The following is a 56,699-nucleotide window of genomic DNA, read 5'->3' on the forward strand; positions in this document are numbered from 1 at the left end:
CGTTTGGGCTGGTTTTTGTTTTATTTTTCCTGTTAACTGGGTTTTCGGGGTAAGGGGGCCTGGGGGTGGGGTGTGGGGGTACATCCTGAAAGATGTCCCGCCACACGCGCACCGGGGGGGCTCTTCCCTCGCCTCTCGACGGGTCACCTCCCAGCGGGACAGAGGCGGATCGCGACCGGAGCCGACGAGCGGCTGCCCGCCCTGCCCTCAGCCCCGCGTCCTGGCAGGGTCAGGCCCAGCAGCCGTTCACGGTGGCGGCGAGGCCGTCCAGGGAGTCCTTGATCGCACCGCCCTCGGCGCCCGAGCCGTTCTCGATGAACGAGAAGATCTTCCAGCGGCCGTCCTTCCCCTGTGTGAGACCGCTCAGGGCGGTGGCCCCGGTCAGGGTGCCGGTCTTGCCCTTGACCTGGCCCACGGCGCACTCGGAGTTCGCGGTGTCGAACCGCCCCCACTCCGGCCCGAGGGTGCTGCCCGCTTCACCGGCGACCGGCAGCCCGTCCGAGACGGACTTCAGGAGTCCGCTGTGGCGCGGGTCGGTGGTCAGGTCGAGGATCTCGGCGACGGTCCGGGCCGTGATGCGGTTGGACCGGGACAGTCCGCTGCCGTCGTGGATCTCGAAGTTGCTGACCGAGATCCCGTACCGGTCGGTGAGGACGTCGCGCACGGCCGCGGTACCGCCCTCGTAGGTGGCCTCCCGGCCGGAGGCGATTCCGGTCGCCCGGAGCAGCGTCTCGGCGATGTCGTTGTCACTGGTCTTGAGCATCTGCTCGACGATCACGGACAGCTCGGCGGACTGCTTCTCGGCCACCGGGAAATCGGTCGGGGCCGCTTGACCGCGGGTCACGTCACCCGTGACGCCGATACCCTGCTCGGCGAGCTGCGCGGCGAAGACCTCGCCGGCGTCGACGGCCGTGTCCTGGACGAGCTTCCCGTCGACGACCAGGGAACGGACCGGCGCGATCTGGTCGTCGTAGTAGCTGCTGTTCCAGCCCTCGGCGAGGGTCGGTTCGGCGAAGAGGCTGTCATCGACCCGGACCTTCACCGTGTCGAGGCCCGCGTTGCGCAGGCCGTCGGCCGCGCTCCCGGCCAGTTCGGTGACATCGGCGGTGGTCAGGGTACGGTCTCCCCCGCCGACCAGGGTGAGCGTGCCGTCCCCGTAGACCACCTTGGTCGTGAACCTGTGGTCGGGACCGAGCAGGGTCAGGGCCGCGGTGGCGGTCGCGAGCTTCGTGTTCGAAGCGGGCATCAGCGCCGTCTGCGCGTCGTGGCCCCAGATCACCTCGTTGGACTCGGCATCCATCACCACACCGCTGAAGGTGCTGCCGATGTTCTTGTCCTGGCTTCGGGCGTTGAGATTGTCCACGAGCTTCTGGTCGCCGCTGTCGAACCTGTCGACGCTCTCCTGGCTCGCTGCCGACCGGTCGGCGGCGGTCGCGGACTGGCCGGCCATGACCGCGCCGGCGACCGGGGTGAGCACCGCGGCGACGAGCGTGCGGCGGACGGTTCTGTTCATGGGCCTGGGCTTGCGGTGACGACCGCCGGAGGAGGAGACGGGCAGGGCGGCAGAACTGGATATCACAGCGTCTCCGCGTCACGTGCGTGACGAGTAGGCAGTAGGAGTGCGCATAAACCTAGCGTCAGTGATCGCGCTCGAAGTGGTCGCTTCAGCGGCTTACTGTGCAGGTTCGGTGACGGGGTGAGGGCTGTCTCCACGTCCCGGGAAATCACCGGTCGGCAGGCCGGCCGGGGCCGTGCCCGGAGCGCTGGTGCGGTTCTGCCGGCGCTTGCTTCCGGCCCCGGCTGACGGTGCGCCCACCGGGCCGACGCCGCACGGACCGACCGGAGCAGCCGGCCTCCGCGGGGAGCGGCCCGAGAGGGCTTCCGATTCGGGTTCAGGGGGAGTCGGCGTGAGCATGTCCTCGACGCAGCGCCGCAGTCCGCGTCCCGTGAACGCCGATGACCGCCGCCCGCCCCGGCGCTTCGCGCTCTGTCCGGTTCGGGCGGTGATCCGGTACCGCGCTCCTCGGACCGGGCCCACCGCCCCGATCGCGGACGTGCGTCTCATGGCCGGAGGACGAGTTTCCCCGTGGTGCGGCGCCCGAGCAGGTCCTCGTGCGCGTTTCGGGCCCGCCCCAGATCGTACTCCGCTCCGACCAGCGGCCTCAGGCGTCTCCGGGCGGTGAGGTCGAGCAACTCCTCAAGTGCTCCGCCACCGGCGCCGTTCCGGGCGAGGAGAGGGATGAGCCAGAAGCCGCCGACGGTGATGCTGTCGAGCGCGAGGCGGCCAGGGGCGATGGCCTCGGCGGCTTGTCGGGAGGAGGCACCGTAGGAGACCAGCCGTCCGAGATATCCGAGCGCCTCCAGGGCCGAGTCGAAGACGGGGCCGCCGACGGCGTCGAGGACGATGTCGACCGGCCGGCCGTGATTGGCCTCGAGAACACGCTCCTTGTATCCCTGCGCGTCGCCGTCGACCGCTGCGTCCGCACCCTGTTCGAGGGCCAGGGCCCGCTTCTCGGCGGACGACGCCGTGGCGATGACGCGTTTCGCCCCGAACTCCCTGGCCAGTTGCACGGCGAGATGCCCGGTGCCGCCCGCGGCCGCGTGGACGACCACGGTCTCACCGGGCCGCATGCGGGCAACCGAGCGCAGCAGATGCCAGGCCGTCAGCCCCTGGACGAGCAGTGCCAGCGCCTCGCCCGCGCTCACCGGATCCGGCACCGTGACGAGGTCGCGGTCCGCGACGACCGCCTTCGCCGCGTAGCCGCCCCGGGGGACGTAGCCGAGGACCCGTCGGCCGTCCGAGGTCCGGCCCGTGACCTCCAGTCCGGGTACGCGCGGCAACCGTGCCGTGGGGGCGTACGGCCCTTCGGTGTGCTCGCCGGCGATCTGCTTGATGTCACCGAAGTTGACGCCCGCGGCCTCCACCTCGACCAGGGTTTCACCAGGTCCGGCCACCGGGGCCGGCAGTTCGGCCTCGGTCAGAACCTCCGGGCCGCCGAACCGGTGGAACTGCATCGCACGCATGGACAAGCCTCCACGGGAGGGACGTTGCTCCGCGCAGCACACCGGCACGGACCTTGAGGGTGTCGGTGGACGCGCCATCGACGCGATCCGGGCGGAGGAGCTCGCGGGGCCGCCTCGCACGCCGCCCCGGGGCGGCGCTGTGGCTCGCTCCCCGCATGGCGGCCTCCGCCCGGCGGTGTCCTGGTCCCCCTTCACGGCCCGGAGGACGGACCACGGGCGGTGAGGGACGTGGCGTACCGAGGGTGGCCGGCCGGCGATCCCGGCAACGGATCATTGAGGCCCCTTCTGTGCCGGGAACGGGTCGGCCCATGATTCCTCGTCCAGGAGGAGTCCGTTGGCCAGGTAACTGATGGTCCGGTACCAGCCGGTGAGTACGAGGAGTTCGAGCAGCTGCTCGTCGTCGTAGTAGGTGCACAGGGCACGCCAGGCGGATTCCGAGAGCCGTGCCGTCTCGTGCAGTTCGTCGACCGCGTCGAGGAGCGCCCGCAGGTGGGGCGGCCATGCGAGGTGGGCCGCGGGGTCGGGCAGGGCGGTCGCCCGGAGCTGTTCCGGACCGAGTCCGGACTGTCGCGCGAGGGTCGCGGCGTGCACTCCCCACTCGTAGGCGCATCCGGAGCGTGCGGTGGTGCGGGCGATGACGATCTCGCGGTCGATGGCGTGCAGCCGCCCGTGGGACAGCAGTCCGGCACCGAGGGCGAACATGCGTGAGGCCAGCTCCGGGTTGCGGTGCAGAGTACGGAACAGGGTGAGCGGCTCATGCGGCACGCCCGGCGGCATCCATCGGCGGAGGGCTCGGCCGACGGGCTCGGCGTAGGGCGGATTGAGCGGTTCGATGCGTGGCATGCGACCTCTCCTGCTTCGATTTTCGAATCAGTATGATGCTTCGAAAAGCAAAGCACAAGGAGTGGACATGGAAGCGAAGGAGCCACGGCCGGGCGTGCCGGTACGGGGGTCCGATTCGGGCCGGCCGGTCATGGCCGCACTCGACCTGCTCGGGCGGCGCTGGGCGATGCGCGTCCTGTGGGAACTCAGCCGGGCCCCGGCGGGCTTCCGCGAGTTGCAGCGCCGGTGCGAGCGCATGTCGTCCAGCGTGCTCAGCACCCGGCTCGAAGAGCTGGCCTCCGCAGGCCTGCTGTCCCCGCACGGCGACGGTTACCACCTCACCGGCCTCGGCCACGACCTCGTCGAGGCGCTGAGCCCGCTGGACGACTGGAGCCGGCGATGGGCGCGCGAGACGGGAGCACCTGGAAGCTGAACCCCGGTGGGTTACGCACCGGGCAGATCAGCGTGGCCGCCACCGCACGGCACGTCGGCACCCTCCCCCGGGCGTGTGCGGACACGCTGTGGCCGGCATGAGGGGATGGGCCCTGCGGGGCTGCCGCCTCACACCCGACGACGTACACCGGACCCGCACGTGGCCTGAAGCTCACGCCCCGCACGGTTCCTGCCATGACCGCGCCTCAGGCCGGCGGGTATCCGACGATGCTGTGGGTGGTGGCCGGGCTGTCCTCGGTCGTGTAGTAGTGGCTGGCCCGGCCGTCGAAGCGGGCGCTGTCCCCGGCGTGGAGTGCGTGGGGCACCTCGTCGACGACGAGTGTGACCTGACCGGCGACGACCATGACGTACTCGACGGAGCCCGCGCCGTGGGAGCTGAGCTGGCTCTGGGCGTGCGGGTGGAGACGCGAGCGGTAGACCTCGAAGCGGCTGTGGCCGTGCGCGGCGAAGAGGAGGTTGACCGCGCTCTCCCCCTCGGGTTCGTCCAGGTCACCGGCGCGCAGGATCTCCGGCTCGCGCAGGGAGCTGCGCAGCAGGTCGACGGGGTCGGTCCCGAGCACGGTGGCGATGCGGGTGACGACGTCGAGCGTGGGGTTGGCCTCGCCGCGTTCGATCTGGGAGAGCAGTGCCTTGCTGATGCCGGTCTCGGCGGACATCGAGCGCAGGCTCCATCCCTGGGCCAGGCGGCGGCGGTTGAGGTTCACCGACAGGGCGTCCCGCACGGTGTCGCCGGTCGTGGGACGGGGCGCGTCCGCCTTCCGGTCGGGCACGGGCGGCGGGCCTTCCGGCACTGACATCGCGTACGTCTCCTTCGGCCGGGCGGAGGTCCCGGTGGGCCCTGACGGCCCGTCGGTGCGGTGGCGTGGGCGGTTGCCGTGCGGGTGCCATTCTAGGGGGTGCACCGGCCGCCGTTCCGTCCGGCTCGGCCTCCGGGGCCGGCAGGGAGGTAGGGCCGAGTGGTACCGGCCGGCGGGTGCCGGCGCCCTATGGGGTCAGGAGGCCCGGGGTCAGGGGGCGGCATCGAGCATCCGGCGGGTCCACGGGTGGCCGGGGTGGTCCAGGACCTCGGACACCGTGCCGCGTTCGACGAGTTCGCCCTCGACCATGACGGCGACCTCGTCGGCGATCTGCCGCACCACGCCCAGGTCGTGGGTGATGAAGAGCACGGCGAAGCCGTCACGGCGCTGCATGTCGGTCAGCAGGTTGAGGAGCTGGGCCTGCACGGAGACATCGAGCGCGGCGACCGCCTCGTCGCAGATCAGCAGCCGGGGCCGTACGGCGAACGCCCGTGCCAGGGCGACGCGTTGGCGCTCCCCGCCGGAGAGTCCGGAGGGGCGCCGGTTCGCACAGGACGGCGGCAGACCGACGTCCGTGAGCAACTGCTCGACCTGAGCGGCGAGTTGATGTCGGCGCTGTCGACGTGAGCCGCCGGGGGCCCGTCCTGCGGCGGTCAGCGCCTCTCCGAGGGTGGCGCCGACCGTACGCAGAGGAGGCAGCGAGGAGTACGGGTCCTGGAAGACGATCTGTACCTGTGGGGCGAGCCGGGACCGTTCGGCCCGGGTGGGCAGCCGTCCCGCCGTCAGCGGCAGGCCGCCGACCTCGACCTGTCCCCGGTCGAAGCTCTCCAGTCCGACGGCGATGCGGGCCAGGGTGGTCTTCCCCGACCCGGACTCGCCGACCAGCGCGGTGATCCCGCCGTCCCGCACGGTCAGGTCCACGTCCCGTACGGCGGGCTCGCCGTCGCTCCGGAAGGAACGGCGTACCCCTCTCACGCGCAGGGCCGGGACCGCGTCCTCCCCCGGTGTGCGTGTCCGGGCTCCGGTGGTGGCGGCCGGTTCGGGGGGCGGCGGGGTGAGGTCCGCGCCGATCTCGGAGAGCCGTACGCAGGCGCTGAGCCGGTCGCCGGTGCTCCGGGACGGCGGCCCCTGGGGCCCGGCGGTGGCGGGAGGCGGTGTGAGCGGCAGCGGGGCGGTGCGGCATTCGGGAGCCGCGTGCGGGCAGCGGTCGGCGAAGGGGCAGCCGGTGGTGCGGTCGCCCGGCGCCGGTACGGAGCCGGGGACCGTGGCCAGCCGTTCGCGCCTGGTGTGTGCGGAGGGTTCGGCCGCGAGCAGCGCGGCGGTGTAGGGGTGGCGGGGGTCGCGGCGCAGGTCCTCGGCCCGGCCCTGCTCCAGGACGGTTCCGGCGTACAGGACGTAGACCCGGTCGCAGGTGGAGAAGGCGACCGAGAGGTCGTGCGTGATGAGCAGCAGGCCCATGCCGCGTCGTTCGAGCAGGCCGCGCAGCAGGTCCAGGACGGCGCGCTGGTTGGCGGCGTCCAGCGCGGTGGTCGGTTCGTCGGCGATGAGCAGGTCCGGGTCGCCGGCCAGGGCCGCCGCGGTGGCGACGCGCTGGCGCATGCCTCCGGAGAGTTCGTGGGGGTAGCGGTCGGCGATGCCGGGCGGCAGGCCGACCTCGGAGAGCCGCCGGACCGTCTCGGTGCGCAGCGCGTCGCGCCGTTCCCGCCGTCCACGGGCGCCGGCGAGGGCGGGCAGGTCCTCGCGGATCCCGTCGGCGATCTGCCGGCCGCAGGTGAGTTGCGGGTGGAGCATCGTGAAGGGGTCCTGCATGAGGAGGGCGATACGGCGTCCGCGCAGGGCGTGCCGTTCGGCCCGGGGCAGTTCCCGTACCTCCTGGCCGGCCAGTCGGATGCTGCCCTCGGTGACGGTGACCCCGTCGGGCAGCAGTCCGGCCACGGCACGTACGGCGAGTGATTTTCCGCTGCCCGACTCCCCGACGACGGCGACGCACTCCCCCGCCGTGACGGACAGGGCCACCCCGTCGAGGAGCGTGGTGGGTCCGGTCGCGGCACCTGTCGTGGCGAGCCGGAGGCCCGTGACCTCCAGCAGGGGTACGGCGCCGGGCGCAGCGGTGCCGGAGGAGGCCGGTGCGGGGGTGTCGGCGTGGACCTCGGTCATCAGGGCCTCCGGTCGGAGAAGTGCTCGAACAGCCGGTCGCCGAGCAGGTTCACGGCCACGGTGCAGACGATGACGGCGACGGCGGGTGCCAGGGCGGCTGACGGGTTGTCGTAGAGGAGGGTGCGGTTCTCGGCGAGCATCCGGCCCCAGTCCGGGGCTCCGGGCGGCACGCCGAGGCCGAGGAACGACAGGGAGGACAGGGCGACGATCGCTCCCGCGAAGTTGAGCATCGTGTTCGCCACCACGACCGGCAGCACGTTGGGCCAGATGTGCCGCGCCATGATGGTCCAGGTGGGCAGGCCGAGCGTTTCGGCGGCCTCCACGTAGGGGCGGTGGCGCTGTTCCAGGACCGCCGAGCGCACCAGGCGGACGTCTCCGGGCGAGGTCAGCACGACCAGGACGCCGACGGCGAGGGCGTACCCTCCGCCGCCGATTCCGGCGACGACGATGGTCACGAGCAGGGCGGGCAGGGCCAGCAGCAGGTCGGCCAGGCGGCGTACGGCGGTGTCGGTGATCCCGCCGAAGTAGCCGGCGGTCAGGCCGAGCAGGTTGCCGATGACCATGGATCCGACGGCGACGAGCGCGGCCCCGGCCAGGGTGCTGCGCGCACCGGCGACCAGCATGTGCCAGACGTCGCGGCCCAGTTCGTCGGTGCCCAGGAGGTGTCCGTCGCCGGGCATCGCCCCGGTGGACATCAGGTCCTGCCGGTTCCAGTCGGGGAACACCCACTGGCCGGCGACGGCGGTGGCGACCATGAGGGCGGTGAGCACGGCGCAGACGGTGGTGAGGGGTCCGGGCAGGACCCTCCGCGCGCTTCTGTTCCCCGGTCCCGGCCGGGCGGCGGTGCCGGTTCGCGTGGTCATGCCTGCACCTCGGCGGGTTGGGCCGGCGTGCCCGGGCCGGGGCGGCGGCGGTGTCCGGCGCGCAGCCGAGGGTCGGCCAGGGGGTGGGTCAGGTCGGTCACGAGGTTGGCGAGACAGATCAGGGCGGCGATGAGGAGGGCTTCGGCCTGGACGACGGGGACGTCCTTGAAGGTCACGGACTGCACGAGGAGCTGACCGAGCCCCGGCAGCGCGAACACCTGCTCGACGAGGACGGTGCCGGCCAGCAGGTAGGCGAGCACGAGGCCGATGCCGGTGGTGACCGGCACGACGGTCCCCCGCAGCACGTAACGGACGAGGACCGTGCGGGCCGGCACACCGCGGGCCAGGGCGAAGGTGACGTGTTCCCTGGCCAGTTCGCGGATGACGGCTGCCCGGGCGAGCTTGATCAGTACGGCGGTCACCGCGAGCCCGAGGGTGACGCCCGGCAGCAGCAGGTGGAGCAGCCGGTCGGTACCCGAGGTGCCCGGCCCGTACGCGGGCAGCCGGCCCAGCATGAGGGAGAAGACGTAGATCAGGAGCAGCCCGCCGGCGAAGGGCGGGGTGGAGAGGGCGAGGACGCCGAGGCTCTGTGCGGCGCGGTCGACGGGCCGCCTGGCGCGCAGACCGGCCAGGATGCCGAGTGGGAGGCCGAGCAGCAGGGCGACGGCGAATCCGGCCAGTACGAGCTGAGCGGTGAGCGCCAGCCGGTCACCGAGTGCCGCGGCGACGCTCTCGCCGGTTCGGATGGACGTGCCGAGGTCACCGGTGAACGCGCCCGTCAGCCAGCGTGCGTACTGCGTGATCAGCGGTTCGTCCAGGTGGTGCGCGGCACGTACGGACGCCAGGGCGTCGGGGGTGGCGCTGCGGGTGCCGAGGAGGGTGCGGGCGGGGTCGCCGGGGGCGAGCCGCAGCAGGGCGAACACGGCCAGCGAGAGGACGAGCAGCAGCCCGGCGGTACCGGCGAGCCGCCGGGTCACGTAGCGGACGGGCAGTGCGGTACGGAGCCGGGTGGGCCAGGGGGGTGGCGGGTGGGCCAGGAGGTCGCTGCGGTCGGTCACGGTGCTCCCTTCGGGCCGGTCCCGGTGGCCACTCCGGTTCCGGGGCCGGCGTCCTGGCCCTGTGGCCGGGGGTGGTGCGCGGTGCGGTCGCGGGGGGCCGCCTGGGGTGCGACGTACCGGGCGAGCCAGTCCTCGGCACGGGCGGCGGCGTCCAGCAGGTGGGAGGGGCCGGTGAACTCGTGTCCCTCGTCGGGGTAGACGTGGAGTTCCACCGGGGCCGTGGCCCGGCCGGAGAGCGCGCGGTACAGCTCGTGCGCCTGGCCGGGCGGGGTGACCCGGTCGTGTTCACCGTGCAGGACGAGTACCGGCGTCCGGCTCCCGCCGTCGGCGAAGACCGGGGAACGGTCCGTCAGGGCGGCGCGTCCCTCCGGTGTCCGCGCGTCGCCGATGGCGTACGTCCGCTCGTAGCCTCCGCCGATCACGGAGGTGTGGGCGAAGCTCAGCCAGTCGGTGGGGGCGGAGACCACGACCGCCGCGCGGAAGGCGTCGGTGCGGGCGGCCGCGAGCGCGGCGAGGAAACCGCCGTAGCTGTGGCCGAGTACGGCCGCCCGGCCGGGCAGTGCCTCCCCCCGCCGGGTCAGATGTGCGACACCGCTGAGTACGTCGTCGAGGTCGCCGTCACCACAGGCGCCGACGACGGCCCTCGCGTGGTCCAGCCCGTAGCCGCTGCTTCCGCGCGGGTTGGGGAGCAGGACCAGCCAGCCCGCGGCGGCCAGGGCGGGAGCGAGGCCGAGTACGTCGGCCGGCGCGTATCCGGCGGACCACTGCCAGGAGGGGCCGCCGTGCAGCAGGACGGCGAGCGGACGGGCGGGACCGGCGGTACCGGCCCCGGCGGCCGGGGTCGCACGGGCGTCCGCCGGGCGGTCCGGGCCGGGTACCTCAGCCGCGCTCCCCGGGCCCGTGCCGGCCACCGGATCCGTGTCCGTTCCGGCTGCCGGGCGGACGGGTGCGGGGGTACCGGGGGCGTCGAGGACCAGACCGTGCACCGGGGTGCCGTCCGGCGCCGTCCAGGTGGTCTGCCGGGTCCGGACCCGGGCGAGGTCCTCGTGGCCGCCGTCCTGGTGTGCGGCGACCCGGTCCGGTGCGGTGACGGGACGCCAGTTCCAGGCCTGCGGGCCGGTCGTCGGCGCGACGACCGCCTGCGGCGGAACACCCGGTGCCTCGCGTACGGTCGCGGCGGTCAGGCCGTCGGCGCTGAGGCTGAGAGCGGGCTGTGCGCCGGCGCCGGAGAGCACCGCCTGCTCCTCGTGGAGCACGGCGGGGCCGTGGGCGGGGCCGGAGCGGGAGGCTCCGTCGGCCCGGACGTCCGCGACGCGGGTTCCGGTGCCGCTCCGGCCGGCGGTCAGCAGCCGGTCCGTGTCGCGGGGGTGGAACTGGATCCAGGTGACGTCCTCGGCTCCGGGCACGGGCGTCACGGTCTTCTCCGTGAGGCTCACCAGGAGCGGGCGGCCGGCGACGATGGAAATGCCCTCCGCGACAGCGGCGCGGTGTCCGTCCCTGCTGAGCGCGGGCGCGGCGAGCTGCCCCCGGGGCTCGTGGAGCGTGACGGCACGGCCGTCGGTGAGGTCGATCCGGACCAGACGCGCGTGGTAGTAGCCGGCGGGCAGCGGGTCCTCGGAGACGGTGGCCACGACCGTGGGGCCGCCGCGCCAGGCGGCGTTCCACACGGTCAGCCCGACGGGCCCTCGGTCGCGCAGGACGACCGGCCTGCCGGGAGCCGCGGACGGGGCGCCGCCGGTCGGCGCACCGGCGGGCGGGAGCAGCCCGTGCAGCAGGCGGCGCCATCCGGTGTCCGGGCGGTAGGAGGCCGGGGCGGGCGCAGGACCCAGCCGGACCGGCAGTCCCAGGTTCATCCCGTCGCGTTCGGCGCCGTCGTCGGCGGTCAGCAGCAGGACCTCCGCACCGTCGTCGGACACGTACAGGTCCTCCACCGCGCCCGGAACCGCCGCGAGTTCACGGCGGACGCCGGTGAGGGTGTCCCACGCGGTCAGCAGCGGCAGGCCCGGGCCGGCGGGTTCGGTGACCAACAGGAGCGTCCGGGAGTCCGGCAGCCAGCGCGGGGTGTGCCGGGACCCGGTGGCGGGGCCCGGCGGGGCGGTGGGCAGCGGAAGCGCGGGGCCGTCGGCCGGTGCGATCAGGACGTCGGTGCCGAAGGGCCCGAGGACCGAGACCGCCACCCGGTGGCCGTCGGGACTGATGCGGCTGTCGAACGGCACGGTCAGCTCCGTCATGGCCGTCCGGACGCGGCGGACGACCGCTGAGGGGGCTTCGGCGGGGCCGGGTGCCGGGGTGCTGGGGGGCATGTGCGTTCCGTTCGTACTGCGGACGGGTGGCCCGAAGGGGATCGGCCGGGCGGGAGACGCGGGGTCAGGTGCGCGCGTGGGCCGGTGCGCTTCGGCCGTGTGGGCGCCGCCGTGGGCGGGCGCGCGGCGTCGGGGCCGGAGCGGAAGCTTCCGTCCGGCCCGGGGTCCGGGCGGCGGAAGGCGTCGGGTGGGGGTGCGTGCCGGGCGGTTCGGGGGGGCGTCCGCCCGGCACGCGGTCTCAGGAGGCCGCCTTCTTGACCCTGGTCGCCCAGGGGCCGACGAGGGCGAAGGGGCCGGTCTCCTCGAACACGAGGTCCTTGGAGAGCGCCGTCGCGGTCTGTGCCCACCACAGCGGCAGATAGGGCAGATCGGCGGAGGAGGCCGTGACCGCGGTCATCAGGTGCGCACCGCGTACGGAGGGGTCGACGGTCTTCCGGGCCGCGGCCAGCGCCTCGTCGACGACGGTGCTGTCGTAGTGCGGCAGGTTCGTCGCGGTGGCCCGGCTGTCCAGGTAGGCGTTGGTGAGCTCCGCCGGATCCCCGGTGACGGGGTAGTACCAGAGGAACTGCAACGGCTTCCTGCCCGGCAGGAGATCGGCGATCCACTGTTCGAGCGTGGTCTCCTTCACGTGCAGCGTGATCCCGAGTTCCTTGAGGGAGGCGGCCAGCGCGAGAGCCGCCTTGCCCAGCTGGGGCCCGCTGCTCGGGTAGGTGAGGTCGAGGCTGAAGCCGTCCCGGTGGGCGGACTTCGCCAGCTCGTCCTTGGCCAGGGCGAGATCGAAGTCCCAGGCCGGCAGCTTCTCGTAGGCGGCGTCGACCACGTCGGCGGCGAGCAGGTCACCCCACATGTCGGGGGAGACGAGGGTGGACGCCACCTCGGCCCGGCCGTGCAGAACGCCCTCGGCCATGCCCGCCCGGTCGGCGGCGTGGGCGAAGGCCCTGCGCACGTGCACGTCGTCGAACGGCGCGCGGGCGGTGTCGAAGGCGAGAGCGACGACCGAGCGGTCACCGGTGTAGGTGACCTGGGCGTCGGCCTCCCAGGCCCGGGCCTCGTCCGAGGGAAGCGACAGCGCGCCGTCGACGGAGCCGGACTTCATGGCGACGAGCCGGGTCCCGGCATCGGGGATGAACGACAGCTTCAGCGACCGCACCGACGGCCGGTCACCCCACCAGTCGTCGTTGCGTTCCAGAGCCACGTGGTCGTCAGCCGCGAAGGACGTGACCCGGTAGGGCCCGGACCCCAGCAGCAGTGTCCTGGGCGTACCGACCTTCCCCCTGTTCCGGGCGAGGAACGCCTTGCTGCTGATCAGGAGGGTCCCGGGGGTGGGCGTCCAGGCGAACGCCGCGTCGGGGTTCTTCAGGCGCACGGTGATCTCACGGGCGCCGGTCGCCTTGACCGAGGCGACGTCGGCCCAGGCGTAGGCCAGTCCGCTGGCCTCCCCCCGGGCGGCCTCGACGGAGGCGAGGACGTCGTCGGTGGTGACCGGGGTGCCGTCGGAGAACTTCGCGCCGCGCCGCAGTGTGTAGACGTACGTCGTGGCGTCGGGCTGCTCCCAGCTCTCCGCCAGACCCGGCTGGAGCTTTCCGGTCGGACCGACCGAGAGCAGGGACTCCTGGGCCAGACAGGCCACGACGTAGTTGAGGATGCCGGACTCACGGCTGACGTCCAGCGTCGAGACCGACGAGGGCAGCGCCAGGGTCAGGGTGTCGATCGGGGCGTCGGTGCCCCGGTCGGCGGTCCCCGCGGCCTGGCCGGACCCCTCGGGCCGCTGCGGCGAACACGCCGAGAGGATCGCCGACACCGCGAGCGCGCCGGCACCTGCTCCCGCCGCCCGGAGGACTCCGCGCCGCCCGATCAGTCCGTTCGTTCCCGCATTCAAGGGGAACCACCTACCCATCCACCCCGAGCGTCCACCAAGGATGCCCAACTGGGAACGGACGGTATACGCAGAACTTTGAGAGTGTCAAAGCTGTCCTAGGATCCGATCAGGGTCGATCCGATTCGTACCGTCTGCGCACGACGTGCCCGGTCTCCGGGCGTGCGGAATGCGTACCGGCCGCCGCCCGAGGAGGGCGGGGTCCCGGACGGCGCCGCCGGAGGACAGGGGAGAGCGAGGAGCGGGGCGCCCGGGAGCGGCCGGCCGGGCAACGGCCCGCGCGCCCGTCGTCCCGGCGGCGGAACCGCTACGGCAGCAGAGCCGGCGAGGCAGGGAGACCGACCCGGTGGAAGGCCGGACACCGATGCCGTGGTCCCGCTCCCCGGCCGAGGAGCGGAGTACGGTGAGAAGTGGAGAGAGTCGTCGCCGTCGGCTCATGGGTCAAGGTTGTTCCCGACCGAGGACAGGGCCGGAGGTGATCGTTTGTGATCATCGGACGTGTGAGCGGCGAGAGGGCCCATGACCAGCGCTGACGAGTCCTCCCAGAGTCCGGTCGGGGCGATCGGAAGGATTACCGTGGGGATTCCTCCGGACGGACCGGGTGAGGTCCTGGTGGCCGTGCGCGGCGGCTCGGAGACCTACGCGGCCTGGTCCCACAGCCGTACCGCCCTCGCCAGAGACACGCGGATCATCGTCATCGACTCCATTTCGGCGCGCTCGGTGATCGTCGAGCCGCTGCCGCCGTGAATCATCCGGCGGGTTAGACGTACACAGTGCGTCCCGACGCTCGACGGGAGTTCTCTCATGCTGTTCTGGCAGGTTCCCGCACCGAATGAGGCCATGCTCATATCCGGTACGAAGCGACAGTCGCAGGAAACGCAGTTCCGTATCGTCACAGGTCACGGCAGTTTCGTGCTGCCGGTGAAGCAGAAGGCCCGCATGCTGTCCCTGGCGCTGCGGGAAGCCGAGATCGCCGAGGACTGCGTCACCCAGCAGGGCATCCGCCTGAGGGTGCGCGCGGTCTGCGTGTTCAAGGTCGGCGACGACGCGATCTCGATCGCCAACGCGGCTCGCCGCTTCCTCTCCGAACAGGAACGGATGGAGGAACTCGTCGGCCGGATCTTCGCCGGACACCTCAGGTCCATCGTCGGCGGGCTGACCGTCGAGCAGATCATCCGGGAACGCAACCGGGTGGCCCAGGAAGTGATGGCGGGCAGCCACAGCGAGATGGAGAAACTCGGCATCGTCGTCGACGCGCTCCAGATCCAGGAGATCGAGGACGCCACCGGGTACATCAACAACCTCGCCGCTCCGCACGCCGCCGCCGTCGCCGGCCAGGCGCGGATCGCCCAGGCCAAGGCCGACCAGGAGGCGACCGAGCGCGAACAGCAGGCCGCCGCGCTCAAGGCGGAGTACGAGCGGGACACCTCCATCAAGCGGGCCGGGTTCCTCGCCGAGACCGAGCAGTCCAACGCCCGCGCGGCTCAGGCCGGTCCGCTGGCCCAGGCCATGGCGTCCCACGAGGTCATCGAGGAACAGACCGCACTCGCCCAGCGCCAGGCCGAACTGGCCGCCCAGCGCCTCGAAGGAGAGGTCGGGCGCCCGGCGGACGCCGAGGCGTACCGACAGCGCACGCTGGCCGAAGCAGCGCGGGACAGCGCCAAGTTCGAGGCGGACGGCAACGCCTACACCGAGCGGACTCTCGCGCAGGCGCAGGCCGACGCGAACACCGCCCGGGCCCTCTCGCTGCGCGACGGCAACCAGGAACTGATCGCCGCCAACCGTGTGGTGGAGAACCTGCCGGCCCTCGCGGACGCGGCTGCCCGAGGCATGTCGGGCGCCAGCCTCACCGTTCTCAACGGCACCGAGGGCGTCAACCAGATGGCCGCGGGCGTGGTGGGACAGGGCCTCGCCATCCTCGACTCGCTCCAGAACACCAAGGACCCCAGCGTCAACGGCAAGAGGAACCTGCGGATCCCGGGCGCGGCCTCGTGACCGACGCCCCGTGGCGGAGGCAGCGGCGTACGGACGGAGTTCGCCCTGTCGCACAGGGGCGGCTCCCAGGAGGAGAGCGAGGCGCCGGGCCCCCGCGAGAACCGTAGGGCGGTGGCGGGCCGGGGCCGTGGTCCGGCTGTGGTGGACGGTGGCCCGTGGGGCAGGGTGGGCGGATGTCTACCTACGAGACGATGCCGTTCCACCTCGAGACCGAACGGCTGATACTGCGGCCCTGGGCCGAGTCGGACGCCGCCGACTTCTGTGCCCTCCTCGCCGAGCGCGGCACCGAGGCGCCCACGGTGGAGCACATCCGGGACGCCATCGGGAAGCTGCTCACGGCGACGGCGGAAACGGGGATCGCCCTGCTTCCCGTCCAGCGGCGCGAAGAGGGCGACTTCATCGGCTACTGCGGTTTGATCATCGGCCGCTCCACCCTGGAGGAGCCCGAGATCGCGTACGAACTGTTCCGGCACGCGCACAGGCGTGGCTATGCCACCGAGGCCGCCGGCGCGGTGCTCGACGCCGCTGTCGCGACCGGGCGGACGAGGCTCTGGTCGACCGTGGGCGCGTGGAACACCCCTTCGCTCCGCGTCCTGGAGAAGCTCGGCTTCGAGCGTGATCGCGTATCCACGGAGGACAGCGGTGAAGTGGTGTGGCTCACCCGCTCGTTGCCGTGACACCGGGCCGCCTCCCCTGGTCTTCCGGGATCAGGTGACCGGGTGCGGCGAGGAGGAGCGGGCGGCGTCGCAGCAAGGGAGGGGCGGCCCCGGGCCCCCGTGGCGGCCGCGTGCTCGACGAGCAGCGGGCGCCGGGGTTCCTGGGCGGACCATCCGGCACGCACGGACGCCGACCGGCCGTGGGGACGTAAGGCCAGGGCTCAGTCGTCCACGCCCCAACTGTGCACGGCATGAGGGTGGATGCGGATCACCTCGGGGCTGAAGCCCGGCCCCAGGGCGTCGGATCCGGTGAGCAGTTCCGCTGTTCCCCGGATCTCGACGAACCGGGGCTTCCACGGGTCCACGCTCGCGAGATCGTCGACGACGAGTGAGATCCTGGGGTTCGCCCGGAGGTTGCGCCACTTCTTCGAAGCACCCATGTGGTGTCCGCCGACGAGGACGGTGTCGTCGTCCTGGAGGAAGAATCCGACCGGGTTCGCCTGAGGCTGGCCCGAAGGGTCGACGGTGGCCATGCGGCCGAGTCGCTGGCCGGTCAGATACGCGCGCTGGGCATCGGTGAAGACGGTCATAGCGGCACCTTCCCACTGGGCGGGTGTGGTGGGCGTACGGCACTGCGTGGCCGTCACCCGGACGGCGTCCACTTCCTCACGGAACTCCCGTCCGGCGGAATCGGCAAGGGCGCGTTCGTACGGGCGTCGGCGGCGAGGCGTTCGACCCTGCGCCTCGCCCACCCCGCGAGAGGCGGAACCCCGTCGCTGCCACCAGGCAACTCCCCCGTCGAACGCACCGCGGGCCGAGGAACGGGGGGTCGCCGCACGTTCCCCGTCCGTCTCTCCGAAGTACGGCTCATCCGACCGGTGGAGACCGTGGAAACGGCGAACCGCTGACGCACGGGGACGCACCCGCGCGCCGAAGGTGGCACCACGGCCGGCACCGTCCGACATGCTCACACATGGGTGTCTTCACCGGTTTTCGTGCTCCTGTTGAGCAGACTGGCCGCCATGAACGAAGCTCGCTCCAAGGACCATCGTGACAAGGGTGAGCAGAACACCGGTCTGCCCGGTCCCTCCGACGCGCTGCCCAGGCTCGACCAGGAGCAGTTGCGGGTACTGAGCCAGGTGGGCCGGCAGTGGCTTCCGGCGGCACCGGGTCCTGGGACGGCACGGCCGGCGCTTCCGGTCGACCCCGACATGGGCTCGTTCCCCCTCGCGGCCGACATCCGCCCCACCCGGTTCGGGCAGCTCGTCCACATCACGCCCCTGGGGGGACGCGGGCAGGCGGAGGCGGCCGAAGGGGACGAGGAGATCGCCCGTTCGCGGATGGGCCGCTTCGCCCACGGGGCCCGTCGGGCGCTGCTCGGAGCGCCGTTGAAGAGCACCGCCGTCGCACGCGAGAGCATGCGCAAACTGGTGGCGCTGCCGGTGCTCTCGGCTGACGCCCTGTCATCGGTGGCCTACGGCCCCGAGGCGATGCTGGCCGTTCTCGTGCTCGCGGGCACGGCCGGACTGGCGTACTCCCTGCCGATCGCCGCCGTCATCGCGTTCCTGATGGTGATGGTGGGGATGTCGTACCGGCAGACCATCCGGGCCTATCCGCACGGGGGCGGCTCGTACATCGTCGCCGGCGACAATCTGGGCCTCCTGCCCGGGCTCATGGCGGCCGGCGGCCTGCTGATCGACTACGTTCTCACCGTCGCGGTCTCGATCGCCTCCGGGATCGCCGCGATCACCTCCGCCATCCCCTCCCTCGCCCCGGCCACGGTCCCCCTGGGGCTGGTCATGATCGCGGTGCTGCTGATCGGGAACCTTCGCGGGATCCGCCAGGCCGGGGTGCTCTTCGCGGCGCCGACGTACGCCTTCATCCTCGCCATGTTCGCGTTGATCATCAGCAGTCTGGTGGACTCCGCCGGCGACGGATTCCATCCGGCTCCCACGCCCCATGTGAACGCGGCCGAGGGGCTCGGCGTCCTGCTCGTCATGCGGGCCTTCGCCTCCGGTTCCACCGCCATGACAGGGATCGAGGCGATCTCCAACGCCGTACCGGCCTTCCGGCCCGTCCGGTGGCGTAACGCGAGGTCGACCCTGACCTGGATGATCAGCCTGCTCGTGGCGATGTTCGCGGGCGTCGTGGCCATCGTCCACCTTCGCGGTGTGATTCCCAGCAGCAGCGAGACCGTCCTGTCGCAACTGGGCCACCTGACGTTCGGTTCCGGCGGGATGTACGTATTCGTCCAAGCGGCCACGGCAGCGGTCCTGCTCCTCGCGGCGAACACCGCCTACAACGACTTCCCCCGCGTCCTGTTCCTGCTCGCCCGCGACAGCCACGCCCCGCGCCTGTTCCTCCGGCAGGGCGACCGGCTGGCCTACAGCAACGGCATCGCCCTGCTGTCGGTCGTCGCCGCCCTCGTCTACGTCGCGTTCAACGGCGAGACCAACTCACTGATCCCGCTGTACGCCGTGGGCGTCTTCCTCGCCTTCAGCCTGTCGCAGGCGGGCATGGTCGTGCACTGGCGGCGTGTCCGCACACCGCACTGGCGCAAGAGCCTCGCCTTCAACGCCACGGGGGCGGTGCTCTCGGTCCTCGTCCTGATCACCGCCGCCGTCACCAAGTTCGTGGAGGGCGCCTGGGTAGCCCTCGTGGCCATCGGGCTGTTCTTCCTGCTCGCCACACGTATCCGCCATCACTACCGAACGGTCGCTGCGGCACTCCGGCTGCACCCCGGAGCCGCCGAGACGCCCGAACAGGTCCTCACGCCGGCTCCCCCGCCTCCGCAGGAGCCGGCGCACCCCACGGCCGAGCCCGAGGAGAGAGGGGCCGACCACGAGGCGGAGGAGGGCGAGGAGGAGGAGACACCCCAGGCGATCCGTCACCTGTCGGTCGTCGCCCTCGCCTCTCTCGACCTGGCCGGACTGCGCGCCCTTGCCTACGCGGCGTCCCTGCAGCAGCCCTCGCTCGCCCTTCACATCAGTCCGAGCGAGGAGGAGGCGGAGCGCTTCCGCGGATACTGGACCGTCTGGGGGGACCATGTGCCGCTGCACGTCGTCGTCTCGCCCTACCGCGCGATCGTCGGGCCCCTCATCCACTACATCGAGGCACTCCACCGCCAGCGTCCCGACCTCACCATCACGGTGATCCTCCCCGAGATCGTCACCCAGCACCTGCGCCACCGGCCGCTGCACAGCAAGGACGCGGCCCGCCTCCGGCGCGCCCTTCGCCCGCTGCCCAAGCTCGTCGTCACGAGCGTTCCCTTCCACGTCCCGTGACAGAGGCCGGGACGGCCGGTGCGCGGTGCGGCAGCCGATGGCCGACCGCCGGGCGCAAAACAGCGGAGGGGCCGGGTGAGCTGGGTGAGTGATCTTGGCGAGGGCTGCGGAGGGGACCTCCGGGGGCGGGCAGGGATAGATGGCCCCCACTCACGCCCAACGACGGAGCCCTCGATGAAGCGCACCGCCAGGGCGGCCGCAAGTGCCGCCGCAGTCCTCTTCGCCGGCGTCCTGACCGGATGCTCCGACCGTTCCGGCAGCTCCCCCGGCGACGGCTACGGCACCGCGGCCTCCCCGGCCGCCGAACAGGCCACCGTCGACGCGAAGGCCACGGGGATGCTCGGCACGATTCTCATCGATGACAAGGGCCACACCCTGTACATCTTCCTCGCCGACAAGAAGAACAAGTCGAACTGCGCGGGATCCTGCGCCGCGGCCTGGCCTCCGCTGCTCAGCAAGGGCGCGGCGAAGGCCGGCAGCGGTGTGGACGAGAAGCTGCTCGACGTCACCAAGCGCTCCGACGGGTCCGAACAGGTCACCTACAACGGCCACCCCCTCTACTCCTACACAGGTGACACCAAGGCCGGCCAGACGAACGGCCAGAACCTCGACCAGTTCGGCGCCAAGTGGTACGTGCTTGATTCCCAGGGCAACCAGGTCACGAGCTGAGCGGCACCTCCCCCGCCACCACGACCGGCACTCGCCCCGGCCGTCAACACCCCGCTCCCGCCCGTCGGGAGAACATCGGGGCGCGGACAGGGCTGGAGGGTTACGGTGCTCCGGTTCCCGATCGGGCGGAAAGGCCCGGCTGTCCGCGGGCGCGGTGAAGCCCTGTCAGTACCCGGTGTCCCGGCCGACGGCTCGGCAGGTCAGCGGGTACTCCGCCTCAGGGCCGACGGAGATGATCGGCCGGTGACGGGGCACAGGACCGCCGTCGCCCGCCGAAGACGCTTCGCGCTTCGGGGGCGACGGCGGTCCTGCCTGCACGGAAGGGTGCGGCTACGCGATCAGGCCGGGGACGGAGCGGCGGCGCCGCTGGGAGCGACCGTGCGAGCGGCCTTGGCTCCGCGTCGGTCGGCTACGAGTATGAGGATCAGTCCGAGGGCGACCCAGGCGGCGAGCACCAGAGCCGGCCCCGTGGCCCCGATGCCGTCGAAGTAGGCGTTCGCCCGCAGCAGGCTTCCCGAAGCACCGGGCGGCAGGATCTGACCGAGCGTGGACCAGCCTGACGGAAGCCAGTGGGGACCGGTACCGAGGCCGGACAGGGGGTTGCCGAGGAACATCATCAGGGCGGCTCCGAGGCCGAGGCCGGCGAAACCGACGAGGGCTTCGAGTCCGATGAAGGTCATGGAGAGGGCGGCCATCCCCAGGCTGAGGCCGACCGCCGTGAGCCAGTAGTTCCCGGTGAGGGACCCGGTGCCGTACTGGAGGAGCGCGGTGACCGCCGCGCCGGCGAGCAGCGAGAACAGCACGGCCCCCGTGAGGCGGGTACGCAGGGCGCCGTGGCCCGGGAAGAGGCGGGTGAGGATGACCGCGGGGAACATGCCTCCGAAGATCAGCGGGAGTCCGGCGGCGGCGAATCCGGAACCGCGGGGGTCGTCCTCCGGATACGGCACCACGTCGTGGACGGTGGCCTTGGCCTGCTGCTGTGCCGCGAGCGTGCTGCCCAGCGCGGTGAGGGCGCTGCTGCCCGTAGGAGATGCCGCGGTGGCCGTGTACACGTCGATCCCGGTGGCGGAGAGGGCGAATCCGCCTATGACGTCACGGTCCTTGATCGCGGAGGAGAGGGCGTCGGCATCGTCGTACACCGTGACGTCCCACTGCTCGCCGTCGAGCTTCTGCTGGAGGGCCTGGGTGGTCCCGTCAGGTCCCGTCACCCCGACGGGCATCTCGTGCGGGCCGCTGTGGATGCTCGGCAGGGCGAAGGCGCAGAGCATCAGGGTGACCACGGCGGTCAGACCGAGCAGGACAGCGGCCAGCTTGCGGACGGAACCGGCTCCTGTGGTCGGTGCTTCGGCGGTGGGTGCTTCGGTGGTCGGTGCTGGTTGTTCGGACATGGCGGTTCGCTGCTCGCTTTCGGCCGGGGCCCTCCTCACCGGGAATGGCCTGCGGCAGGACGGCGAGGGGAGGGCTGCTGGGCGGACGACGTGAAGGAGACACGCGACCCGCCTGTGGTCTTGGACCCTGATTACAGGGTAACTTTATCCACGTGTCAAACGATGATGAGCCCCGAGCGGGGGCAGTGCCGGAAGAAGTGGTGCGGGCGGCTCTACGAGCCTCGCGGGAGCGGGGTGTGCCGGTCGCCGACGTGCCGCTGATCACCGTCGCGGAGGAAGCGGGCATGTCCCGCAGCACGTTGATGCGGCGCCTGGGAGGTACGCGCCGCACGCTCGACGAGGCCGTGCGGGCGAGGGGGGTCGATCCCGGAGGTCATAAGCCGGTACGGGAGCGCGCTGTGGAGGCCGCGGGCCTTCTGATCAGTGAGAACGGGCTGGCAGCCGCCACCCTGGAGAGGGTGGCGATCGCAACGAACTGTTCCGTGCACAGCCTGTACGCCGCCTTCGGCAGCCGGAACGATCTGCTGTGCGCCATCTACGAACGCTACAGCCCGATACTCGATGTCGAAGCCGTCTTCTCCGGCCCGCGCGGTGATCTGCCGGGCACCGTCCGTGCGATCTACCGTGCGTTGGTCGACGCGCTTCAACGTGAGCCACGCGTGCTGCCGGCCATGATCGCCGATGCCCTTTCCCGGCCCGATGACCCGGCGGTCCGGGCCGTCTACGAGCGTCTGTTCCCCCGCTTGCTCGACGGCATCGGCCGGTGGCTCACGGAAGAGATCGCCGCCGGGCGCATCCGTGATCTCCCCCTGCTGCCCCTGATGCAGCAGATGACCGGACCCGTCCTCTTCCACTTCCTCCTTCGTCCCGCCCTCGAACACCTGCAACGGGCCGAACTGCCCACGACCGAGGAGACCCTCGAGGTCTTCACCCAGAACTTCCTGCGCGCCGTGACCCCCTTGCCCTGACGGCGCGCCGCCTCCACCGCCGCCGGCCGGACGCGGAAAGACGGCCGGCGGACCGGTGCGTGAGCAGCCGGGCCCTGACACGGGGAGGCGCCCGCGCCACGTCCTGCCCGACTCCTCCCTCGGCGCCGGCCGCTCCCGCGCGGGACCGGTACGGCCCGCCGAGCTGCTCGAACGACGGGCTCACTCCCTGATGAACCCGACCGTCGGCGAGGCGGTCTCCTTCGGAGCCATGACGCCGGCGCCGTGGTCCGGGCCGGGCCGAGTTCGGCTGTCGGTCTGCGGGAGGATCGCGGCCGACCGCTCCTGGTGATGCGCGGCCGTCTCTCCGCTTCGTGCGGCGGCCGCCCTGTCGTCATACGGGCGCGCGTCAGAAGAAACCCGTCGGCGCACGGGCGGGTCGGGCACCGAGCGGGCATCGGGTTCCACAGCGGGCGGGAAGCCGAGGGGAGCCGAACACCCAGCCCCTCCCCCTGATGAAGCGGGTCACTGACGGCCTGATGAGGTACGGGGCTGTCCCGCGTTCCGCCAGATCGTCAGGTCGCCCTGGAGGAAGGCGAGATCAGGCACGGCGGTCGACTTCGTCTGGATCACGTACAACCCGATGTTGCCCTCGTCGTCCTTCATGCAGATCTCGGCGCCGGCCGCCGCCGCGGCCAGTGGCCATTCCCGCTTCGTGGCGCTCTTCAGTACGAGCCTGCACTCATCGACAGTCGTGCCGCGCCCCCCGAATACCTGGACGAAGACGGTGCTGTCACCCCTCAGTTCGCAGCCGGGCGACTCGCATCCGAAGCGGATGTCCCCCTTACGGCCCTTCACCCCCGGCTCGGTGCCCTTGAGGCTCAGCGAGTTCTCCGCGTCCAGGTGCACCAGCGAGAAGCCCTCGGGCTGCGGTGCGCTGCTGGATCCTGACGAAGGGTCAGCGCCGCCGGGCTCACTGTCGCCGGCCGCGGTCGCCGATGAACCCGGGGCCTCCGCGGCAGAGCCCGGCGGGAGTCCCGATTCGGATGCGGACGACCCTGCGGCCGGTCCGGTGGCGGACGTCCTCGGGCCGGCGTTGTCCCGGTCGCGGAACCGGTCCGTCACGTCCATGAGCCCCCAGGCGAGCGCCACCACCAGTGCCGCACCGCCTGCCACGCCGACAGCCGTGAGCAGCGCGGTCCGCCTCCTGCGCTCCTCGCGCTGTCGCCGCACCGGCCCGGACGCACCGAACTCGGGGCTCACCGGAGCGGGCGGGAGCACCGCCGTCAGCGCACGGGCCGGGGTCGGATCGGACACCGGTGCCGGCACCACAGCCTCAGGCCCGGAGACCTCCCGCCAGACGGCAGGCCCCCCGCCCCCGTCGGCGTCCGCGCCCAGCCGCTGCCGGCACCACTCCACTATCTCCGCGGGCGTGGCCCGCTCCCCCGGTTCGGCGGCCAGGCACCGGGCGAACAGAGGACGCAGCGATTGGGGCAGCAGGGACAGATCGGGTTCGGAGTGCACGATGCGGTACAGCACGTTGACGGCCGCGCCGTCGCCGTACAGGGGCCTGCCAAGAGCGGCGAACGCCGCGGTCTGGCCGAGCGCGAAGACATCGGTCGCTGCCGTGATCTCGCCCCCGGAGGCCTGCTCAGGGGCCATGAACGCGGGGGTCCCGATGGTGCCTCCGGTGGCCGTGTACGAGGTCCCGTCGGCGGCCAGCGCGATACCGAAGTCGATCACCCGAGGGCCGTCGCCGGCCAGCAGCACGTTCGACGGCTTCAGGTCCCGGTGCACGATGCCCTCGGCGTGAATGGCCTGCAAGGCCTCGGCCACCCCCGCCATCAGCCACAGCACGGCCGGTACCGGCAGGGGGCCGCGCCGGTTCACCGCCTCCGTCAGCGAGGGCCCCGGAACGTACAGCGTGGCAAGCCAGGGGGGTACGCCGTCCGCGTCGGCGTCGATCAGCTCGGCGGTGTACGCGCCCCGGACCTGGCGGGCCGCTTCGATCTCCCTGCCGAACCGCCGCCGGAATTCCGGATCGTCGGCCAGCTCCGGCCGGACGACTTTGACGGCCAGGGGGCGACCGCCCCGCGTGTGCGACAGATACACCTTGCCCATGCCACCGGCGCCGAGCCGCGCGGCGAACCGGTAGCCGGCCACCGCGGGCGGGTCGTCGGCCTGGAGTGGCTGGAAGATCTCCGTCGCATGGCTCATCCGCCCCGTACCCCCACTGTGTTGCGTTGTCCGACGACGACAGCAGCCTAAGCCGGGTGTGGGACCGGCCTGCCACGGGACCGGCCACTGCCTGTTCGCGCGCTGTCGCGGCAACTGTCGCCGGGCACGTCGCAGCGTGACCGATCACCGTGGATCGGTCGTCCGACGTCCTCCGGGGGGCGGTGAAGCGCGCGTCAGAGTTCTCCACCAGCATGTTCTGATCAGATGTCAGGCTTTGCCCCGACCCGATCCCGTCGGGGTGGAGGCCCGGTCTGGTCTGGTCTGGTCTGGCCCGGTCTGGCCGAAGAGTGCCGTTCGCTGCGATGATGCCGACGTGACCACCACGGTTCGTGGAGGTCCTGGCGGTCCAAAAGGACAACTGCCGCTCCCCCGGGCGGAGATGGCCCAGGCCCCTTCGGGCTGAGGGCCGGGCGCTCGAAGGTTCACCGGGGGCCGCCTCACCGCGCCTCGCGCAGTCGGAGGACGTATGTCGCGGTCAGCGCGACCGCACGGTCCTCGTCGTGCGACAGTTCCGCGAGCGCGCGTGACGCCTTGGGACCCGGGACGGCGGCCATCGCCTGTGTCAGCCGTCCGCGTGCGGGCGCTCCGGTGGCGGCCTGGGCCAGGCGGTCGACGAGCCCGGCCGCGATCCGGTCCGCCGCCGCCGTGTCGCTCGCCAGCACGCTCAGCGCGTCGGCCGCGTCGGTGTCGTTGCGTCCTTCCGCGATCATGTCGATCAGCACCGGAACCGCGTCGGCCACCCCGAGTGTCCCGAGCGCCAGCGCCGCGTACCCGCCAACCGCGGGGTCGGGACCCGTGAGGGCGTGCCGCAGATACGTGGTGGCCTTGTCGCCCGGCATCTCGGCGAGGGACCGGACGGCACGCTCGCGCACCTCGGCCACCGGAGAACCGAGCCCCTCCGCGAGCAGTGCAGGGCCGTCGTCGCCGGATCGCGCCAGCGCCCAGCGAAGGGCTCCCGCGACGTTCGGCTCCGTCTCGCTCAGTGCCGCTTCGACCAGTGCCTCGACCGGCACCGGAACCTGGTCGACCGAGGAGAGGGCGGCGCGCTGGCGTGTGCCGGCGCTGTTGGACGTCAGCGCCTGGAGCAGCGCGACGGCCCGGAGGACGTCCTCCCAGCCGGCGGGGTCCGCGGCGTCGATCCGGCGCAGTCGCGTGAGCAGCTCGGTCTCGGCCGTGATGCGTTCGTGCGCCCGACGGATCAGGTCGCCGACGAGCTCCGAGGGGGCGAAGCCGGGTTCGTCGAGCGCGCGCCCGATGTCACGCAGCGACAACCCGAGCGAACGCAGGCTCTCGATGTGGAAGATCCGCCGGATGTCCTGCCCGGAGTACTCCCGGTATCCGGAGCCCGTGCGGCCGGAGGGCCGGACCAGGCCGAGCGACTCGTAGTGCCTGAGCATGCGGGCACTGACTCCGGACCGTCGCGCCACCTCACCGATCAACACGTCCTGTCATCCTTCCCCGCCCGGCGTGCCCAGTGCCACGACGCGCTTCGCCTCCTCGATCGCGAACCCGAAGCCGGAGTCCGGGTCGCGCAGCAGCCGCTGTGTGGCGAGCGCGTGCGCGCGCACGTGCGGGTCAGGGGCTTCCGCGGCGACTGCCAGAGCCGGCGCAATCGTCTCACCCAGCGCGAGCATCGCCCTGCTGAGGCTCCGCTGCGTCTCCTGTTCACCGCGTCCGAGCTGCGTCGCGAGCGCCGTGCCCAAGGCGTGCTCCTCACCTTCCGGTACGAGCACGACCGCGGCCCGCCACGCGCTCCGCGCCACTTCGTCGTCGGCGTCGGAGAGCAGCGCCCTTGTGATCGCCGGCCACGCACGCCGGTCGCCGACCTTGGACAGTGTGTGCAGCGCCTGGCTCCTTGCCTGTGTGCGCTCCGAGCGGACTGCGCGGAGCAGCCCGGGGAGCGTCACGGAGACCGGGTGCCGGGTGAGTGCCCAGGTCAGCATGTCGCGGACGAAGAAGTCGGGCTCGACCGCGCATCGCTCGATGAGGGTGTCGACGAAGCTCGGGTCGGGCGTCGCCCCGATCGTCAGTGCAGCTCGCAGCCGCGCGGAGGAACGGTCGTCCTCCAGCTCCTGGAGCGCTCGTGCGGCATCCGTGTTCTGTTCCGCGATCGTCATCACGACCACCTCCTTGGCGATCAGTGAAGGCCTTGCCACCGTGTCAAGGTCAAACGTGGTCGCCGCGCGGCCCGCCGGGCACTGCCGTCCGACCAGGGGCGGCAGGGTGTCGCCCGTGACGAGGACGGTCGTGTCCGCCGGGCGGGAGGACGGCCGTCGGGCCGATGCCGCCGTCGCTGACCGGCGTGTCCGCCGGGCCGCGCGTCCCGACTCGTCTGACGGGACATCAGGCGGCGGCGAGCGGCCCGGGGCGGGTGGCGGGAAGTGTTCACCGCCCGGCGAGTGCCCCGTCGGGGCCTGTCGCTCGGGGACCTGACTCCCGTACCCTCCCACCAGCCGTCGGCTTGGGCAGGTCCGTGCCGCCAGGGAGGCTTCCGTTCCCCAGGTGTACGGCCTGGTGTCACGGGCCCACCCCCGCCCGGTACCCGGGGACCGCTGTCCTTGGGGCGCCCCTGACACCCCCACCACCCCAGAGGTCGTCACCCATGACAGAGCTCGACCGTCGCAGGTTCCTGAAGATAGCCGGAGGCGCCACGGCCTTCACGATGCTCAACGCGAGCATCGCGAAGGCGGCCGCCATTCCCGCGCAGGGCGGCACAGGAACGATCCAGGACATCGAACACGTCGTCGTCCTGATGCAGGAGAACCGGTCCTTCGACCACTACTTCGGTGCGATGAAGGGAGTCCGAGGCTTCGGGGACCCGCGGCCGGTGCTCCAGGACAACGGCAGGTCGGTCTTCCACCAGTCCGACGGGACGAAGGATGTCCTGCCCTTCCACCCGCAGGTGGCCGATCTCGGCATGCAGTTCCTGGAGGGGCTGAACCACGACTGGGCAGGCGGCCACCAGGCCTACAACAACGGCAAGTACGACAAGTGGGTGCCCGCCAAGACGGCCACGACCATGTCGTACATGACTCGGAACGACATTCCGTTCCACTACGCCCTCGCCGACGCCTTCACCGTGTGCGACGCCTACCACTGCTCCCTCATCGGAGCCACCGACCCCAACCGCTACTACCTCTGGTCGGGCCACACCGGCAACGACGGGACCGGCGGTGGGCCGGTCCTCGGCAACCAGGAGGCCGGTTACGGCTGGAAGACCTATCCCGAGCGGCTGGAGTCGGCCGGGGTCTCCTGGAAGGTCTACCAGGACATCGGGGACGGCCTGGACGCCGCCGGGTCCTGGGGCTGGATCAACGACGCGTTCCGCGGGAACTACGGCGACAACTCCCTCCTGTACTTCAACAGTTACCGCAACGCCAAGCCCGGCAGCGCCCTGTACGAGAAGGCCCGCACCGGCACCGACGTCGCATCGGGCGGCACGTACTTCGACCGGCTGCGCGCGGACGTGGTCGGTGGCACCCTCCCGGCGGTCTCCTGGATCGCCGCTCCCGAGGCGTTCAGCGAGCACTCCAACTGGCCCACGAACTTCGGTGCCTGGTACATCTCCCGGATCCTGGACGCGTTGACCGCGGACCCGGCGGTGTGGGCCAGGACGGCGCTGTTCATCACCTACGACGAGAACGACGGCTTCTTCGACCACGTGGTGCCGCCGTACCCGCCTGCCTCCGCCGCCTGGGGCCTGTCCACGGCGGACGTGACGAAGGACCTGTACCCGGGCGGAGGCGGATACTCGGCGGGCCCCTACGGGCTCGGCCCGCGCGTGCCGATGATCGTGGTCTCGCCCTGGAGCAAGGGCGGCTACGTGTGTTCCGAGACCTTCGACCACACCTCCGTGATCCGCTTCATGGAGAAGCGCTTCGGGGTGAGGGAGCCCAACATCTCGCCGTGGCGCCGCGCCGTCTGCGGGGACCTGACCTCGGCCTTCGACTTCACCCGCGCCGACCCGGCCCCCGCCGCGCTTCCCTCCACGGCCGGATACGCGCCTCCGGACAGGAACCGGCACCCGTCCTACCACCCGTCCCCGCCGGCCACGGGCACCCTGCCGAAGCAGGAACCGGGCTCCAAGCCGACCCGCGCCCTCGGCTACAGCCCCTACGTCGACGGCCGGGCCACCCCCTCCACCGGGAAGTTCACTCTGACGTTCGCCGGTGGACCCACTCTGGGCGCCCACTTCCACAGCACTTCGGGCAACCGTACGGACGGGCCCTGGCCCTACACCGTGGAGGCGGGCAAGACCCTCTCCGACACCTGGAGCACCAGCGGTTCCACCGGGAATCAGATCGACCTCACGGTCTGGGGCCCGAACGGCTTCCTCCGCGCCTGGCGGGGGCCGGCGACGAAGGCCGGGCCCGAGGTGACCGCCCGTCACCAGGCGACGGGCGGCGGCCTGACGCTCACCATGACCAACTCCGCCCAGGCCGCCGTGAACCTGACGGTGACCAACACCTACGGCGGCGCCGCCCAGACCTTCAAGGTCGGCCCCGGCGCCACCGTCTCCCACACGGTCGACCTGCGTACGACGGCCCGTTGGTACGACGTCGGAGTCGTCTCCGACACCGACGCCACCTTCCTGCGGCGGTTCGCCGGTCATGTGGAGACCGGCGAACCAGGCGTCTCCGACCCCGGGCTCAGGACGGGCTGACACTGCCCCAGGGTGCGCGGAGGCAGCGGCTCCTGTGCGACTGCGCACCCTGGAAGGCCGTCCGCCACCGGCCATGGAGCCTCCTCGGCAACTGCGGGCGGGCGGCGGGCAGCAGCGGCTGCCGGCCGCCCCGGAGCGGTCCGCAGCGACTCCCCCGGGCATCGCGGCTGCGGCGGTCGCCCGGACCGCTGCCCCGCGTGACCGCCCACGGGTGAACGCCGTGGACGAGGGGTGACGCATCGGGTCGGGGGCGTGCCCTGCGGGAGGACGGCGCGTTGTACCGGCCATGAACGTATGCCGAACCCTCACCGTCGCCGCGGCCGGATCCTTCCTGCTGGCCGCCGCCCCCACTGCCCAGGCCGACAATTTCGCTCCGGCACTGACCAACACCGTTCTCACCGCGAGCGACGCCGGTGAGCAGACGGGTACAGCCGTCCATGGGGTGGCGGAGAAGACGGGGGTCACGAAGAAGGTCCCGGCGGTCATGGGCCTCGTGCAGGAGGGGGCCGACGCGGTGGCCGCGCGTCACGGGTCGTCCGACAGCTGACCATCCGCACGTCCCCGGCGGGCCGATAGCCCGGTCAGGTCGACGTGTGCGTCGGGCCGGGCCCTCGCGGACGCCGGCAGCGGCCCTCGGTCCGCTACGGGGACGTGGTTCGGGTGCCCGGCTCGCGGGGGCAGAGGCGCGGCGCCGTCCTCGCACCGGTCGGCGGCGGGAGCCGGGTGGGCTCTCCGCACGGGCCGGCTCACCGTTGCGCCGCCGCTCCCCCGGTCGTCCGACGGCCGTGTCCCGCCGGACGGCGCCCCGGGCCTCGGGGCGGGACGAGTGCGCGCGAACGAACTCCTGGGAGTGCCGTCACCCGGCGTCGGGCCAGGGAACGGCGCGACACCGCGGTCTAGGGTGTGGCGCATGACAGTGCTGATCGTGGGCGGTTCAGGCTTCCTGGGTGCCGAGCTGATCCGGCAGACGGCAGGAGCCGGGTACCGCACGGCCGCCACGTACGCGACCAGGCCGGGGCGCACGCACGAGGAGGTCGCCTGGCACGCCCTCGACCTGCGGAGTCCGGCCGGTGTCGAAGCCGTTGTGTCCAGGGTCGCGCCCCGCGTCGTCATCAACGCGTCGAGCGGTGGGGCCGACTGGGCGGCTACCGCCGAAGGCCCTGTCCGGCTGGCGATGGCGACGGCGGGATCCGGCTGCCGTCTGATCCATGTCTCCAGTGATGCCGTGTTCTCCGGCGCCGACGTCCGCTACGACGAGTCGCGTCGGCCCGATCCCATCACCCCGTACGGCGCCGCGAAGGCCGCGGCGGAGACAGGAGTCCTTCTCGTACGTCCGGACGCCGTGGTCGCCCGTACGTCGCTGATCATCGGTGACGGGCGGTCCGTACACGAGCGTGCGGTACGTGAACTGGCCGCCGGGAGCCGCTCCGGTGCCCTGTTCACGGACGACATCCGCTGCCCGGTGCATGTGACCGACCTGGCCTCGGCCCTCCTGGAACTCGCCCGGGGCGATATGTGCGGCGTCCACCATCTGGGCGGCAGCGATGCTCTGAGCCGCTATGAGCTGGGCACCCTCATCGCCCGGCGCGAGGGTATCGACGCCTCCCGGCTACCCGCGGGTCTGCGGACGGAGAGTGCGTTCCCCGGCCCTCTCGACGTACGGCTCGACAGCCGTGCGACCCAGGACAAACTGCGCACGGTGCTGCGCGGAGGTCGCCAGTTCCTCGCCCCGGAGGTCTGAACGCACGGTACGGAACACCCCCTCGGGACCGGGGGTTCCTCGCCCCGTGCCCGTATTCACCGCCGCATACACACGCGCGCCCCCGTGATCGGATGGACGGAACCCCGGGGCCTCGCGGGGCCTGCTCTGCGATGCTGGCCACCGGGCCTGGGTGCGGGTGCCGGACATCGTTCACGAGGACGTCGGTGTGTCGCCGCTCTCCCGAGGCCTGTCCGGATCACCGAACGGCAGGGGAACGGAATGGAGCCGCCCGAGCTGAGCCGCGCTGTCGATGCCGTACGGGCGGCCGCTCCGGAGCTGGGCCTTCGGGTGGACGACGCGGTCGTCGTCCACCACTCGGACCGCGCCGCGCTGCACCTGGTCCCTTGCGGTGCTCTGGCCAGGGTCGCGCCTTGGGGGCATCTGGCGGACTCCGCGTTCGAGGTGGAAGTGGCCCGCCGCCTCGCCGTCGTCGGCGCTCCGGTCGCTGAACTCGATCCCCGGGTCGAGCCGCAGGTCCACGTGCGCGACGCCTTCGCCATCTCGCTGTGGACCTACTACGAGCCCTTGGGATCGGTTGTCGCGCCGGCCGACTACGCGGACGCGCTCCTGAGTCACCACGCCGCCCTGCGCCGGATCGATCTACGCGCACCCCATGTCACCGATCGGGTCGCCTCGGCGCTCCGCGAGGTGGACGACCGGGAGCGGTCCCCCGATCTGTCCGCTTCCGACCGGGAATTCCTCAGCAGCACGCTCGGCGCTCTGAGCGCCGAGATCGGCGTCGACCGGGCGGGTGACCAGCTGCTGCACGGTGAACCGCATCCGGGCAACCTCCTGAACACGAGGAGAGGGCCCCTGTTCGTCGACCTGGCCACGGCCTGCCGTGGGCCGGTCGCATTCGACCTCGGTCACGCCCCCGAAGAAGTGGGGAGGCACTATGCGGGAGCGGACCACGGCCTGGTTCGCCGGTGCCGCGCCCTGAACTGGGCGATGTTCTCAGCCTGGCGCTGGCGCCGGGCGGACGGGATGCCGGACCGGGACCGCTGGAGAGCCGAGGGACTCGCGCAGGTCCGGGCCGCGCTCGACAGCGCCGACCCGGACTGAGACCGGGCGGAGGAACCGAGGAGACCTGATCCGCTGCGCGGGCGGGGTGGCGCCCACCCGCCGGTGCGGGTGGGGCCGGGCGCGGCGGCCGTGAGCGGACCACTCATCCTTCAGGTCAGACGTGCGCCGGTTCCTGCCGCGTTTCGACAGCTACCCGGGGGGTGGGCGGTGTTCCACGCCAGTAGCCGCAGAAGTAGATCCGCTGCTTGTCGATTCCCCGCTCGTTCACCAGGTACCGCCGCACCGATGTCGCCAGGGTGGACTCTCCGGCTATCCACACGTACGGCGTACCTGCCGGGAACGGCATGGCCCGCAGCGCGTCCAGCGTCCGGGAGCCGTGGGTGCCCGAGCGGTAGAGCCAGGTCGCCTCACCGGCCAGGTCCAGCACGTCCCGCTCGTCCCCGACTTCGAGCAACGTGTGCACCGGGGTGCGGGCGCCTTCGAGCATGGAGGCGATCGCGGGCAGGGCCGTCTCGTCGCCGATCAGCAACTGCCAGTCCGCGTCGTCGGGCTGGTAGCGGGCACCGTCGCTGAGTATGCCGATCCGGTCGCCCGCTTCGGCCTGGCCGGCCCACGCGGAGGCGGGGCCGCTGTCCCCGTGGAGGGCGAAGTCGATGTCGAGCCGACGGCGGGCGCGGTCGATACGGCGAACCGTGTAGTTGCGGACCACGGGCCGCCGCTCGTCCGGCATCGCCTGGAGCTCCGTCCACCAGTCGGAGGTGGCCGGCAGCTGGAGCTCGTCGCCGACCGGGAGGAACAGCCGCACGAGCTGGTCGGCGCCCGCGTAGTGGAAGTCGTCCACTCCGCTCCCGGCCAGGGTGATCCGCACCATCCGTGGTGTGAGACGGCGTACCTCGGCCACCGTCACGATCATGGGTCGCTGCGGTGGCACCTGATCTGCTGCGAGCGACTGGGACATCGAAGGACCCCTCCCGAACGAAAGAACGCCGTGCTTAGGTTAGGTTTAGCTTACTTGTGGAAATGACGTGTGGGGACCCACCCCCGCTTCCGGCCCCTCCCCCACGGCCGGACCGGGCGCACATCGACGGACCGTGCGGTCACCGGCCGATCGCTCCCGGCCCCGCGCATCGGCTGTGGAGGCGGCTCCCGCGCCCGACCGCAAGCGGCAGCGTGAACCGCGCCGGGCCGGCCGGCGTCGAGCTCCTCCCCGCGCCCGTACCGACACCACGCGACCGGCCCGCCACGGCCCGGTCCACGGATGTCGCGGAGCCCGCACCGGAGGTGCCCGCGCGGCCCCTCCCGCACCTGGCCGTACGTCCTTAGGCGCCCAGCCCCCCGCGCCCGCCACCCGGATGCGCGTGGCACACCTCGGGGCGTGTCGCCGACAATGGTCTGCCTGACGTGGTTGGAGCCTGACGACATGAACGCCCCTGATCCGCATTCCCAGTTCGCCCGCGACCCCTATCCCGCGTACGCCGCGATGCGCGGGGAGTGTCCCGTGCAGGCCGTGGCCTCGGGGTCCAGCGGACGCCACAGCTATCTGGTCACGGGGTACGCCGAAGCCCGGCAGGCTCTCGGGGACTCCCGGCTCTCCAAGGACACAGCCGTCTTCTTCGCGGACAAGGGGCCGCAGCGCCGCCTGCACCCCGCCGTCGCGCACACCATGCTGGCGAGTGACCCGCCCCGGCACACCCGGCTGCGCAGGCTCGTCACCGGTGCCTTCACCAGCGGCGCCGTCGCGGGGCTACGTCCCTTCATCACCCGGCTGACCGACCAGCTGCTGGACCGCTGGTCCCGTGGAAGCGAGGTCGACCTCGTCGCCGGCCTGGCCGTGCCCCTTCCCGTCCTGGTGATCTGTGAGCTGCTGGGCGTACCCGCGGAGGACCGGCCCCAGGTGCGGCGCTGGTCCGCCGAGCTCTTCGCCGCCGGGGAACCTGCCCGGGCCGATGCCGCCTCGCATGCCGTCGCCGCGTACATGTCCGGCCTGATCGCGTCCAGGCGCTCCCGCCGCGGTGACTCCCTCCTCGACCGGCTCATCAGCGCCTGCGACGGGGAGGACCGGCTCACGGAGGAGGAACTGGTCTCCCTGGCCGTGCTGTTGCTGGTCGCCGGCCACGAGACGACCACGCACTTCCTGGGCAATTCCGTCCTGGCCCTGCTGCGGCATCCGGCCGAACTGGAACGCCTGCGCGGCGACCCTGGGATGATCCCCCGCGCGCTGGACGAACTGCTTCGCTTCGACGCACCGGTCAGCACCTCCACCTTCCGGTTCTCCACCGAGGCGATCACCCTGGGCGGCACCGAGATCCCTGCGGGCGTCCCCGTACTGGTGGCCATCGGGGCCGCCAACCGCGACCCGGACCGCTTTCCGGCACCGGACGTACTGAACCTGGAAAGGGATGCGACCGCTCACCTCGGTTTCGGCCACGGAATCCACCGGTGCGTCGGCGCGTCCCTCGCCAAGGCCGAGGCTCACATCGCCCTGCACGCGGTCCTGACCCGCTTCCCCGGAATTCGCCTGGCCGTGCCCGCCGACCGACTGGAATGGCGGCGGACCCGTCTGGTCCGCGGCCTTGCCTCCCTCCCCGTTCGCCTGTGATTCCGGTCATTCCGGGTAGTCCCTCACGCGGTCCGGGCGCCGACGGACCCTATTTCCCGGAGCGCGTGGACACCCGGGTCCTCCGCCGGGACCGTCGACGCACTCATCAGCAGCGCGCGGCGCTCGCGGGAAGAGCGGACCGGAAGGCCCCACCGAGCTGCCTGAGCCCCTCGTTGGGCTGGACGATCACCTTGGTCCCCATGTACTCGTCCTGGCTCCACACGCACCAGTACTGGTTGGTGCGGTTCCAGCCCGAGCGTACGGAAGGGATGTTCTGTCTCTTCACGTCGTCCGTTCCGTTCAGATAGCTGCCTCGGCGGCCCGAACCGTCGGAGTGCTCGTAGAGACAGAAGTGGTCGATCGAGCAGACCGCGGTCGCTGCGGGCGTCCGCACACGGGCAGCGGAGGCAGGCGACGCGACGGCGACGGCGGCGGAGGACAGGAGAAGGGAAACGGCGGCGACGGCGGACATGGTGATGCGCATGGCGATCCTTTCGGGAACGATTCGAGGAGTGCGTTTCGGATGGTGTGTCCGACAAGAAAAGGATCGCCAGCCGAACGGGACTTCGACAATTCCCTGAAAGTGTGTATTTCCCCGGGAACCAATTCGGTGGAAGCCACCGTTAAGGCACCGCGTCCAGCCGGTCGAGTGCCGCCGCCGACAGGGCCGTGATCGCCGCAGGGAGCGACGTGCGGATGTCCGGGGCGAAGTGCGGCGAGTGGTTCGGGGGGATCCCGGCGGGAGGCGTTGCCGCCCACTGTTTCGGGCCCGTCGTGCCCAGCATCCAGTAGGCCAGAGGGATTCCGGGCTCGCCGTGTACGTCCAGGCCCGCGTCACCGTAGAGCGGGAAGTCCTCGGCCGCCATCGACGCCGGCCAGGTCGCGACGCGTTCCGGGCCGAACAGGGACGTGTGCGTGGCCCTGATCGCCTCTGTCACCTGTGGGTCGACGCGGAGCTCCGGGGAGCGGGAGAGCGTGGTCAGCTCCGGGTCGCGGGGGCAGGCGGAGGCCGCGCATTCGGCGCGGACCACGCGGTCGACCGCCGCCAGCGCGCGGTCCAGGGTCTCCTCGGTGGACGCGCGCAGGCCGATGCCGAGTTCCGCCGTGTCCGGGACGACGTTGACCGCCGTTCCGGCCCTCACCGTGCCTACGGTCAGGGTGAGTTGCTCGGACGGGGCCGTCTCGCGGGAGGTGATCGTCTGGAGGCGGGTGATGACGGCCGCCGCCGCGACCACCGGGTCGACCGTGAGGTGCGGGGTCGCGGCGTGGCCACCGCGGCCGTGCAGGACGACGTTCAGGGCCGCGCTCGCGGCGGCCATCGGGGCGTACGGGCCGCCGTGGGCGATCATTCCGGCGGGCAGCGGCGCGGCGTGCTGGGCGAGCACGGCGTCGGGCCGGCCGCAGCGCTCGTACAGGCCGTCCGCCAGCATGGCGCGGGCGCCCGTCAGCGTCTCCTCGGCCGGCTGGCCGACCACGACCAGGGTGCCGCGCCAGTGGGCGGTGGTGCGGGCCAGCAGGTCGGCGGCGCCCGCGGCGGCGGCCAGATGGAGGTCGTGGCCGCAGGCGTGCATGGCGCCGTTCCCGCTGGCGTACGGCAGGCCCGTCCGCTCCGTCAGCGGCAGGGCGTCGAGTTCGGCGCGCAGGTAGACGCGGGGGCCGTCGCCGTTGCGCAGGATGCCCGCGACACCGTGGCCCCCGAGGCCGCGGACGGCCTCGAACCCGACGGCGGTCAGCCGGTCCGCGAAGAGGGCGGCCGTGCGGCTCTCCTCGCCGGAGAGTTCGGGGGTGCGGTGGACGTCCAGGTAGAGGGTGAGCGCCGGGCGCACCGCGGGGGCGGAGTGGGTGAGGGCGGGGTGAGCGGCGGTCACGGAACTCCTTGGACGGCGGTGACGGGGGCGGGTCGTTCCGCTGGCGTCGCGTGCCAGCGATGTGTGAGCGCGGGGCATGCCGAACGGTGAGCGGCCGGCGGTGGAATGAGGTCGTACACCCCACGCAGGCGGCCTTTCCCGCCCCGGGGGCCTGATCCGGAGGAGAACCCATGAACAAGGACCTGAGCACCCTCGCCGACGAGATCCTGGAGCTCGAGGCCGAGACCTTCGAGATCTCCGACTACTCGGACGCCAGCGAGGTCGTGCTGGCCGGTTCCACCAGCACCAGCTCGACCTCGACGTGCAGCTCCACCACCAGCACCACCTCCTGCTCCGCCTGATCCGTACCCGGTCAGGCCGCAGGGCGCGCCCGGTATCCGTTCGCTCGACGGGTACCGGGCGTTTCCGTGTGCCGGCGGCGGTGTCACGGGAACGGGTGGGGCACCATCCGGATCTCGGCGTCCGTCAGGTCCGTCGTACGGTGGCCGCCGCGCCGCAGCGCGGTGCGCAGCCGGGGCATCAGCGGGGCCCGCTGACGGTTCCAGCCGAAGTCGATCGGCAGGAGTCCCGGGACCAGGGTGCTGACGGTGCGCAGGCCCATGCGTTCCTGCTCCGGTGTGGTCTGGTCGACCGCGATCACGTCGTGGCCGGCCGCGGCGAGTTCACCGACGACCGCCCGTACGTCGTCGCTCAGATCCCCCGTGCGCGGGCGGTCCGCGGTCTCCCAGCGCCGGTAGACCTCGTCGAAGGGGCGTACCGCGAGGGGTTCCAGGTAGCTGCGGGCGTGGGCCGCCATCCTGGGCAGTCCGTACAGCTGAGCGTGGTCCTTGAGGTGGCGCACGCGGTGGAAGTCGTCGGCCATGGCCTCCAGTTCGTCGAGCCGCTCCCCGGTCTGCCGGGCGAGGTGCGGGATGTAGGTGAGGACTTCGGAGAGGGCACCCTCTACCGCGGACCGGGGGTCCAGGGAGGCGGCCGCGGCGAACGACAGGGTGCCGGGCCCGCCGTCGCGGCGTACGGCGACTGCGGTGGCGACGGGGATCGCCAGGTCGATCCGGTTGTCCAGGACGTGGACGTCGTAGCCCTGGAGGGTGGCCCGTTCGGCCATGGCGGCGGCGGTGGGGCCGCCGACCGTGGCGAGGTCGATCCCGGTGAGGCGGGCGTTGCCGTACCAGGCGTTCAGGAACGCGTCGCGTTCGACGAGTTCGAGGAGGCCGCCGAGGACGGCCTCCTCCAGGCAGCCGCCGATCGCGCAGCCGTTGGAGCATTCGAAGACGAAGTTGTCGGCGGCCAGCCCGGCGCTGTAGTAGACGAGTCGGGAGGGGACCAGGACGGGGCGGTCGTCGCGCAGGGACCAGCCCCACTCCCAGGGGATGGCGCGGTCCGGGTCGAAGGGATCGACCAGGGGGTCGTCGCGGTAGGTGCGCGGGTCGTAGAAACCGCAGGTGGCGGGGTCCACGGCGTCGGCCTTCAGGGAGTTCCACGAGCCGGTGACGGGGGTGGTGCGGCCGCGCCGGTGGGTTCCCGCGTAACGCTCGAGCCCTTCCAGGAAGGCCAGGGTGCGGCTGGTGGAGAAGGCGTTCTCCTGGCCGCTCCAGGTGACGTCGTTGAGCCCGGCGTAGCCGCGTACGAAGACGCTGCCGGCGACCGGGGCGGTGGTCGGGGAGGTGACGTTCAGCCAGGTTCCGCCGCCGAGGGCCCCGCTGACCGGGTTGGCGAGGGCTGTCTCGGGGATCGGGTACGCGGAGGCGGCGCGCAGCCGGTAGGTGCCGGGGTCGGGTTTGGGGCGGGACTCCAGGGTGAGCGGGCGGGGGCGTGCCGGGGTGGCCGGCGGGGCGCAGTGCGGGCAGTGGGGGTCGGCGAGTACGGGATAGGTCCGTATCTGAAGGGTCGTCAGGTCTAGTCGGGAGACCTGGGGAAGGGACCGGTCCGCCGGGTCGGGGGCGGGTGGCGCGGCGCTCGGTTCACCGTCGAGCAGGGCGGTGCAGAGGGCGGCGACGGCGTCGTACGCGTGGCCGGTGAGCAGGGGCCAGGCGCCCGCAGGGCGGGGGCCGTCGGGGCCACCGGTCTCCAGGGCGTCGCGTTCCGACCGGCTGCGCAGGCGTTGCCAGCGCAGGGCCAGGCAGTGGCCGCAGGCGGGGGCGGTTCCGTCACCGCCCCAGGGTCCGATCAGTACGGCGGAGGCGGTGAGGTGGACGCGTGCCCCGGCCCGCAGGGGTGCCCAGGGATCGGGGGCGCCGTGGTCGCCCCGGGTGGCGGCGGCGTCGGTGGCGCCGACCGGGACGACGGGCACGTCCCTGCCGAGGCGGTCGGCGAGCGCCGTGCGCAGGGCGTCGCGTGCCGCTTCCATCGGTTGCGGCAGCAGCCGCGTGGGGGCGCTCACGAGGACCTCGTCCAGCGGAACGTCCTGACCGCGACGGCACCGAAGACGACTGCGAACACGGCGAGTCCGGCGCAGCCCACCATGACGTCGGAGCCGTCGCCCCGTCCCGTCAGGGCGTGGGACACCGCGTCGTTGAGGTAGCGCAGCGGCATGATCAGGGAGACGTTCTGGAGCCAGGAGGGCATGGCGTCCAGCGGGAAGAAGGAGCCGGACAGGAACGCCATGGGCAGCATCAGGAAGTTGGCGACGGCCGCGACGGACTCGGGTGTGTTGGCGAACGAGCCGATGATGACGCCGAGCAGCAGGAAGGTGGTGATGCCGAGGGTCATCACCGGGATGAGCAGCGGCCATCCGGAGGCGGGTTCCAGTCCGAACAGCGGCAGCATCGCGACCCCGACGAAGAGCAGCGACTGTACGAGTCCGACCACCAGGGCGATGACGTAGCGGGAGCCGATGACGGCGGACAGCGGTGCCGGGGACATCCGGATGAGCCGCAGGATGTCGTCGGAGCGCCACTGCATCAGGGTGAAGGCGATCCCGAAGACGGCGGCGTTGGCGACGCCCCAGGAGAGCACCCCGGCGGCGGTGTAGGAGATGTAGGACAGGCCGCTCTGTTCGACGTCCTGGCCCCGGAAGATCAGCCCGAAGACCACGAGGAAGAGGAGGGGGAAGGCGAAGGTGAAGAACAGGGTGGTCTTGTCGCGGACCTGGGCGCGGTAGCCCGCTCCGGTCAGTGCGGCGTACGCGCTCATGGCTGGTGCTCCGTGGTGGTCTCGGCGGTGCGGCGGGGGGCGGGCGGGTCCTGGGCGAGGCGGGCGGTGAGGTCGAGGTAGACGTCCTCCAGGCTGGGGGTGCGGGTCTGCACCCCGTCCAGGCCCACGAGTTGGTCGAGGGCGCTGAGCACCCGGCCGGTGGTACGGGTCTCCAGGACCAGGGAGCCTCCCTGGACGGTGACGCGGTCGACGCCGGCGAGTGCCGCCGCCTTCTCCTCGTCCAGCCGGCCGAACGGGAGCAGCAGCCGGCTCGGCGCCCGGGAGGCGTCCACGAGGTTGTGCGGGCTGTCGGTCACGGCGATCCGGCCGTCCACCAGGATGGCGATGCGGTCGCAGAGCTCCTCCGCCTCGTCCAGGTGGTGCGTGGTGTAGACGATGGTGCGGCCCTCCGCCTTGAGCCCCCGCAGTACGTCCCAGAGGTCGCGCCGTGCCTGCGGGTCGAGGGCGGCGGTCGGCTCGTCCAGGAAGATCAGCTCGGGGCCGTGGACGAGGGCGGAGGCGATGGCGAGCCGCTGGCGCTGGCCGCCGGAGAGGTTCTCCACCTGGACGTCGCGCTGGGCGGTGAGCCCCACGGTGCCGAGGGTGGCGTCGGCCGCCGCCCGCGACGCCCCGTAGAGCGCGGCGACGGTGCGCAGGTGCTCGTGGGCGGTCTGCCGTACGAAGAAGGCGGATGACTGGGTCTGGATGCCGATGCGGGGCAGCAGGGCCGTGTTGCGCGGCCACGGGGACTCGCCGAAGAGCGCGACCGAGCCGGTGTCGGCGTGGCGGAGCCCCTCCATGATCTCCACCAGGGTGGACTTCCCGGCGCCGTTGGGGCCGAGGAGGCCGAAGAACTCACCCCCGCGGATGTCCAGGGACACGTCGTCGACGGCCTGCCGGTCCCCGTACCGTTTGGAGACCCCCTGCACGTGGACTGCGGTGGGTGTGGTTCGCATGGCCTGTTCCTCACTCATGTGGTGCGTGGTTCCTTCGGTCGGGGGATGATGATCACGCCGTCAGGTCACCCAAGCAGCAGCAGAAGCGCCACTGTGCAGGTTCCGGCCACGGCGAGGAGGAGCAGGAGGACCGCCCCGGCGCCGTACGCCGTGTGGATCAGCCGGGCGCGGCGGGGGTAGGCGGCGACGGCCGCGGCGCCGGTCCGGCGCAGCGAGAGGTAGGCGCGGGTCTCGGGGGCGAGGTGGGCGGTGCCCAGGAGGTGGCCGAGCATGCGGTAGCCGTCGAGCGGGGGCAGTGGGACGAGGTTGCTGAGCGCCTGGACGGCGCCGAGCAGCAGGAGTCCGGCGAGCAGGGCGCGGGCCGGTTCGTCCTCGGGGAGCGTGTACCAGCGGATCGCGAACGGCAGCAGCAGGAGCAGGTTGAGGTAGGCGCCCGCCCCGGCGATCACGAGTTTGGCGCGGCGGCCGGTGATGAAGAGGTAGTCGTCGACGGTGCAGTACAGCATCGCGGCCGGGAATCGCCAGCGCAGCCCGATCTCGGCGACGTGGCCGCCGTAGTGCTGGGCGGCGACGCCGTGGGCCAGTTCGTGGAGGGTGATGCTGAACCAGAGGAACAGCGCGGCGGCCGCGAGGACGACGGGCTGCCGGACCAGTTCGGCGGCCCCGTCGACGAGTTCGCCGGTGTGCAGGGCGAGCACCGGTACGAGGGCGAGGGCCGCGGCGAGCAGCGGGAGCTGGACCGCCCGGTGCAGCAGGGGGCGCAGGACCCGGTGGAGACGGGCGGTGGTCGCGTCCGCGTCGGCGACCATGCGGCGGGTTCCGCGCCAGAGCGTGTTGGCGCGGCCCGGGGCCGGCTCCGGCAGCGGCGGGTCGGGGGCGCCGTCCAGCAGGCCACGGGCTCCGAGGAGGCCGAGGAGGCCGTTCCAGCTCCCCTCGGCGAGGCGGCGGCCGAAGCGGGCGGCGTACTCGGGGGCCAGGTCGTCCAGGGTCCTGGTGCCGTCGAACCGGGAGAGGACGAAGTGTTCCTTGGGTCCGACCTCGAAGACTGCGCCGGTGACGGGGTGCCGGACGAGGTGCACGGTACGGGGGCCGCGCAGGAGCGGCGGGCCGATCCTGACCCCGTCCCGCAGCGCGGGCCGGTAGGCCCGGACCGCGCCGCGGGACGGGGTGGAGGCGGGGGCCTCGCTGTCGGGGGCGGTGCTCATGTGCCGGCCGCCTTCGGGGCGCCCGCGGGGTCCTGCTCCCTCAGTACCTGGCCGAGCATGAAGGAGAGGTAGGCCTCGTCGCGGATCGTGACGTGGAGCCGGTTGTTGGTCATGTGCATGTACGGCGACAGCAGCCGGGGCAGTACGGCGGGCACGTGGGTGACCGGTTCCAGCGGCGCCGCGTCCGCGGGCTCGCCGCGCTCCTGGCCGGTGTCCTCCCGGGCGGGGCCGTCCCAGACGGGGAAGACCAGATCGCCCCGGGTGGTGAGGTCCTCGACGCGGGCGCGCAGTTCGAGGCAGTGCTCCGCCCAGCCCCGCAGGAAGCCCGGCAGCCGGCCCAGTTCGCCACTCCCGACGGCTGCCCGGATCTCGGCGAACCGGTGGCCCAGCTGGGGCGCCATCCGGGCGTAGGTGGTCTCGTACTCCTTGGAGCCGATGAAGCCGGTGCCGGGGAAGGCCCGGTGCCAGAAGGCGTAGTAGCTGTCCAGGTAGTCCGCGAGCCGGTCCTCCTCGGGCAGGAAGCAGCCGGCCATCACCATCATCAGCTGCGCGGAGGTGCCGAGCAGCACGGTCCGCAGGTGCAGGTTCATGGTGCGGAAGGCGTCGATGACCAGGTCGCTGGAGTGCCGGAAGTGCCATTCGGCGAGCTCGACCCCGGCGGGGCCGCCGTACTTGGCGTACTCCGGGGCGTAGGGCTCGTAGGCGAAGGAGTTGTTCGGCCGCAGGTTCATCCGGCCGTCCGGGCCCATGTAGCGGGCCCGGTCCTCCCCGGGGAACTCGATGTCGAACAGGGCGTTGTAGAAGTCCTTCAGGAACCCGGAGTCGACCTCGTACAGGGCGGGGCGGGTGCGCAGGAATCCGGTGAGCGCCTCCTCCGCCCGGCGTCTGACCTCGGGGGCGGCCTCGGCGCGGGAGGGGCGCAGCCGGAGGCGGACGTGCGGGCCCTCCAGCCAGTAGTTGATGAAGAAGTGGCCCGCGAGCAGTCCCTCGGCCGTCAGTTCGTCCACGAGCGGGCGGACGCACTTGACCAGCATCGGCTGGGGGCTGGCGGCGTAGAAGACGTGCAGCGCCATCCACTCCCCCGGCTGCGTGGCCGGGCCGTCGGGAGTGGTGCGGGGGGAGGTCAGTTCCGGCATGTGGGGCCGTCCTCGGTGCGGGAGGGGCGGGAGGTGAAGGTCTCTACGGCCAGTTCGGCCACGTGCCGGCCCTGTGCGGAGGCCAGGTGCAGTGCGTCCTCGCCGGGGAGCATCTCGCGCAGGATCACGGAGCTGCCCGGCGCCCGGTCCACCAGCGCGTCGAACGCGGTCAGGGACAGGGGGCTGTCGAAGTCGACGTACAGGGGCTTGGCGCCGGGGGCGCGGCGGCCGGCCGCGAGGGCCGTGGCGAAGACCTGGTCGGGCAGCCCGTGCGACCGGCGCCAGCGCTGCCACTCCAGGTACCACCGCGCCTCGTCCGTCCCCGGGGCGCGGACGGGGAGCGCGGCGGCGTCCGCCGTCCAGCTGCGGCGGCTGATCACGACGCCGCCGTGGGCCACCCGGGGTCTGCGGGTGACGCCGTCCACGGCGGGGCTCTCCGGGACGCCGCCCCAGACCTCGGTCGGCGTCATGGTGCTGGGCGAGAGGAGGAGCAGGGTGCGGGGTATCTCCGGCAGGGCGACCGGGACGAGGTAGCCGAGATAGACGGGGATGACCTCCCGGTCCAGCCGCCGTGAGCGCAGGACCAGGCGGTCTGCCGCCTCGTCGTGGACGAGGCTGAGGTCGTCCAGGTGGAGCCGGTCCGCCTCGGGGACGGTGGAGGTCTCGCCGGGGCAGACGATCTGATAGTCCGTCATGCGGCCGTGGAGGTTGAGGTTGCTCGATATCTGGCCGCCGGTCAGCTCCGCGAACACCGCTCCCACCGGCTGGCGTTCGCGCAGTTCCTCCCGCAGCCGGGCGGAGAGACCCGGCTCCTCGGGGCCGCCGGTCGTGTCGTACACGTGGGTGAAGCGGCTGAAGGGGAAGGCGAGTCCGCCGTACGAACGGTTGAGGACCACCGACGGGCCGTCCTGCTCCCCCGTGGCGGGAGCGGACACCTGGAGGTGGTGGCTCTGCGGGGTGAAGTCGGCGGCCAGCGGGCCGACACGGTCCGCGACCGAGGTCAGGAAGCCGTCCGGCAGCCGTATCTCGTCCGCCGCTCCCTCCTTCTCCCACAGCTCCCGCATCCCCGCCACGAAGGCCCGGCGGGCGTCGTCCAGGGTCCGCAGCGCGCTCTGGCCCAGCCAGTTCTCCTCCGGGACGTACGTGCCGTCCTGGTCGAAGGCGGTGCGCTTGGAGGTGAAGGAGATGTACTGGTCGAAGAAGTCCTCGTGGAAGTCGTGCACCAGGCCCAGCAGGTCGTCGCAGCGCCCCCCGCGTCCGTGGCGGGCGGTGAAGAAGCCGCGCAGGGTGATGCGCTGCGGCAGGGTGATGTCGAACAGGGGCAGGATGCCCTCGACCGTCCGCAGGGCCCGCCCGGTCGCCCCCGAGAGGATGCCCGGCGGGCAGACCAGGTCGTCTCCGGCGCTGACGTCCTCGTACAACAGGGTCTGGGGCAGCGCCGGTTCGGCGGCGCCCAGTTCCTTCTGGACGTCCAGGAGTCCTGCGCGCAGCCTGCCCAGGAGTGCCCGTCGGGCGGGCACGTCGGCGGCCGGGTACGCGGCGAGGCAGGCGGCCGGGCCGTCCAGGCCGTCGGCGACGGTGCCGGCCCAGGCGGACCCGAGGGCGCGCAGGGCGTCCTGGAAGGAGCGCAGCGGATCGGGGCTGTGCACGTCGGTGCGCAGGCCCGGCACCCGGACCATTCCGAGCTGGAGCAGGGCGGTGGCGTACCGCTCGCACTCGTCCCGGTCGGCGCCGTGCTCGGCCTGGAGCCAGTCGACCAGGTCGCGGTGGCGCAGCCCGTCGCGCCTGCCGAAGAGGGCGAGCAGGCGTTCCAGGGTGCCGCTGGTGCGCAGGTAGAACAGCCGGTCGCGTACGGCGTCGAAGGTGACGGCCGCGCTGTCGTCCCCGGCGGTCACCCACTGCCGCACGTAGCGGACGCGGTCCGCGTCGCGGCCCCAGCCCGGGGAGAGGACGACGGGCAGGTCCTGGCGGCGGACCGGGTCGGCCAGGATCAGGTCGGCGATCCGGCCGAGCGCGACGACGTTGAGCCGGACGTGGCTGGTCCACTCCTCGCCGACGCGCAGGGCCGCGGTGTCGTCGGCCGGGTCGCCGTCGAAGGTGCCGGCCGCCACGGCGGTGAGGGTGGAGAACGGGCTGGTCTTGCACGCGGTGCGGTAGAGGTAGGTGAGCGCCGACCGCTCGATCTTCCTCATCCGGCCGCCGGGTTCGGCGCTCGCGTCGCCGAGGTAGCCGTCGATCCGGCCGTCGAGGGCGGGCGAGGCCAGCAACAGCCCTTTGCGCAGCCGTTCGTGCGACAGCGCCTTGCGCAACGCGTGCCGGGCGGCGCGCAGTTCGCCGGCCAGTACGTCCGCCCCCTCCTCCAGCAGTCCGCCGTGACCGGCCCGGTCGGCGAGCCAGGCCGCCGTGGCCAGGCCCGCGGCCTCGTCGAGGCCGGCGACCAGGTGCACGGCGGCCGAAGGGTCGGCGGGTAGGCGGTTGTTGAACACCTGGCGGCGCAGGGCGAGCAGGGACCGGCGGGCGCTGCCGCCCAGCGCGTCGGCGGCCGGGACCAGCCCGTGCAGCAGGTCGCTGAGCGCGGCGCCGTCGCGGGCGAGGCGGTCCTCCCGGGCCAGGACCGCGTCGGCCCAGCGCCGGGTACCGGGGCAGCGCAGCCCGTGGACCGTTTCCACCGGGAGCCCGGCGGCACGGAGCACGAAGCGGCGGCCGGGCTCCCACCGGGTGGTGTCGCGGGAGGTGGTGTCGGACGTCATGAGAGTCATCAGGTCTTCCCGTCAGGCGATCTCGTGGCGGAAGTCTGCGGGCCGTGGCCGTTCGTTGCCGAGCGGCATGATCAGCAGCGGGGCCTCGTCTCCGAGTCCGAGCTTCTCGACGAAGGAGATGTTGTCGAAGCCCAGCGCCACCCCGGCGCCGATCCCGAGGGCGGCGGCGGCGACGTAGAACGTCTGGGCCACGGCGCCCGCCGTGCCGACGGCGAGCCGGTAGCCGCGGTCCCCGACCGCGTCGAGGACCGCGTCGGTGCGGACGGTCGGTACGAGGACGGCGCCCGCCTGCTCCAGGTTGTAGTTGGCCAGGAAGTAGTTCTCCTGGAGGAACGCCCCCTGGGGGCCCGCCTCGACGAGCCGGAGTTCGCCCGCGTCCGGGTCGTAGGTGTAGGCGCCGGGCTCGATGCCCCGCACATGGCTGACGAAGACGTGGAGCCGGGCCTGCCGGACGGCACCGTCCGGGTCCGCGTCGCTCTCCAGCGAGGTCGCGGCGCAGGCCGCGAGGACGGCCGAGAGCTGGGCCGGGTCGAGGGGCCGGGCGGCGTCGAACCGGCCGAAGCTGCTGCGCCGTCCGCGCAGCGTCGCGCGCACGGGCACGTCGGGGAAGGCCGGGGCGGGCAGAGCGACACGGGTGCCGCCCGCGGGCACGGGCAGGGCGGCGGCCGCTGCGAGGGCGCCGGGTGCGGGGCGGTCGGCGGCGTGGGCGGTGGTCGCGGTGTGCATGGCGCGCACCGTCGGGAAGTCCAGTACGGTCCGGGACCGTTCGACGTCACGGTGGCGTACGGACGGGTCGGGACCGGGGGCGCCTGCCGCGGTCGCGGGGGAAGGCCGGTCCGCCCAGCGCAGCGGGACGACGGCGAAGACGGCCTCCTCCTCGCCCGCGGTGCCGAGCAGGCCGTTCAGCCTGGGCTCGTCGAACCACAGCACCGGCGCGGTCCGCAGCCCCCTGGCACCCGCCCAGATCCGCCAGGTCTGCACGAGCGTGCCCAGGTCGGTGGAGACGACGTGGTAGGAGAAGCTGTTGTACTTGAAGGAGTTCTGCCAGTACTTGACGCCCAGGATCAGGTACTGGTCGGTCTCCAGGGCCTCTGCGGGGGCGTCGGGCCCGAGCGCGTCGCGGATCCGGGCCGAGACGTCCCCGGTCAGCAGCCGCTGCACGGCGTGCCGGTGGATGTCGTAGTAGTGGACGCCGGGGGTGAGCGGGCCGGAGGGACCGGCGGCCCAGTAGATGCTGACCGGGTAGAGGCCCCCGCCGCCCGCCGTGCCACGGGACCAGTTGGCGTGGGTGTAGAAGGGCAGGCCGGACAGGTCGCTGTTGGCCTGGATGCCGAGGCGGCGGCCGGTCAGCCCGTAGGAGTCCTTGAGCATGGCGGAGAGCAGCGGCAGCGTGAAGCCCTCCGGGCCGGGCGTGACGGGGCCCGGGACGGGCGCGCCGGGGAGCAGGCCCCGGCCCGCGGGGGCGTCGGGGAGACCGTCGCCGTCGGGCAGGGCGTAGGACTCGACGCCGGGGTAGAACTTGCCCTTGCGGGGCCCGTCGGGCCAGTTGGGGACGAAGTCGGCGGGATCCATCGGGACGCGGCCCCGGTGCAGGACGGCGTCGGCGTACTCGTGGGCGTACCCCATGGGGTCGGCCCCCTTTCGGATGGGCGTGCGGTACGGACGGGCCGTCACGGGAAGGGGTGCGGGGCCGGGTTGAGGCCCTCGGCGCCCAGGACGGTGCGCATGCGGGGCATGCGGCGGGCGCGCTGCCGTGACCAGCCGAAGTCGATGGGCACGAGGCCGGGCACCAGGACCTTCACGGTGTGCAGGCCGACGGCGCGCTGCTCGGGCAGGGTCTGGTCGACCACGACGACGTCGTAGCCGGCGGCGGTGACGGCGCCCACCGCGCGCAGCAGGTCCTCGCGCAGGTCGGGGGCGGCCGGGGAGCCGTCGGTGTCGGGCCACACCAGGTCGGCGACGGAGAGCAGCGGTCTGGGGTCCCGCTGCCGCAGCAGGAAGTCGGCGTGCCGCCCCATCTCCGGGACGCCGTAGACCAGCGGGTGGTCGTGCAGCGTGGTGACCTGGTCGAAGTCGGCGGCCATGGCGCGCAGCCGGGGCTCGTCGCGCCGCGTGCGGCCGACCAGGTTCACCGAGTCGGTGGCGATCTCGCAGAGCGCGGAGTCCAGGGCCGATTCCGGGTCGAGCCCGGCGCCCGCGCCGAAGCACATGCGGCCCAGTCCCCCGTCGAACCGCTCGGCGACCGCGGTGACGACGGGGACCGGGAAGCTGATCCGGTTGTCGAAGAAGCGGGCCCGGTAGCCGTACATGGCGAGCCGGTCCACCATGTGGCGGGTGGCGGGACGGGTGCTGGTCGCGGGGTCGATCTCGCGCAGCGGGACCTGCCCGTACCAGGCGAGCAGGAAGGCGTCCCGCTCGACTGCCTCCATCAGCCCGAAGTAGACCGCCTCCTCCGTGCTGCCTCCCGAGGCACAGCCGTTGGAGCTCTCCTGGACGAAGCGGTTCTCCAGGCCGGGCGCGTGGTAGTAGGCCAGGATCTCGGGCACGGGGCGGGGTCTGGCGTCGCGCAGCGACCAGCCCCACACCCAGGGGATCTCCCGGTCCGGGGTGAAGGGGCGCACGCGGGGGTTCGCGCGGTGGAACTCCTCGGAGTACAGACCGGTTTCGCGGGGATCGACGGCATCGGGGCCGAGACTGTCCAGCGAGGCGGTGAGCCGGGTCGTCCTGGCGCGGGCGCGCATCCCGGCGTAGCGCTCCAGCCCTTCCAGGACGCCGATGCGCTGGCTGTGCGCGTAGGTGCCCGCGTGGCCGCCCCAGAAGGTCTCGCGGAGGTACTCCCCGGACCGGGTGGAGAAGCAGCCGACGGTGGCGGAGGTGGTGGTGGAGGCGACGTCGCAGACGACGGACGGGCCGAGGGCGCCCCAGTGCGGGTTGGCGAAGGCGTCCACGGGCAGCCGGTAGTCCTCGATCCGGCGCACCCGGAAGGCGCCGGGCCGGTACTTGGGCGCGGGCCGGGGGGCGTAGGCGGCGCCCTCCGCGGTGTCCGGTGCGGGTGCCGCGCAGTCGGGGCACTCGGGGTCGGGCACCAGGGGATGGCTGCGCACGGTCATCGCGTCCAGGTCCAGGAGGTGCACCCTCGGGTAGGGGCCCGGGGTGGGCTCCGCGTCGTCGAGGCAGGTCAGGAGCGCCGCGACGGCGGTCGCGGCGAACGGGGTGGCGTAGGGCCAGTCGCCCACCGGCCGGGTGCCGCCGCCGAGTTCGAGCCCTTCGCGCAGCGGCACCGAGCGCACGCCCTGCCAGCGCCGCTCCAGGCAGGTGCCGCACCCGGTGGCGCCGTCCTCGGCGGGCCAGGGGCCGACCAGCACCTGACGTCCGTACAGGTGGACCGGAACGGCGCCCCGGTACGCGGACGGGGTGCCGGCCGCGTCGTAGGCGTCACGGTCGCCCAGCGGGGTCACCGTCACGGCGGGGACGGTGGTGGGGGCGACCTCGGCGAGGGCGGCGCGCAGGGCCCCGTCGAACCGGCGCGCGGACGCGGACCGCGCGGTGTTCCCGGCGGGTGCGGTCGCCCGGGGGCGCTCGATGGGCTCAGCCCGCATCGGTGACCGCCCGGGTGAGCAGGACGCGCACGGTGTGGATGCCGGCGGTGGGCAGGTCGGCCCCGTGGGTGGGCACGACCAGCGCGTCCCGGCCGGCAGCGCGCAGGCGGTCCAGGACACGGGCCCAGTCGGTCGCGGGGCCGGGCGGGGCGGGCTCGCCGTGGGTGACCGCGATCAGGGACGCGTCGAGGTCGCGCAGGAGGGGGTCGCCCGTGTCGGGGGCGGACCCGGCTCCCCCGTCGGTGTCGGCGGCGTACTGCGCCTCACCGAGCAGGTCCCGTACGGCGTCCACGGCGGCGCCCGCACGGTCCAGGGCGGCGCCGACGGCCCAGCGGGCGGGTCCGGCGGTCCGGGCCAGTACGACATGGGCGCCGGAGCGGGCCTGCTCTCCGAGGTCGAGCAGTTCGACCTCCAGTCCCAGGTGGGCGGCGGATCGGAGCAGGAACGTCATCTCCGGGTCCTCGCCGAGCGACGCGTGCGGGATCACGGCCGTCTCCCCGGTCTGCCGGACGGCCCGCCCCAGGGCGTCGTGGGCGAGCGCGGACAGCAGTCCGCAGGCGGCGGCCTCCGGCAGGTCGGCCCCGGCGCCCGCGCCGGCCCGGGTGGGCTCGAAGCTCCGGTCGGCGTTGTCGGGGCCGAAGGGGCGCACGGCTCCCGCGGGCACCCGGGCCTGTTCCTTGGTGACGAGCGAGGTGGCCGGGGTCCAGACGAAGTGGGTACGGACGCCGGTGCCCGAGGCGGTGGTGAGGGCCGCCGGGTCCACGGCGGGCACCGTGTCGTCCGGGGCGGGCGCGGCGGGCACCACGTGCTCGGCGTAGACGGCCGCCGCCGCGCCGAGTGCGCGCAGCCGGGCTCCGGCGGTGTGGTGGACGTCGAAGGCGGTGACGGTGCGCGGGCCGCGCGGGCCCAGACCGAGGGTGACCGAGCCGGCCTTCAGCGGGGTCTGGGTGAGCGGCTCGTCGGCGTAGCGGGTGAAGACCCCGGCGTGCGGGCGTACCAGCGCGGAGCGGCGCTCCAGCTCGGCCAGCGGGCCCTGGGCGGCGTCGTCGTCCGGCGCGGTGGCCACGGTCGGCAGGAACGCCGGGCGGGCCGGGGCCGAGGACAGGTCGACCGGCTCCGGGGTCTCCGCGGCGGTGGCGCAGAACGGGCAGCGGGGGTGCGGCAGCAGCGGTTCCGAGGCGACGTCGAAGGTGGCCATGTCCTGGATGAGCAGCTTGCCCCGGGTCTCGGCGGGGAGCGCTTCGGTGACCAGGCGGAAGACCTCGTAGCCCAGCAGGTTGCCCAGCATGGCGGCGAGTGGTCCGGCGGGCTGGGCGCCGGAGGTTCCGGTGCCCAGGGCGAGGCCGCTCCACAGGTCGGCGGCCGCCGCGTCACCGGTGCCGCCGGAGGCGCCGAGGCGCAGTGCCGCGCAGGACCAGCAGCCCGTCGAACCGTCCGTCATCACCGGCCCGACCACGGCACGGGGCCCGAAGGTCCACGCGGGCAGCAGCGTGCGGCCCTCGGGGACGCCCTCCCGCAGCAGGGCGAGGACGGCCGCGGGGGCGTCGGCTCCGGCGGCGGCCACGACGATGTCGTACCCCTCGTACGCCGCCCAGCCCGCGGGCGCGGGCCCGGCGTCCGGCAGCATCGCCAGCTCCACCGGGCAGTCCTGGTCGGCGAGTTCGGCGGCCTCGCGGTGGACGGTCGCGAACTCCTCGGGCGTGACGCCGCCGGAACCGTCCAGGAGGGCGGGGTCGAAGGCCACGGTGGCGCAGCCGTTGCGGATCAGTGACAGCACGCACCACCGGGCCACCGGGCCGTCGCCGAGTACGGCGACGCGGGTGGCGCGGTACCGGGCGAACCGGGCGGCGGCGTCGTCCGCGTAGTGGTCGATGTAGGCGATCTGCTCGGCGAACCGGACGGTGGCGGCCGGGGAGGCGGCGGGGGCGTCGGTGTCCCCGTCCTCCGGCGGCGGCACCGGGCGGGCGAAGCCACGCGCGTAGAGCGCGGCGACGAGTTCGCCCACCATCGCCTTCTGCCGTTCCCCGAACCCCTGACAGATCTCCTCGACGGATCTGCTGCCGTCCAGGTGCGGCACGAGGAGGGTGGCGAACCGGTAGCCGGACCTGGCGGTGAGCTGGAACCCCCCGTCCGCGTTGTGGAAGATCACCCCGTTGGGGGTCTCCGTGAACAGGACGTCGCGACGGACTCGCGGCCGGGTTCCGGCGGTCTCTGCGTACGGCGTTGTTGCCATGCGTGCGTCACACCTCTTGTTCGGGGGCGGGATCGGCGGCCCGGGGTCTGGGCCTGCTGCCTGTTCGGTTGTCGTGCCGGGCGCGCGGGTCTCGGGCCTGACGGGGCGTTACGGGTGGTGCGGGTGTTACGGGTGGCGCTCGTGGTGCGTCGAGTGGCGCGTGGCGGTCGCGCGGGGGTGGCTGCCGTGCAGGACGGTCCGGGTCAGCGCAGAGCGGCAGCGGAGGGGATCTCCTCGCGCCGGGGCGGCCTCAACAGGGCAGACGCGTGTCCGGGACGGGGCGCTGTCGCGCGGCGGGCGTGCGCACGGAGCAGGTCGTGCATCCAGAAGGCCCCGGGCCGTCCCTCCTCCAGCAGGCCCGCGTCGAGGAGCCGCTCCATCACCTCCTCCGCCGTCTCCTCCGGTATGCCGAGGGCGTCGGCGGCCCGGCCGGTCGTCAGCGGGTCGGGGGCGGTGGCGCCCAGCCGCAGATGCGCCTCGGCCAGCGCCGGGGGAAGCCGCTCCAGCGCCTCGTCGAGGGTGAGTGGCACCGACATGCGGGGGTCGTCCGCCAGGGTGAGCCGGCCCGGAAGGTCGCGGCGCAGCCAGTCCGCGCAGTCGGCCAGGGGCAGCCGGGGCCGGGTGAGCAGCCGGGCGGCGGCGATGCGCAGGGCCAGCGGGTGGCGCCCGCACACGGTGGCCAGCAGATGGGCGGCCGCGGGTTCGGCCTCGACCCGTTCACGGCCCAGCACGGCGGTGAGCAGGTCGTAGGACTCCCCCGGCTCCATGGCGCCCAGGCGGTGCACGAGGCCGCCGTGCGTGGCGACGAGTGCGGCGAGCCCCATCCGGCTGGTGACGATCGCGGCGCCGCCCGCGTTGGCGGTCAGCAACGCGCGTACCTGGTCGGGGTGGACGACATCGTCCAGGATCAGCAGGGTCCGGCCGCGCCCGGTGGCCGGCGGGGGCAGCGACCGGCGCAGCCGCTCGGTGGCCTCGCGCACCGGCAGGGCGGTGCCGTCGGGGCGCGTCAGCGGGAGCAGGACGCAGCCGCCGGGGTAGTGGGCGGCCACCGTGTGGGCGGTGTGCAGGGCGAGGGCGGTCTTGCCGATGCCCGGTGCCCCGGAGAGCACCGCGACGGGCGCGCGCCCCGATTCCTGATCAGCCGTCAGTAACGCGACCAGCGAGGCCACTTCGCGTGCACGTCCGGTGAAACAGGGCACGGTGGGCAGCGGCGCGGTACCCGCCGTCGCCTCGTCGGGCCATCCGCTGCCGGGGGCCGTGTCCTCGGCACCCGGTGCCGGTCCGTCCTCGGACGCGGGACCGCCGGGCCCGGCGTCCGGAAGCGGTGCGAGCGTGACGGATGCGCGGCCGGCGGCCGGACCACCGAGGTCGTCGCCGCGCAGAATGGCCAGTTCGAGCCGCTGGAGTCCGGCGCGCGGGTCGACACCGAGCTCGTCCCGCAGATACGTCTTGACCCGGCGGTACTCCGCCAGCGCCTCCGTCTGCCGGCCGGTGCGGTACAGGGCCAGCATGAGCTGCTCCGCGAACCGTTCATGGCCCGGGTATACGCGCGTAACCTCCCAAAGATCAACGAGCGTTTCGCGGCAGCGGCCGTGTTCCAGCTCGATGTCGCAGACCCGCTCGAGCACCCGCAGCCGCTCCTCGGCGAGGCGTGGCACCTCGTCACGGTGCAGCAGGTCGGAGGGGACGTTGGCGAGCAGCGGGCCCTGCCACAGGGCCAGCGCCCGGCGCAGCGTGTAGAGACCGGAGTCGTCGCCCGACGTCCCTGCGCTTTCCACGAGTTGGCGGAAGTGCAGCAGGTCGAGCGTCTCGGGGCCGGCGCTCATGCGGTACCCGCCGGCCACCGCGACCACCGCCTGGTCCTCGATGCCGTACTTCGCGAAGATCCGGCGCAGCCGGAGCACACAGCTCTGCAGCGCGGCCTTGGCGGTGGCGGGCTGGTCCTCGCCCCAGACGACGTCGCGCAGGTGCTCGGTGGAGACCACGGAGCCGGGGCGGATGAGCAGCGCGGCCAGCAGCGCGGTCGGCTTGGAGGGCGGGAGTACCACGATGTCCCGCCCGTCGGTGATGCTCAATGGCCCGAGCAGTTGGAATCGCACTCTCGACCGCCTTCCCTCACGTACCTCGCCTCGGCCTCCTCGGGCCGCACGGATGACGAACCGTCCTGGCCTACTGCCAGCCGAAGTCGTGAGGGCCCCGCTCGGGGACGGGGGGAACGGGGGGCCGGATCTGCCCGGGAAGCCCGCCGGGCAGGGTGATCGCGGAGGAAGCGGCGACGGCGGGAGCCACGGTCGCGGGCCCGGCAGCCGCGTGGGCCGGAACGGCGAGGGCCCCGACGGCGAACCCGGCGACGGCGAGGATTCCGAGTCTCGGACAGGAGGTGCGGTGGAGGCGAGTCACGTGGGGAGCCCTTCCAACTGTCTGTGGGAAGCGGTCTACAGCATGGCGAGTTTTGTATGAAGTGATGCAACGGTGAAGGTCAGACCGGTGGACCGATGAGGCCATGGCCCCTTCCGTCCAGCCGCCTCCCGGGCCGGCGGCCGTGCGGGGGCGAAAGGCCCTCTGCCCGAAGGCGCGCGCCCGTGTCATGATCTTTGCCGGAGCGTCACCGGAGAGTCGAAGAGAATCCATCGCGCCCTGCGGAAATAACCACGCGGAGGCGCCCGTCTCCTGGCGAGGAGGGACGATGCTCGGCCCCTTGGGTCTGGACGCCGCGGCGGAGGCCGTGTACCGCGCACTGCTCGGCCATCCGCACGCGACCACGACTGAGCACTGTTCCCGGTTGAGTATGACATTGGCTCAGTTCAACGATGTAATCAAGAAGTTGACGGATCTTTCACTGGTCCGTCCGGCCGCGGGGGGCGGCCCCCGGCGCGTTCATGTGGTCAATCCGCGGCTCGGCCTGGAGATGCTGCTGGCCCGGCAGCGGGCCGACCTGGCCACGCGCGAGCAGCAGGTGCGGGCGGGAGAGGCTGCGGTGGCCGACCTGCTCAGCCGGCTGCCGGCCTCGGACCCCCTCTCGGGCGAGTCGCCGGTGGTGCACCTGAACGGCGTGGACCACGTACGGGACTACCTGGACCGGCTGCACGACGAGGTGTCGGAGGAGATCCAGACCTTCGCCACGGGTGGTGCGCAGACCGAGGAGAACGTGCGCGCCTCACGTCCGCTCAACCAGAGGCTGCTGGGGCGCGGGGTACGCATGCGCACGGTCTATCTGGACAGCATCCGCAACCACGCTCCCACGGTGGCCCACGTCACCTGGCTGGCCTCGCTGGGCGCCGAGATCCGCACCGCACCGTCGCTCAGCACCCGCATGATCATCGCCGACCACCGGCTGGCTCTGGTGGCCCTGGACGACCAGGACTCCTCGCTGGGCGCTCTGGTGGTGAGCGGGCGGGGGCTGATCGCCGCCCTGGAGGCGCTGTTCGAGAGCGTGTGGGACCGGGCGGAGCCGCTGGGCCGGGAGGAGAGGCACGAGGACGAGGCGCTGACGCGGCAGCAGCAGGAGACCCTGCGGCTCCTGGCGCGCGGGTACACGGACGAGGCCATAGCCAAACGGCTCGGCGTCTCCCCCCGCACCGCCCGACGCATCGCCACGGGCCTGCTCGGACACCTTGACGCGCGCAGCCGCTTCCAGGCGGGTGTCCACGCGGCCCAGCAGGGCTACCTGCGCACGGGCGGGCCGAAGTCGTAAGGCGTCCGGCGGAACCACCGCCGTCCGGCCGGGGCCGGAACTCGTCCGACACGTCGTCCCCCGCATTCTTCCAGGGCCCCTGAACGCACATCCGTGAGGCGACAGCACTCCGGACGCACGACACCGTCCGCCGCCCGCCCGGAGGAGAAGACGGTCCGGCAGGGTGCTCGAACGTCCGCACGCGGCACGGGGCTTCGAGCGGGCGCGTGTCCGCGGTGCGCGAGGCCGTACGGCGGTCGCAGGACGCGGCCCGGAGGCGACGCGCCCCGCGACCGTCATGGCGCGGAGTCGCCGGGAGGCGCCGAGAGGCACTTCCGTGCCTCTCGGCGCCTGCCCTCGGCCTCAAGGGCCCGGCGATGTCCTCACCGTGGAGCCCCTGGACCACGACGATCACGCCACGGGCACCGGGGCCGTGGGGCCGGTCGGCGGCAGCACCCGGCCAACGGCGCACGTGGCGGTCGCGCATGATCCGCGCGGCTCGTTCCTACAGGCGATCTGTCGTGTCTAGAGGCCGATACGGTCGCGGGCCCAGGCCATCAGCTCCGGGTCGGCGAGGCTCTCCACCCACAGATCGGCCTGGTCCACCTCGGTGCCTGCGGGGCGTGATCCGGTTCCCAGAACCCGGAGTCCGGCGCGGCGGGCCGACTCCATGCCCGTGAGGGAGTCCTCGACCGCGAGTGCCTCCCGCGGCGGGACACCGCACAGTCTGGCGGCGATCTGGTACACGTCCGGCTCCGGCTTGGGCGGTACGTTCTCACCGGCCACCACCACGTGCGCGAAGCATCCGAGCAGGCCGGCGCGGTCGAGGCAGGATTCCACCATCTCCCGGGGGCAGTTGCTCGCGACGGCGAGGGGGCGGTGCCGGGCGGCCAGTCTGACCAGCGTGGCGGCTCCCGGCATGGTCACCGGGTCCTCGTCGACGAGCGCCGTGAAGTTCCTGAGGAGTGCGTCGGTCAGGTCTTCGACGAGGTCGGGCTTCCCGGTCTCCTCGGCCATCAGCGCGCCGCACTCGACGTAGTGCACGCCCTTCGCGCGATCGGCGAACCCTGCGGGCGGCTTGAGGCCGAACGAGCGGAAGGTGACGTTGCGGGCCTCCTGCCAGTGGCGTTCCGTATCCATGATCGTGCCGTCACAGTCGAAGACGATGGCGGAAGGGGACCAAGCGAGGATGTGATGAGCTGTCATTGTCTCTGCCGTTCTCAGCGATTACGTCACCCGTTCGATTCACGGGTGCGGAGGGGTACGGGCGACATAGCGGTCCACCCGTGACAATCGGCGATGTCGCGGTCTTTACAGCCGCACAGACAGGTGGCTCGTCATGCCGTGTACGCGCCGCGACGGACTTTGCCCGTCGACCCCGAAAACATCGTGCTCGTTACGTTAATTTAGCGGCTCCGACTCCCGCAATCACCAATTCGAGTGCAAGAGGGAACGCCGCGGCAGACGGCATCCGACAAAGATCACCAACCCGGAACCGGCGACGGAAAGCGCCCGATTCCCCGGCTCGTCACCGCGTCCACCTGCACGTTCGAGCCGATCGGGTTGCGATCCGGCACGGGGC

Annotated in this window: 43 protein-coding genes; 14 read left to right on the forward strand and 29 right to left on the reverse strand. The window is 72.7% G+C overall.

The genetic code is table 11. The features are described 5' to 3' along the window. Window positions 1-229 precede the first annotated feature (229 nt). From dacB to ACFVS9_RS13425, 3 genes are all read right to left on the reverse strand, one after another. Complete coding sequence (gene dacB, locus ACFVS9_RS13415) at window positions 230-1,513, reverse strand: D-alanyl-D-alanine carboxypeptidase/D-alanyl-D-alanine-endopeptidase (protein ID WP_389931877.1); 1,284 nt, start codon at window positions 1,511-1,513, stop codon at window positions 230-232. A gap of 548 nt (window positions 1,514-2,061) precedes the next feature. Beyond that, window positions 2,062-3,024: a zinc-binding alcohol dehydrogenase family protein gene (locus tag ACFVS9_RS13420; RefSeq protein WP_389931878.1), complete on the reverse strand. Its 963-nt coding sequence runs from the start codon at window positions 3,022-3,024 to the stop codon at window positions 2,062-2,064. A 270-nt stretch (window positions 3,025-3,294) separates the two neighbouring features. Further along, window positions 3,295-3,867 (reverse strand): carboxymuconolactone decarboxylase family protein, encoded by a 573-nt coding sequence (locus ACFVS9_RS13425; RefSeq protein WP_389931880.1) that lies wholly within the window; start codon window positions 3,865-3,867, stop codon window positions 3,295-3,297. 67 nt (window positions 3,868-3,934) lie between these two features. Between ACFVS9_RS13425 and ACFVS9_RS13430 the strand changes: the two genes are divergently transcribed. Further along, window positions 3,935-4,279 (forward strand): winged helix-turn-helix transcriptional regulator, encoded by a 345-nt coding sequence (locus ACFVS9_RS13430; protein ID WP_383118270.1) that lies wholly within the window; start codon window positions 3,935-3,937, stop codon window positions 4,277-4,279. 205 nt (window positions 4,280-4,484) lie between these two features. Here ACFVS9_RS13430 and ACFVS9_RS13435 read toward each other — a convergent pair whose 3' ends face one another. The 6 genes from ACFVS9_RS13435 to ACFVS9_RS13460 form a co-directional block, all read right to left on the reverse strand. Further along, window positions 4,485-5,096, reverse strand: a complete 612-nt coding sequence (locus ACFVS9_RS13435) for a helix-turn-helix domain-containing protein (RefSeq protein ID WP_383118271.1) — start codon at window positions 5,094-5,096, stop codon at window positions 4,485-4,487. A gap of 210 nt (window positions 5,097-5,306) precedes the next feature. Further along, complete coding sequence (locus tag ACFVS9_RS13440) at window positions 5,307-7,253, reverse strand: dipeptide ABC transporter ATP-binding protein (RefSeq protein ID WP_389931882.1); 1,947 nt, start codon at window positions 7,251-7,253, stop codon at window positions 5,307-5,309. Next, a complete protein-coding gene (locus ACFVS9_RS13445; protein ID WP_389931884.1) occupies window positions 7,253-8,116 on the reverse strand; it encodes an ABC transporter permease in 864 nt (287 codons plus the stop codon). Before ACFVS9_RS13445 ends, ACFVS9_RS13440 begins: the two co-directional genes overlap by 1 nt. Next, the gene (locus ACFVS9_RS13450; protein ID WP_389931886.1) at window positions 8,113-9,174 is read right to left on the reverse strand and encodes an ABC transporter permease; all 1,062 of its coding nucleotides are present in this window, start codon (window positions 9,172-9,174) and stop codon (window positions 8,113-8,115) included. The genes ACFVS9_RS13445 and ACFVS9_RS13450 overlap by 4 nt, the downstream gene beginning before the upstream one ends. Next, complete coding sequence (locus ACFVS9_RS13455; protein WP_389931888.1) at window positions 9,171-11,477, reverse strand: alpha/beta fold hydrolase; 2,307 nt, start codon at window positions 11,475-11,477, stop codon at window positions 9,171-9,173. The genes ACFVS9_RS13450 and ACFVS9_RS13455 overlap by 4 nt, the downstream gene beginning before the upstream one ends. A gap of 238 nt (window positions 11,478-11,715) precedes the next feature. Next, complete coding sequence (locus ACFVS9_RS13460) at window positions 11,716-13,356, reverse strand: ABC transporter substrate-binding protein (protein ID WP_389931890.1); 1,641 nt, start codon at window positions 13,354-13,356, stop codon at window positions 11,716-11,718. 573 nt (window positions 13,357-13,929) lie between these two features. On the opposite strand from ACFVS9_RS13460, the gene ACFVS9_RS13465 reads away from it, so the two are divergent. The 3 genes from ACFVS9_RS13465 to ACFVS9_RS13475 all read left to right on the forward strand — a co-directional run bounded on the left by ACFVS9_RS13465 (window position 13,930) and on the right by ACFVS9_RS13475 (window position 16,025). Next, entirely contained in the window at window positions 13,930-14,100 is a 171-nt protein-coding gene (locus ACFVS9_RS13465) for a hypothetical protein (protein ID WP_383118277.1), read from the forward strand. 57 nt (window positions 14,101-14,157) lie between these two features. Continuing rightward, window positions 14,158-15,348 carry an SPFH domain-containing protein gene (locus tag ACFVS9_RS13470; protein WP_383118278.1) on the forward strand — a complete coding sequence of 397 codons (1,191 nt, stop codon included), beginning with the start codon at window positions 14,158-14,160 and terminating at the stop codon, window positions 15,346-15,348. A 173-nt stretch (window positions 15,349-15,521) separates the two neighbouring features. Further along, window positions 15,522-16,025: a GNAT family N-acetyltransferase gene (locus ACFVS9_RS13475; RefSeq protein WP_389931892.1), complete on the forward strand. Its 504-nt coding sequence runs from the start codon at window positions 15,522-15,524 to the stop codon at window positions 16,023-16,025. Window positions 16,026-16,225: 200 nt separating this feature from the next. Here ACFVS9_RS13475 and ACFVS9_RS13480 read toward each other — a convergent pair whose 3' ends face one another. Further along, window positions 16,226-16,594 (reverse strand): PPOX class F420-dependent oxidoreductase, encoded by a 369-nt coding sequence (locus tag ACFVS9_RS13480; protein ID WP_383118280.1) that lies wholly within the window; start codon window positions 16,592-16,594, stop codon window positions 16,226-16,228. 432 nt (window positions 16,595-17,026) lie between these two features. Here ACFVS9_RS13480 and ACFVS9_RS13485 point away from each other — a divergent pair, with 432 nt between their 5' ends. Further along, window positions 17,027-19,288: an APC family permease gene (locus ACFVS9_RS13485; RefSeq protein WP_389931895.1), complete on the forward strand. Its 2,262-nt coding sequence runs from the start codon at window positions 17,027-17,029 to the stop codon at window positions 19,286-19,288. A gap of 174 nt (window positions 19,289-19,462) precedes the next feature. Then, window positions 19,463-19,957 (forward strand): hypothetical protein, encoded by a 495-nt coding sequence (locus tag ACFVS9_RS13490; protein ID WP_383118282.1) that lies wholly within the window; start codon window positions 19,463-19,465, stop codon window positions 19,955-19,957. 338 nt (window positions 19,958-20,295) lie between these two features. Here the strand turns inward: ACFVS9_RS13490 and ACFVS9_RS13495 are convergent, their stop codons facing one another. After that, window positions 20,296-21,345 carry a hypothetical protein gene (locus ACFVS9_RS13495; RefSeq protein WP_389931897.1) on the reverse strand — a complete coding sequence of 350 codons (1,050 nt, stop codon included), beginning with the start codon at window positions 21,343-21,345 and terminating at the stop codon, window positions 20,296-20,298. Between the two features lie 236 nt (window positions 21,346-21,581). On the opposite strand from ACFVS9_RS13495, the gene ACFVS9_RS13500 reads away from it, so the two are divergent. Continuing rightward, window positions 21,582-22,313 carry a TetR/AcrR family transcriptional regulator gene (locus ACFVS9_RS13500; RefSeq protein ID WP_389931899.1) on the forward strand — a complete coding sequence of 244 codons (732 nt, stop codon included), beginning with the start codon at window positions 21,582-21,584 and terminating at the stop codon, window positions 22,311-22,313. Between the two features lie 483 nt (window positions 22,314-22,796). Here ACFVS9_RS13500 and ACFVS9_RS13505 read toward each other — a convergent pair whose 3' ends face one another. The 3 genes from ACFVS9_RS13505 to ACFVS9_RS13515 all read right to left on the reverse strand — a co-directional run bounded on the left by ACFVS9_RS13505 (window position 22,797) and on the right by ACFVS9_RS13515 (window position 26,626). Further along, window positions 22,797-24,488, reverse strand: a complete 1,692-nt coding sequence (locus tag ACFVS9_RS13505) for a protein kinase (protein WP_389931901.1) — start codon at window positions 24,486-24,488, stop codon at window positions 22,797-22,799. A gap of 458 nt (window positions 24,489-24,946) precedes the next feature. Beyond that, window positions 24,947-25,951, reverse strand: coding sequence for a MerR family transcriptional regulator (locus ACFVS9_RS13510; protein ID WP_389931903.1), 1,005 nt, complete (start codon window positions 25,949-25,951; stop codon window positions 24,947-24,949). Window positions 25,952-25,957: 6 nt separating this feature from the next. After that, complete coding sequence (locus ACFVS9_RS13515) at window positions 25,958-26,626, reverse strand: HEAT repeat domain-containing protein (RefSeq protein ID WP_389932065.1); 669 nt, start codon at window positions 26,624-26,626, stop codon at window positions 25,958-25,960. 485 nt (window positions 26,627-27,111) lie between these two features. Between ACFVS9_RS13515 and ACFVS9_RS13520 the strand changes: the two genes are divergently transcribed. From ACFVS9_RS13520 to ACFVS9_RS13535, 4 genes are all read left to right on the forward strand, one after another. Continuing rightward, entirely contained in the window at window positions 27,112-29,172 is a 2,061-nt protein-coding gene (locus tag ACFVS9_RS13520) for a phosphocholine-specific phospholipase C (RefSeq protein WP_389931905.1), read from the forward strand. Window positions 29,173-29,458: 286 nt separating this feature from the next. Next, window positions 29,459-29,719 carry a hypothetical protein gene (locus ACFVS9_RS13525; protein WP_389931907.1) on the forward strand — a complete coding sequence of 87 codons (261 nt, stop codon included), beginning with the start codon at window positions 29,459-29,461 and terminating at the stop codon, window positions 29,717-29,719. A 363-nt stretch (window positions 29,720-30,082) separates the two neighbouring features. Next, entirely contained in the window at window positions 30,083-30,913 is an 831-nt protein-coding gene (locus tag ACFVS9_RS13530) for an SDR family oxidoreductase (protein WP_389931908.1), read from the forward strand. A gap of 240 nt (window positions 30,914-31,153) precedes the next feature. Continuing rightward, window positions 31,154-31,996, forward strand: a complete 843-nt coding sequence (locus ACFVS9_RS13535) for a phosphotransferase (RefSeq protein ID WP_389931910.1) — start codon at window positions 31,154-31,156, stop codon at window positions 31,994-31,996. Between the two features lie 115 nt (window positions 31,997-32,111). On the opposite strand, the gene ACFVS9_RS13540 is transcribed toward ACFVS9_RS13535, so the two are convergent. After that, window positions 32,112-32,915, reverse strand: a complete 804-nt coding sequence (locus ACFVS9_RS13540; protein ID WP_389931912.1) for a siderophore-interacting protein — start codon at window positions 32,913-32,915, stop codon at window positions 32,112-32,114. Between the two features lie 462 nt (window positions 32,916-33,377). Between ACFVS9_RS13540 and ACFVS9_RS13545 the strand changes: the two genes are divergently transcribed. Beyond that, entirely contained in the window at window positions 33,378-34,556 is a 1,179-nt protein-coding gene (locus ACFVS9_RS13545; RefSeq protein WP_389931914.1) for a cytochrome P450, read from the forward strand. 106 nt (window positions 34,557-34,662) lie between these two features. Here ACFVS9_RS13545 and ACFVS9_RS13550 read toward each other — a convergent pair whose 3' ends face one another. Further along, window positions 34,663-35,040 (reverse strand): peptidase inhibitor family I36 protein, encoded by a 378-nt coding sequence (locus ACFVS9_RS13550; RefSeq protein WP_389931916.1) that lies wholly within the window; start codon window positions 35,038-35,040, stop codon window positions 34,663-34,665. Window positions 35,041-35,179: 139 nt separating this feature from the next. Continuing rightward, window positions 35,180-36,424 carry an amidohydrolase gene (locus ACFVS9_RS13555; RefSeq protein WP_389931918.1) on the reverse strand — a complete coding sequence of 415 codons (1,245 nt, stop codon included), beginning with the start codon at window positions 36,422-36,424 and terminating at the stop codon, window positions 35,180-35,182. Window positions 36,425-36,594: 170 nt separating this feature from the next. Here ACFVS9_RS13555 and ACFVS9_RS13560 point away from each other — a divergent pair, with 170 nt between their 5' ends. Then, window positions 36,595-36,765 (forward strand): thiazolylpeptide-type bacteriocin, encoded by a 171-nt coding sequence (locus tag ACFVS9_RS13560; RefSeq protein WP_030757923.1) that lies wholly within the window; start codon window positions 36,595-36,597, stop codon window positions 36,763-36,765. Window positions 36,766-36,848: 83 nt separating this feature from the next. Here ACFVS9_RS13560 and ACFVS9_RS13565 read toward each other — a convergent pair whose 3' ends face one another. The 11 genes from ACFVS9_RS13565 to ACFVS9_RS13615 all read right to left on the reverse strand — a co-directional run bounded on the left by ACFVS9_RS13565 (window position 36,849) and on the right by ACFVS9_RS13615 (window position 53,844). Beyond that, entirely contained in the window at window positions 36,849-38,771 is a 1,923-nt protein-coding gene (locus ACFVS9_RS13565; protein WP_389932067.1) for a TOMM precursor leader peptide-binding protein, read from the reverse strand. 29 nt (window positions 38,772-38,800) lie between these two features. Then, on the reverse strand, window positions 38,801-39,556 hold the full coding sequence (locus tag ACFVS9_RS13570) for an ABC transporter permease (protein ID WP_383115213.1): 756 nt from the start codon (window positions 39,554-39,556) through the stop codon (window positions 38,801-38,803). Next, window positions 39,553-40,530 carry an ATP-binding cassette domain-containing protein gene (locus tag ACFVS9_RS13575; protein WP_389931920.1) on the reverse strand — a complete coding sequence of 326 codons (978 nt, stop codon included), beginning with the start codon at window positions 40,528-40,530 and terminating at the stop codon, window positions 39,553-39,555. Before ACFVS9_RS13575 ends, ACFVS9_RS13570 begins: the two co-directional genes overlap by 4 nt. A 47-nt stretch (window positions 40,531-40,577) precedes the next feature. Then, complete coding sequence (locus tag ACFVS9_RS13580; protein ID WP_389931922.1) at window positions 40,578-41,717, reverse strand: peptidase M50; 1,140 nt, start codon at window positions 41,715-41,717, stop codon at window positions 40,578-40,580. Continuing rightward, complete coding sequence (locus ACFVS9_RS13585) at window positions 41,714-42,853, reverse strand: lantibiotic dehydratase C-terminal domain-containing protein (protein ID WP_383115210.1); 1,140 nt, start codon at window positions 42,851-42,853, stop codon at window positions 41,714-41,716. The genes ACFVS9_RS13580 and ACFVS9_RS13585 overlap by 4 nt, the downstream gene beginning before the upstream one ends. Continuing rightward, a complete protein-coding gene (locus ACFVS9_RS13590; protein WP_389931924.1) occupies window positions 42,841-45,612 on the reverse strand; it encodes a lantibiotic dehydratase in 2,772 nt (923 codons plus the stop codon). Before ACFVS9_RS13590 ends, ACFVS9_RS13585 begins: the two co-directional genes overlap by 13 nt. Window positions 45,613-45,624: 12 nt before the next feature. Next, the gene (locus tag ACFVS9_RS13595; RefSeq protein ID WP_389931926.1) at window positions 45,625-47,238 is read right to left on the reverse strand and encodes a nitroreductase family protein; all 1,614 of its coding nucleotides are present in this window, start codon (window positions 47,236-47,238) and stop codon (window positions 45,625-45,627) included. A 44-nt stretch (window positions 47,239-47,282) separates the two neighbouring features. Continuing rightward, window positions 47,283-49,211, reverse strand: a complete 1,929-nt coding sequence (locus ACFVS9_RS13600; protein ID WP_389931928.1) for a TOMM precursor leader peptide-binding protein — start codon at window positions 49,209-49,211, stop codon at window positions 47,283-47,285. Next, window positions 49,201-51,444: a TOMM precursor leader peptide-binding protein gene (locus ACFVS9_RS13605; RefSeq protein ID WP_389931930.1), complete on the reverse strand. Its 2,244-nt coding sequence runs from the start codon at window positions 51,442-51,444 to the stop codon at window positions 49,201-49,203. Before ACFVS9_RS13605 ends, ACFVS9_RS13600 begins: the two co-directional genes overlap by 11 nt. Before the next feature lie 203 nt (window positions 51,445-51,647). Then, the gene (locus tag ACFVS9_RS13610; RefSeq protein ID WP_389931932.1) at window positions 51,648-53,543 is read right to left on the reverse strand and encodes a BTAD domain-containing putative transcriptional regulator; all 1,896 of its coding nucleotides are present in this window, start codon (window positions 53,541-53,543) and stop codon (window positions 51,648-51,650) included. 70 nt (window positions 53,544-53,613) lie between these two features. Beyond that, on the reverse strand, window positions 53,614-53,844 hold the full coding sequence (locus ACFVS9_RS13615) for a hypothetical protein (RefSeq protein ID WP_383115204.1): 231 nt from the start codon (window positions 53,842-53,844) through the stop codon (window positions 53,614-53,616). 424 nt (window positions 53,845-54,268) lie between these two features. Here ACFVS9_RS13615 and ACFVS9_RS13620 point away from each other — a divergent pair, with 424 nt between their 5' ends. Further along, a complete protein-coding gene (locus tag ACFVS9_RS13620) occupies window positions 54,269-55,138 on the forward strand; it encodes a helix-turn-helix domain-containing protein (RefSeq protein ID WP_383115203.1) in 870 nt (289 codons plus the stop codon). A gap of 504 nt (window positions 55,139-55,642) precedes the next feature. Here the strand turns inward: ACFVS9_RS13620 and ACFVS9_RS13625 are convergent. Beyond that, window positions 55,643-56,323 carry an HAD family hydrolase gene (locus ACFVS9_RS13625; protein ID WP_389931935.1) on the reverse strand — a complete coding sequence of 227 codons (681 nt, stop codon included), beginning with the start codon at window positions 56,321-56,323 and terminating at the stop codon, window positions 55,643-55,645. Between the last annotated feature and the right edge of the window lie 376 nt (window positions 56,324-56,699).

Origin of the sequence: Streptomyces sp. NPDC058008 (assembly GCF_042886395.1) — a bacterium.
In the GTDB taxonomy this organism is placed as follows: Bacteria; Actinomycetota; Actinomycetes; order Streptomycetales; family Streptomycetaceae; genus Streptomyces.

What these genes read in the sequence shown, in the direction of transcription:
- dacB (WP_389931877.1), bottom strand. Translation starts at nt 1,513, where the DNA reads ATGAACAGAACCGTCCGCCGCACGCTCGTCGCCGCGGTGCTCACCCCG.
- ACFVS9_RS13420 (WP_389931878.1), bottom strand. Translation starts at nt 3,024, where the DNA reads ATGCGTGCGATGCAGTTCCACCGGTTCGGCGGCCCGGAGGTTCTGACC.
- ACFVS9_RS13425 (WP_389931880.1), bottom strand. Translation starts at nt 3,867, where the DNA reads ATGCCACGCATCGAACCGCTCAATCCGCCCTACGCCGAGCCCGTCGGC.
- ACFVS9_RS13430 (WP_383118270.1), top strand. Translation starts at nt 3,935, where the DNA reads ATGGAAGCGAAGGAGCCACGGCCGGGCGTGCCGGTACGGGGGTCCGAT.
- ACFVS9_RS13435 (WP_383118271.1), bottom strand. Translation starts at nt 5,096, where the DNA reads ATGTCAGTGCCGGAAGGCCCGCCGCCCGTGCCCGACCGGAAGGCGGAC.
- ACFVS9_RS13440 (WP_389931882.1), bottom strand. Translation starts at nt 7,253, where the DNA reads ATGACCGAGGTCCACGCCGACACCCCCGCACCGGCCTCCTCCGGCACC.
- ACFVS9_RS13445 (WP_389931884.1), bottom strand. Translation starts at nt 8,116, where the DNA reads ATGACCACGCGAACCGGCACCGCCGCCCGGCCGGGACCGGGGAACAGA.
- ACFVS9_RS13455 (WP_389931888.1), bottom strand. Translation starts at nt 11,477, where the DNA reads ATGCCCCCCAGCACCCCGGCACCCGGCCCCGCCGAAGCCCCCTCAGCG.
- ACFVS9_RS13470 (WP_383118278.1), top strand. Translation starts at nt 14,158, where the DNA reads ATGCTGTTCTGGCAGGTTCCCGCACCGAATGAGGCCATGCTCATATCC.
- ACFVS9_RS13475 (WP_389931892.1), top strand. Translation starts at nt 15,522, where the DNA reads ATGTCTACCTACGAGACGATGCCGTTCCACCTCGAGACCGAACGGCTG.
- ACFVS9_RS13480 (WP_383118280.1), bottom strand. Translation starts at nt 16,594, where the DNA reads ATGACCGTCTTCACCGATGCCCAGCGCGCGTATCTGACCGGCCAGCGA.
- ACFVS9_RS13485 (WP_389931895.1), top strand. Translation starts at nt 17,027, where the DNA reads ATGAACGAAGCTCGCTCCAAGGACCATCGTGACAAGGGTGAGCAGAAC.
- ACFVS9_RS13490 (WP_383118282.1), top strand. Translation starts at nt 19,463, where the DNA reads ATGAAGCGCACCGCCAGGGCGGCCGCAAGTGCCGCCGCAGTCCTCTTC.
- ACFVS9_RS13495 (WP_389931897.1), bottom strand. Translation starts at nt 21,345, where the DNA reads ATGTCCGAACAACCAGCACCGACCACCGAAGCACCCACCGCCGAAGCA.
- ACFVS9_RS13505 (WP_389931901.1), bottom strand. Translation starts at nt 24,488, where the DNA reads ATGAGCCATGCGACGGAGATCTTCCAGCCACTCCAGGCCGACGACCCG.
- ACFVS9_RS13515 (WP_389932065.1), bottom strand. Translation starts at nt 26,626, where the DNA reads ATGACGATCGCGGAACAGAACACGGATGCCGCACGAGCGCTCCAGGAG.
- ACFVS9_RS13520 (WP_389931905.1), top strand. Translation starts at nt 27,112, where the DNA reads ATGACAGAGCTCGACCGTCGCAGGTTCCTGAAGATAGCCGGAGGCGCC.
- ACFVS9_RS13525 (WP_389931907.1), top strand. Translation starts at nt 29,459, where the DNA reads ATGAACGTATGCCGAACCCTCACCGTCGCCGCGGCCGGATCCTTCCTG.
- ACFVS9_RS13530 (WP_389931908.1), top strand. Translation starts at nt 30,083, where the DNA reads ATGACAGTGCTGATCGTGGGCGGTTCAGGCTTCCTGGGTGCCGAGCTG.
- ACFVS9_RS13535 (WP_389931910.1), top strand. Translation starts at nt 31,154, where the DNA reads ATGGAGCCGCCCGAGCTGAGCCGCGCTGTCGATGCCGTACGGGCGGCC.
- ACFVS9_RS13540 (WP_389931912.1), bottom strand. Translation starts at nt 32,915, where the DNA reads ATGTCCCAGTCGCTCGCAGCAGATCAGGTGCCACCGCAGCGACCCATG.
- ACFVS9_RS13545 (WP_389931914.1), top strand. Translation starts at nt 33,378, where the DNA reads ATGAACGCCCCTGATCCGCATTCCCAGTTCGCCCGCGACCCCTATCCC.
- ACFVS9_RS13550 (WP_389931916.1), bottom strand. Translation starts at nt 35,040, where the DNA reads ATGCGCATCACCATGTCCGCCGTCGCCGCCGTTTCCCTTCTCCTGTCC.
- ACFVS9_RS13560 (WP_030757923.1), top strand. Translation starts at nt 36,595, where the DNA reads ATGAACAAGGACCTGAGCACCCTCGCCGACGAGATCCTGGAGCTCGAG.
- ACFVS9_RS13565 (WP_389932067.1), bottom strand. Translation starts at nt 38,771, where the DNA reads ATGGAAGCGGCACGCGACGCCCTGCGCACGGCGCTCGCCGACCGCCTC.
- ACFVS9_RS13570 (WP_383115213.1), bottom strand. Translation starts at nt 39,556, where the DNA reads ATGAGCGCGTACGCCGCACTGACCGGAGCGGGCTACCGCGCCCAGGTC.
- ACFVS9_RS13575 (WP_389931920.1), bottom strand. Translation starts at nt 40,530, where the DNA reads ATGAGTGAGGAACAGGCCATGCGAACCACACCCACCGCAGTCCACGTG.
- ACFVS9_RS13580 (WP_389931922.1), bottom strand. Translation starts at nt 41,717, where the DNA reads ATGAGCACCGCCCCCGACAGCGAGGCCCCCGCCTCCACCCCGTCCCGC.
- ACFVS9_RS13585 (WP_383115210.1), bottom strand. Translation starts at nt 42,853, where the DNA reads ATGCCGGAACTGACCTCCCCCCGCACCACTCCCGACGGCCCGGCCACG.
- ACFVS9_RS13590 (WP_389931924.1), bottom strand. Translation starts at nt 45,612, where the DNA reads ATGACTCTCATGACGTCCGACACCACCTCCCGCGACACCACCCGGTGG.
- ACFVS9_RS13595 (WP_389931926.1), bottom strand. Translation starts at nt 47,238, where the DNA reads ATGGGGTACGCCCACGAGTACGCCGACGCCGTCCTGCACCGGGGCCGC.
- ACFVS9_RS13600 (WP_389931928.1), bottom strand. Translation starts at nt 49,211, where the DNA reads ATGCGGGCTGAGCCCATCGAGCGCCCCCGGGCGACCGCACCCGCCGGG.
- ACFVS9_RS13605 (WP_389931930.1), bottom strand. Translation starts at nt 51,444, where the DNA reads ATGGCAACAACGCCGTACGCAGAGACCGCCGGAACCCGGCCGCGAGTC.
- ACFVS9_RS13625 (WP_389931935.1), bottom strand. Translation starts at nt 56,323, where the DNA reads ATGACAGCTCATCACATCCTCGCTTGGTCCCCTTCCGCCATCGTCTTC.